At 60.1% G+C, this 56,061-nt stretch carries 54 protein-coding genes and 1 pseudogene (1 of these 55 only partly in view); 31 read left to right on the top strand and 24 right to left on the bottom strand.

Annotated features, from left to right (window positions below; all coding sequences use genetic code 11):
• Positions 1–277, bottom strand: partial view of a lysylphosphatidylglycerol synthase transmembrane domain-containing protein gene (locus ABSE61_RS21795; protein ID WP_423873205.1) — the beginning only. Its footprint begins 683 nt before the window's first position; only the first 277 of its 960 coding nucleotides appear in the window; it begins with the start codon at positions 275–277; the stop codon falls past the left edge of the window.
• A gap of 381 nt (positions 278–658) precedes the next feature.
• Here ABSE61_RS21795 and ABSE61_RS21790 point away from each other — a divergent pair, with 381 nt between their 5' ends.
• The 4 genes from ABSE61_RS21790 (at position 659) to murJ (ending at position 6,186) form a co-directional block, all read left to right on the top strand.
• The gene (locus tag ABSE61_RS21790; protein WP_423873204.1) at positions 659–2,071 is read left to right on the top strand and encodes a mannose-1-phosphate guanylyltransferase/mannose-6-phosphate isomerase; all 1,413 of its coding nucleotides are present in this window, start codon (positions 659–661) and stop codon (positions 2,069–2,071) included.
• Between the two features lie 240 nt (positions 2,072–2,311).
• Entirely contained in the window at positions 2,312–3,346 is a 1,035-nt protein-coding gene (locus ABSE61_RS21785; protein ID WP_423873203.1) for a Gfo/Idh/MocA family oxidoreductase, read from the top strand.
• Positions 3,347–3,399: 53 nt separating this feature from the next.
• Positions 3,400–4,548: a DegT/DnrJ/EryC1/StrS family aminotransferase gene (locus ABSE61_RS21780; protein ID WP_423873202.1), complete on the top strand. Its 1,149-nt coding sequence runs from the start codon at positions 3,400–3,402 to the stop codon at positions 4,546–4,548.
• 93 nt (positions 4,549–4,641) lie between these two features.
• The gene (murJ, locus tag ABSE61_RS21775; protein ID WP_423873201.1) at positions 4,642–6,186 is read left to right on the top strand and encodes a murein biosynthesis integral membrane protein MurJ; all 1,545 of its coding nucleotides are present in this window, start codon (positions 4,642–4,644) and stop codon (positions 6,184–6,186) included.
• Positions 6,187–6,231: 45 nt separating this feature from the next.
• On the opposite strand, the gene ABSE61_RS21770 is transcribed toward murJ, so the two are convergent.
• Positions 6,232–6,453 carry a hypothetical protein gene (locus tag ABSE61_RS21770; RefSeq protein WP_423873200.1) on the bottom strand — a complete coding sequence of 74 codons (222 nt, stop codon included), beginning with the start codon at positions 6,451–6,453 and terminating at the stop codon, positions 6,232–6,234.
• A 302-nt stretch (positions 6,454–6,755) separates the two neighbouring features.
• On the opposite strand from ABSE61_RS21770, the gene ABSE61_RS21765 reads away from it, so the two are divergent.
• A complete protein-coding gene (locus tag ABSE61_RS21765; protein ID WP_423873199.1) occupies positions 6,756–7,664 on the top strand; it encodes an ankyrin repeat domain-containing protein in 909 nt (302 codons plus the stop codon).
• A gap of 20 nt (positions 7,665–7,684) precedes the next feature.
• Here the strand turns inward: ABSE61_RS21765 and ABSE61_RS21760 are convergent, their stop codons facing one another.
• Together ABSE61_RS21760 and ABSE61_RS21755 are read right to left on the bottom strand one after the other, a co-directional pair.
• Positions 7,685–8,266 (bottom strand): c-type cytochrome, encoded by a 582-nt coding sequence (locus ABSE61_RS21760; protein WP_423873198.1) that lies wholly within the window; start codon positions 8,264–8,266, stop codon positions 7,685–7,687.
• Between the two features lie 75 nt (positions 8,267–8,341).
• The gene (locus tag ABSE61_RS21755; protein WP_423873197.1) at positions 8,342–10,057 is read right to left on the bottom strand and encodes a pyrroloquinoline quinone-dependent dehydrogenase; all 1,716 of its coding nucleotides are present in this window, start codon (positions 10,055–10,057) and stop codon (positions 8,342–8,344) included.
• 206 nt (positions 10,058–10,263) lie between these two features.
• Between ABSE61_RS21755 and ABSE61_RS21750 the strand changes: the two genes are divergently transcribed.
• The 3 genes from ABSE61_RS21750 to ABSE61_RS21740 all read left to right on the top strand — a co-directional run bounded on the left by ABSE61_RS21750 (position 10,264) and on the right by ABSE61_RS21740 (position 14,851).
• Positions 10,264–11,808 carry a glycosyl hydrolase family 79 N-terminal domain-containing protein gene (locus ABSE61_RS21750; protein WP_423873211.1) on the top strand — a complete coding sequence of 515 codons (1,545 nt, stop codon included), beginning with the start codon at positions 10,264–10,266 and terminating at the stop codon, positions 11,806–11,808.
• Positions 11,809–11,993: 185 nt separating this feature from the next.
• Positions 11,994–14,303 carry a xanthine dehydrogenase family protein molybdopterin-binding subunit gene (locus tag ABSE61_RS21745; protein WP_423873196.1) on the top strand — a complete coding sequence of 770 codons (2,310 nt, stop codon included), beginning with the start codon at positions 11,994–11,996 and terminating at the stop codon, positions 14,301–14,303.
• Positions 14,304–14,404: 101 nt separating this feature from the next.
• Complete coding sequence (locus ABSE61_RS21740; protein WP_423873195.1) at positions 14,405–14,851, top strand: c-type cytochrome; 447 nt, start codon at positions 14,405–14,407, stop codon at positions 14,849–14,851.
• A 162-nt stretch (positions 14,852–15,013) separates the two neighbouring features.
• Here ABSE61_RS21740 and ABSE61_RS21735 read toward each other — a convergent pair whose 3' ends face one another.
• Positions 15,014–15,433 (bottom strand): CHRD domain-containing protein, encoded by a 420-nt coding sequence (locus ABSE61_RS21735; protein WP_423873194.1) that lies wholly within the window; start codon positions 15,431–15,433, stop codon positions 15,014–15,016.
• 182 nt (positions 15,434–15,615) lie between these two features.
• On the opposite strand from ABSE61_RS21735, the gene ABSE61_RS21730 reads away from it, so the two are divergent.
• Positions 15,616–16,569, top strand: a complete 954-nt coding sequence (locus tag ABSE61_RS21730) for a c-type cytochrome (protein WP_423873193.1) — start codon at positions 15,616–15,618, stop codon at positions 16,567–16,569.
• 17 nt (positions 16,570–16,586) lie between these two features.
• On the opposite strand, the gene ABSE61_RS21725 is transcribed toward ABSE61_RS21730, so the two are convergent.
• The gene (locus ABSE61_RS21725; RefSeq protein ID WP_423873192.1) at positions 16,587–16,991 is read right to left on the bottom strand and encodes a hypothetical protein; all 405 of its coding nucleotides are present in this window, start codon (positions 16,989–16,991) and stop codon (positions 16,587–16,589) included.
• A 41-nt stretch (positions 16,992–17,032) separates the two neighbouring features.
• Positions 17,033–18,487: an MATE family efflux transporter gene (locus ABSE61_RS21720; protein ID WP_423873191.1), complete on the bottom strand. Its 1,455-nt coding sequence runs from the start codon at positions 18,485–18,487 to the stop codon at positions 17,033–17,035.
• Positions 18,488–18,635: 148 nt separating this feature from the next.
• Between ABSE61_RS21720 and ABSE61_RS21715 the strand changes: the two genes are divergently transcribed.
• Positions 18,636–19,211: a TetR/AcrR family transcriptional regulator gene (locus tag ABSE61_RS21715; protein ID WP_423873190.1), complete on the top strand. Its 576-nt coding sequence runs from the start codon at positions 18,636–18,638 to the stop codon at positions 19,209–19,211.
• 37 nt (positions 19,212–19,248) lie between these two features.
• On the opposite strand, the gene ABSE61_RS21710 is transcribed toward ABSE61_RS21715, so the two are convergent.
• Positions 19,249–19,494 (bottom strand): Lrp/AsnC ligand binding domain-containing protein, encoded by a 246-nt coding sequence (locus ABSE61_RS21710; protein ID WP_423873189.1) that lies wholly within the window; start codon positions 19,492–19,494, stop codon positions 19,249–19,251.
• 264 nt (positions 19,495–19,758) lie between these two features.
• Between ABSE61_RS21710 and thiD the strand changes: the two genes are divergently transcribed.
• The 3 genes from thiD (at position 19,759) to ABSE61_RS21695 (ending at position 22,268) form a co-directional block, all read left to right on the top strand.
• Complete coding sequence (gene thiD, locus ABSE61_RS21705) at positions 19,759–20,559, top strand: bifunctional hydroxymethylpyrimidine kinase/phosphomethylpyrimidine kinase (protein WP_423873188.1); 801 nt, start codon at positions 19,759–19,761, stop codon at positions 20,557–20,559.
• 84 nt (positions 20,560–20,643) lie between these two features.
• Positions 20,644–21,468 carry an alpha/beta fold hydrolase gene (locus ABSE61_RS21700; protein ID WP_423873187.1) on the top strand — a complete coding sequence of 275 codons (825 nt, stop codon included), beginning with the start codon at positions 20,644–20,646 and terminating at the stop codon, positions 21,466–21,468.
• Between the two features lie 110 nt (positions 21,469–21,578).
• A complete protein-coding gene (locus ABSE61_RS21695; protein WP_423873186.1) occupies positions 21,579–22,268 on the top strand; it encodes a YoaK family protein in 690 nt (229 codons plus the stop codon).
• 442 nt (positions 22,269–22,710) lie between these two features.
• On the opposite strand, the gene ABSE61_RS21690 is transcribed toward ABSE61_RS21695, so the two are convergent.
• Positions 22,711–23,100: a DUF1330 domain-containing protein gene (locus ABSE61_RS21690; RefSeq protein ID WP_423873185.1), complete on the bottom strand. Its 390-nt coding sequence runs from the start codon at positions 23,098–23,100 to the stop codon at positions 22,711–22,713.
• A 162-nt stretch (positions 23,101–23,262) separates the two neighbouring features.
• On the bottom strand, positions 23,263–24,186 hold the full coding sequence (locus ABSE61_RS21685) for a LysR family transcriptional regulator (protein ID WP_423873184.1): 924 nt from the start codon (positions 24,184–24,186) through the stop codon (positions 23,263–23,265).
• Between the two features lie 168 nt (positions 24,187–24,354).
• Between ABSE61_RS21685 and ABSE61_RS21680 the strand changes: the two genes are divergently transcribed.
• The 5 genes from ABSE61_RS21680 to modA all read left to right on the top strand — a co-directional run bounded on the left by ABSE61_RS21680 (position 24,355) and on the right by modA (position 29,505).
• A complete protein-coding gene (locus ABSE61_RS21680; RefSeq protein ID WP_423873183.1) occupies positions 24,355–25,695 on the top strand; it encodes an LLM class flavin-dependent oxidoreductase in 1,341 nt (446 codons plus the stop codon).
• Between the two features lie 57 nt (positions 25,696–25,752).
• The gene (gene dctP, locus ABSE61_RS21675) at positions 25,753–26,775 is read left to right on the top strand and encodes a TRAP transporter substrate-binding protein DctP (protein ID WP_423873182.1); all 1,023 of its coding nucleotides are present in this window, start codon (positions 25,753–25,755) and stop codon (positions 26,773–26,775) included.
• The gene (locus tag ABSE61_RS21670) at positions 26,772–27,317 is read left to right on the top strand and encodes a TRAP transporter small permease (RefSeq protein ID WP_423873181.1); all 546 of its coding nucleotides are present in this window, start codon (positions 26,772–26,774) and stop codon (positions 27,315–27,317) included. The genes dctP and ABSE61_RS21670 overlap by 4 nt, the downstream gene beginning before the upstream one ends.
• On the top strand, positions 27,314–28,645 hold the full coding sequence (locus ABSE61_RS21665) for a TRAP transporter large permease (protein ID WP_423873180.1): 1,332 nt from the start codon (positions 27,314–27,316) through the stop codon (positions 28,643–28,645). The genes ABSE61_RS21670 and ABSE61_RS21665 overlap by 4 nt, the downstream gene beginning before the upstream one ends.
• A gap of 92 nt (positions 28,646–28,737) precedes the next feature.
• Positions 28,738–29,505 (top strand): molybdate ABC transporter substrate-binding protein, encoded by a 768-nt coding sequence (modA, locus tag ABSE61_RS21660; protein ID WP_423873179.1) that lies wholly within the window; start codon positions 28,738–28,740, stop codon positions 29,503–29,505.
• Positions 29,506–29,527: 22 nt separating this feature from the next.
• Here the strand turns inward: modA and ABSE61_RS21655 are convergent, their stop codons facing one another.
• On the bottom strand, positions 29,528–30,157 hold the full coding sequence (locus tag ABSE61_RS21655; protein ID WP_423873178.1) for a LysR family transcriptional regulator: 630 nt from the start codon (positions 30,155–30,157) through the stop codon (positions 29,528–29,530).
• A 134-nt stretch (positions 30,158–30,291) separates the two neighbouring features.
• On the opposite strand from ABSE61_RS21655, the gene ABSE61_RS21650 reads away from it, so the two are divergent.
• Positions 30,292–31,008 (top strand): L-2-amino-thiazoline-4-carboxylic acid hydrolase, encoded by a 717-nt coding sequence (locus ABSE61_RS21650; protein WP_423873177.1) that lies wholly within the window; start codon positions 30,292–30,294, stop codon positions 31,006–31,008.
• Here the strand turns inward: ABSE61_RS21650 and ABSE61_RS21645 are convergent.
• The 3 genes from ABSE61_RS21645 to ABSE61_RS21635 form a co-directional block, all read right to left on the bottom strand.
• Positions 31,005–32,447 (bottom strand): adenylate/guanylate cyclase domain-containing protein, encoded by a 1,443-nt coding sequence (locus ABSE61_RS21645; protein WP_423873176.1) that lies wholly within the window; start codon positions 32,445–32,447, stop codon positions 31,005–31,007. The two genes, ABSE61_RS21650 and ABSE61_RS21645, sit on opposite strands and share 4 nt — an antisense overlap.
• 161 nt (positions 32,448–32,608) lie before the next feature.
• Entirely contained in the window at positions 32,609–33,316 is a 708-nt protein-coding gene (locus ABSE61_RS21640; protein WP_423873175.1) for an alpha/beta hydrolase, read from the bottom strand.
• Positions 33,317–33,365: 49 nt separating this feature from the next.
• The gene (locus ABSE61_RS21635) at positions 33,366–34,124 is read right to left on the bottom strand and encodes an alpha/beta fold hydrolase (protein ID WP_423873174.1); all 759 of its coding nucleotides are present in this window, start codon (positions 34,122–34,124) and stop codon (positions 33,366–33,368) included.
• Positions 34,125–34,250: 126 nt separating this feature from the next.
• On the opposite strand from ABSE61_RS21635, the gene ABSE61_RS21630 reads away from it, so the two are divergent.
• The 5 genes and pseudogenes from ABSE61_RS21630 to ABSE61_RS21610 all read left to right on the top strand — a co-directional run.
• Entirely contained in the window at positions 34,251–34,649 is a 399-nt protein-coding gene (locus ABSE61_RS21630) for an ArsR/SmtB family transcription factor (RefSeq protein ID WP_423873173.1), read from the top strand.
• The gene (locus ABSE61_RS21625) at positions 34,636–35,082 is read left to right on the top strand and encodes an SRPBCC family protein (protein ID WP_423873172.1); all 447 of its coding nucleotides are present in this window, start codon (positions 34,636–34,638) and stop codon (positions 35,080–35,082) included. Before ABSE61_RS21630 ends, ABSE61_RS21625 begins: the two co-directional genes overlap by 14 nt.
• A 1,127-nt stretch (positions 35,083–36,209) precedes the next feature.
• Positions 36,210–36,476 (top strand): hypothetical protein, encoded by a 267-nt coding sequence (locus ABSE61_RS21620; protein ID WP_423873171.1) that lies wholly within the window; start codon positions 36,210–36,212, stop codon positions 36,474–36,476.
• Between the two features lie 188 nt (positions 36,477–36,664).
• Entirely contained in the window at positions 36,665–37,057 is a 393-nt protein-coding gene (locus ABSE61_RS21615) for a translational machinery protein (RefSeq protein ID WP_423873170.1), read from the top strand.
• A 70-nt stretch (positions 37,058–37,127) separates the two neighbouring features.
• A pseudogene (locus ABSE61_RS21610) lies at positions 37,128–37,664 on the top strand (GNAT family N-acetyltransferase); the annotation flags it as partial.
• Between the two features lie 13 nt (positions 37,665–37,677).
• Here the strand turns inward: ABSE61_RS21610 and ABSE61_RS21605 are convergent.
• Both ABSE61_RS21605 and ABSE61_RS21600 read right to left on the bottom strand, forming a co-directional pair.
• Entirely contained in the window at positions 37,678–38,853 is a 1,176-nt protein-coding gene (locus tag ABSE61_RS21605; protein ID WP_423873169.1) for an acetate/propionate family kinase, read from the bottom strand.
• 5 nt (positions 38,854–38,858) lie between these two features.
• Entirely contained in the window at positions 38,859–41,222 is a 2,364-nt protein-coding gene (locus ABSE61_RS21600) for a phosphoketolase family protein (protein WP_423873168.1), read from the bottom strand.
• Between the two features lie 882 nt (positions 41,223–42,104).
• Here ABSE61_RS21600 and ABSE61_RS21595 point away from each other — a divergent pair.
• The 4 genes from ABSE61_RS21595 (at position 42,105) to ABSE61_RS21580 (ending at position 46,300) form a co-directional block, all read left to right on the top strand.
• Positions 42,105–42,422, top strand: a complete 318-nt coding sequence (locus tag ABSE61_RS21595) for an HPF/RaiA family ribosome-associated protein (RefSeq protein ID WP_423873167.1) — start codon at positions 42,105–42,107, stop codon at positions 42,420–42,422.
• A 39-nt stretch (positions 42,423–42,461) separates the two neighbouring features.
• Positions 42,462–44,840: an HAD-IC family P-type ATPase gene (locus tag ABSE61_RS21590; RefSeq protein WP_423873166.1), complete on the top strand. Its 2,379-nt coding sequence runs from the start codon at positions 42,462–42,464 to the stop codon at positions 44,838–44,840.
• A 295-nt stretch (positions 44,841–45,135) separates the two neighbouring features.
• Positions 45,136–45,627 (top strand): hypothetical protein, encoded by a 492-nt coding sequence (locus ABSE61_RS21585; protein ID WP_423873165.1) that lies wholly within the window; start codon positions 45,136–45,138, stop codon positions 45,625–45,627.
• Between the two features lie 295 nt (positions 45,628–45,922).
• Positions 45,923–46,300, top strand: coding sequence for a DUF1488 family protein (locus ABSE61_RS21580; RefSeq protein ID WP_423873164.1), 378 nt, complete (start codon positions 45,923–45,925; stop codon positions 46,298–46,300).
• A gap of 23 nt (positions 46,301–46,323) precedes the next feature.
• Here ABSE61_RS21580 and ABSE61_RS21575 read toward each other — a convergent pair whose 3' ends face one another.
• The 6 genes from ABSE61_RS21575 to ABSE61_RS21550 all read right to left on the bottom strand — a co-directional run bounded on the left by ABSE61_RS21575 (position 46,324) and on the right by ABSE61_RS21550 (position 51,426).
• Positions 46,324–46,539 carry a hypothetical protein gene (locus ABSE61_RS21575; RefSeq protein ID WP_423873163.1) on the bottom strand — a complete coding sequence of 72 codons (216 nt, stop codon included), beginning with the start codon at positions 46,537–46,539 and terminating at the stop codon, positions 46,324–46,326.
• Positions 46,540–46,734: 195 nt separating this feature from the next.
• Positions 46,735–47,496 carry a bestrophin-like domain gene (locus ABSE61_RS21570; RefSeq protein ID WP_423873162.1) on the bottom strand — a complete coding sequence of 254 codons (762 nt, stop codon included), beginning with the start codon at positions 47,494–47,496 and terminating at the stop codon, positions 46,735–46,737.
• A 12-nt stretch (positions 47,497–47,508) separates the two neighbouring features.
• On the bottom strand, positions 47,509–49,128 hold the full coding sequence (locus ABSE61_RS21565; RefSeq protein WP_423873161.1) for an arylsulfatase: 1,620 nt from the start codon (positions 49,126–49,128) through the stop codon (positions 47,509–47,511).
• Entirely contained in the window at positions 49,125–50,195 is a 1,071-nt protein-coding gene (locus ABSE61_RS21560; RefSeq protein WP_423873160.1) for a formylglycine-generating enzyme family protein, read from the bottom strand. Before ABSE61_RS21560 ends, ABSE61_RS21565 begins: the two co-directional genes overlap by 4 nt.
• A gap of 567 nt (positions 50,196–50,762) precedes the next feature.
• A complete protein-coding gene (locus tag ABSE61_RS21555; RefSeq protein WP_423873159.1) occupies positions 50,763–51,107 on the bottom strand; it encodes a hypothetical protein in 345 nt (114 codons plus the stop codon).
• A 46-nt stretch (positions 51,108–51,153) separates the two neighbouring features.
• Positions 51,154–51,426, bottom strand: coding sequence for a hypothetical protein (locus ABSE61_RS21550; RefSeq protein ID WP_423873158.1), 273 nt, complete (start codon positions 51,424–51,426; stop codon positions 51,154–51,156).
• Between the two features lie 665 nt (positions 51,427–52,091).
• Between ABSE61_RS21550 and ABSE61_RS21545 the strand changes: the two genes are divergently transcribed.
• Both ABSE61_RS21545 and ABSE61_RS21540 read left to right on the top strand, forming a co-directional pair.
• Positions 52,092–52,424, top strand: a complete 333-nt coding sequence (locus ABSE61_RS21545) for a c-type cytochrome (RefSeq protein ID WP_423873157.1) — start codon at positions 52,092–52,094, stop codon at positions 52,422–52,424.
• 351 nt (positions 52,425–52,775) lie between these two features.
• Positions 52,776–52,859: a DUF3309 family protein gene (locus ABSE61_RS21540; RefSeq protein WP_423873210.1), complete on the top strand. Its 84-nt coding sequence runs from the start codon at positions 52,776–52,778 to the stop codon at positions 52,857–52,859.
• Positions 52,860–53,006: 147 nt separating this feature from the next.
• Here ABSE61_RS21540 and ABSE61_RS21535 read toward each other — a convergent pair whose 3' ends face one another.
• The gene (locus ABSE61_RS21535; RefSeq protein ID WP_423873156.1) at positions 53,007–54,686 is read right to left on the bottom strand and encodes a methyl-accepting chemotaxis protein; all 1,680 of its coding nucleotides are present in this window, start codon (positions 54,684–54,686) and stop codon (positions 53,007–53,009) included.
• Between the two features lie 251 nt (positions 54,687–54,937).
• Here ABSE61_RS21535 and ABSE61_RS21530 point away from each other — a divergent pair, with 251 nt between their 5' ends.
• Positions 54,938–55,096: a hypothetical protein gene (locus ABSE61_RS21530; protein ID WP_423873155.1), complete on the top strand. Its 159-nt coding sequence runs from the start codon at positions 54,938–54,940 to the stop codon at positions 55,094–55,096.
• Positions 55,097–55,234: 138 nt separating this feature from the next.
• Here ABSE61_RS21530 and ABSE61_RS21525 read toward each other — a convergent pair whose 3' ends face one another.
• Positions 55,235–55,675: a hypothetical protein gene (locus ABSE61_RS21525; RefSeq protein ID WP_423873154.1), complete on the bottom strand. Its 441-nt coding sequence runs from the start codon at positions 55,673–55,675 to the stop codon at positions 55,235–55,237.
• Between the last annotated feature and the right edge of the window lie 386 nt (positions 55,676–56,061).

The raw sequence follows: 56,061 nt of genomic DNA, 5'->3' as shown, positions 1-56,061 counted from the left end.
AGGAAGGCAGCGTCTGGTTGAAAAAGGTGCCGATCACGTTGTAACGCATGGCCTGCCGCAGCGGCAGCGGCGCGCCGCATTCGGCGCTGACGATGCGCCATCTCAATACGCCGATGAAAATCTGCAGAAACGTGATGGCTACCGCCAGCGCGAGCCAGGCCGCGCTGGTCAGGTCGAGGCGTGCGATGAGATCGGCGAAATTGACCTTGCGGAGCGCGAGATAAAGCAGCGCGGCCGAGACCAGTATCTTGATTGCAGAAGACAGAATTCGGCGCATTTCACTCGCGTTCGCCAAGGGAAGGCAAAAGGGAAATCAAGCACTGCGCCACGCTGGTCGCGCACCAAACTTCCGCGCTTTGGTATGTTTTTGCCGCCGATCTGGCAATAGGCGCTTAATGGGGCATCCGGCGCTAACCCTGGATTTGACTTTCGCTTTACGAGCATAGGGTTACCGGGTTAGCCAGTGTCGGAATACGCGCCATCAGCCTATTGCGGCCCCGGCAACGGGGCGGCTAAAGAGGCCTGATCGGGCGCGGGGTCCTCGTGGGCCACGCGGTCGCCTGTGGCGGCGATCGTTAACAAGGCAAGTTAACGGCTGAGTTTTAGGGTGGTCTGGCGTCCAACTCTGGCCGCTGACAAAAATGAGGCTGAGGCGCCGATGGGCAAAAAGATTATTCCCCTGATCATGTGCGGCGGCGCCGGCACACGGCTCTGGCCGGCCTCCCGCGAGGTTCGCCCCAAGCAATTCCTGCCTTTGTTCGGGACACGTTCGACATTTCAGGAAACCATTCTGCGGGTATCGGACCCAGCGCTGTTCGATCGCCCGGTCGTGATTACCAATAACGCCTACCGCTTCATGGTGTCGGAGCAATTGGCCGAGATCGGCATCGAGGCGGATATTCTGCTTGAGCCGATGCGGCGTGACTCCGGCCCCGCGATCGCGGCTGGTGCTGCGTTTGCGGAAACACGCGCCAGCGATGCCGTGGTGCTGGCGCTCGCCGCCGATCACGTCGTTCAAGACAATGCCGCGTTCGTTGCCGCCTGCCGCGAGGGACTGGTCGCCGCCGATCAGGGGCGCATCGTGACCTTCGGTGTCGCCCCTGAACGCGCCGCTACCGAATACGGCTATATCAATCCGGGCGATGTGGTCTCCGGCAAGGTTCGCAGCGTCAAGCAATTCGTCGAGAAACCGGACGCGGCCAAAGCCGCCGAATATGTCAAGGCCGGCTATCTCTGGAACAGCGGCAACTTCATGTTCCGCGCCTCGGTCCTGCTCGATGAATATCGCAGCGTCGATGCGGCGAGCGTGCAGGCGGTCTCCGATGCCGTGGCCAAGGCCGGCCGCGACCTCGGCTTTATCACGCTTGACGAGGCCGCGTTCGGATCGGCGAAAGCGATCTCGATCGACTATGCCGTGATGGAAAAGACCAGGCACGCCGCCGTCGTGCCGGTCGCCTGCGGCTGGTCCGATGTCGGATCGTGGCACGCGGTCTGGGAATTGTCGGCGAAGGACAGCGACGGCAATGCCGCGCAGGGCATCGCCGTGTTCGAGGATTCCCGCAACTGCAACGTGACGACCGACAGGGCGCTGGTCGCGCTTGAAGGCGTCGACGATCTGGTCGTGGTCGCCACGCAGGACGCCGTGCTCGTCTCTCGCCAGAAAGACGCCAACGGATTGAAGCGCCTGGTGACGAAATTGAAGACGATCGCCCCGCAGGTGACGGAAGAGCATCTCAAGGTGCATCGCCCCTGGGGCTCCTATCAGTCGGTCGACATGGGCGAACGCCATCAGGTCAAGCGCATCGTCGTGAAACCGGGCGGCCGGCTTTCATTGCAGAAACATCATCACCGCGCGGAACATTGGATCGTGGTGCGGGGTGCAGCGCTCGTCACGCTGAATGAAACCGTCAAGACGGTGCATGAAAACGAATCGATCTACCTGCCGATCGGCTCGGTGCACCGGCTGGAGAATCCCGGCAAGATATCGCTAGAATTGATCGAGGTTCAGACCGGCAGCTATCTCGGCGAGGACGATATCATCCGGATCGAGGACGATTACCGGCGTTCGTGAGCTTTCGCCCGTGCGATTACGGACCGCACTAGCGAATCGCTTCTTATCAACATGTAATTGTTTGAATCAAAACGTGTTTACTGCCGACTTTCAGCCATTCGCCACATCTGTGGCGACGTGCTAGAGAGCTTCGGCGCAAGCATAGTTCGGGGACGCTATTTTTTGGCAATGTCGCTGCCGGTAGTGTGAACGTGTGTTCTGCGGTTTGAATCGAATTCGCCGTATCTGGGGTCCTGTTACATGGTTTCAAAAGTGGTCGCGTCTCATCATAGGGCTGATGCGCAAACGAAGACTGATGCGCCAACGGCGCTTCGCGTCGGCGTGATCGGCGCCGGCATCATGGGCTCCAATCATGCCCGCGTGCTGGCGGGTTTGCCGGACGCAATGCTTGTCGGCATCGTCGATCCCTTGCCCGAACATCGCGCACGCGCCACGGAACTCGTCGGCTGCCGCGCTTTTGCAAATCTCGACGACTTGCTCGCCGAAGGCGTCGATGCCGTGACGATCGCGGCCCCCACGCATCTTCATCACGAGATCGCGCTCGCCTGCATTGCCCGCAACATCCATGTTCTGGTCGAGAAGCCGATTGCATCCTCGGTCGAGGAGGGGCGGGAGATCGTGGCCGCGGCAGGCCGCGCCGGCGTCACCTTGATGGTCGGGCATGTCGAGCGGTTCAATCCGGCGGTCGCCGCCATCAAGCAGGCGATTTCCGGTGAAGATATTTTGTCGATCGGCATCACCCGCGTCGGACCGTTTCCGCCGCGGATGTCGAATGTCGGTGTGGTGATCGATCTCGCCGTTCACGACATCGACCTGATCCGCTGGTTCACCGAATCCGACATTGTCGAAGTGCAGCCGCAGCTCTCCAGCGCGGTTGCCGAGCGCGAGGATATCGCGCTGTTGCAGTTTCGAACCGCCTCCGGCGTGCTCGCCCATATCAACACCAACTGGCTGACGCCGTTCAAGGCGCGCAACGTGACGGTGGCGACGCGTGGCAAATATGTGATGGGCGACCTGCTCACGCGCCAAGTGACCGAATGTTTCGGCTTCAAGCCGGACGGCAGCTATTCGATGCGCCACCTGCCGGTTGGCCATGATGAGCCGCTGCGCGCCGAATTGATCGCCTTCCTGCGCGCGGTGCGCGGCGAGGTGCCGGCAGTGACCGGCGATGAAGGCGTCGCCAGCCTCGAAATCGCGATCCGCTGCCTGGAAAATCCGCCCCGGCCCGCGGCGAGTTCTCCGCCGCGCAAGGGCCCACGTCGCGTCGTCGGCTAATTCCTCGATCTCCTCTGCCTAACCTTCGCAAGGCTCCAACCCTTGAAGCCTCCATGAACCAGCTGCGCACTGACAACATTCCCTTCATCGACGTCGCCGCCCAGCGCCGCCGGCTCGGCCCTGCAGTGGACGAGGCGGTCTCGCGCGTGCTGGCGCACTGCCAGTTCATCAATGGCCCGGAAGTCACCGCACTTGAGGCCGCCCTTGCCGCCTACAGCGGCGCCAAGCATGTCGTGACCTGCGCCAGCGGCACCGATGCGCTGGTCATGGTGCTGATGGCCAAGGGCGTCGGCCGCGGCGATGCGGTGCTATGTCCGTCCTTTACGTTCTGCGCGACCGGCGAGGCCGTTGCGCTTGCCGGCGCGACGCCGGTATTTGTCGACGTCGACGAGGCGACCTTCAATATCGATGCGGCTTCGCTCAAGCGCGGCATTGCCACCGCCAAGCGGTTGGGCCGGAAGCCGCGCGGGGTGATTCCGGTCGATCTGTTCGGCCAGAGCGCCGACCACGACGAGGTCTTTGCCATCGCCGTCGCCGAAGGGATGTTCGTGCTGGATGACGCAGCGCAAGCGTTTGGCGCCAGCTACAAAGGCCGCCGTCTCGGCGGCATGGGCGTCATCACCGCGACCAGTTTCTTCCCGGCCAAGCCACTCGGCTGCTACGGCGACGGCGGCGCGATCTTTACCGACGACGAAAAATTTGCCGAGGTGCTTCGTAGTGTGCGCGTTCACGGCCAGGGCTCCGACAAATACGACAATGTCCGCCTCGGCCTCACCGGCCGGCTCGATACGATCCAGGCGGCGGTGCTGATCGAGAAATTGAAGATCTTCGACGACGAAATCGCCGTCCGCAACAAGCTCGCCGAGCGCTACGCGCAGGGCCTCGGCAATGTCGTCACCGTGCCGCGCCTCGCCAGCGGCCACACCTCGGTCTGGGCGCAGTATACGATCCGCCTGCCCAAAGGTACCGATCGCGATGCGTTTGCCGCGGCGCTGAAAGCGCAGGGCGTTCCGACCGCAATCTACTATCCGAAATCGATGCATCAGCAGACCGCCTACAAGGCTTACCCCGTCGCTGATGGCGGGCTTCCGGTGAGCGAGCGCCTGTCCGCCGACGTCATCAGCCTGCCGATGCATGCCTATCTGGATGAAGCGAGCCAGGATCGCGTGATCCAGGCGGTCCGGGACTTCTTTAACGCCTGACCACCACCGAAAGGCGTGGATGGCCGGGACAAGCCCGGCCATGACATCATTCGGCCGTTTTGAGGCGCGGCTCGCATGTTGTAGAAGCGGCGCATGCTCGGTCGTATCTTCACCGTCGGCGGCTATACGCTTCTTTCGCGCGTGAGCGGATTTGCGCGCGACATCATGCTGGCGGCGATCCTCGGCGCCGGACCCGCGGCGGATGCCTTTTTCGTGGCGCTGCGGCTGCCCAATCATTTCCGCGCGATCTTTGCCGAAGGCGCCTTCAATGCGGCCTTCGTGCCGGCCTATGCCCATGTCAGCGGCCAGGGCGGCGAGAAGTCCGCAAGCCTGTTCGCCAACCGCATCTTTACTCTTCTATTTGTCTCGCAACTCGTGCTGCTGATCCTGGCTTGGCTGTTCATGCCGCAGGCGATGAGCGTGCTCGCGCCCGGGTTCACCGACGATGCCGAGCAGCGGCAGTTGGCGATTGAACTGACGCGGATCACTTTCCCCTATCTGCTTCTGATTACACTCGTGACGCTCTACGGCGGCATTCTCAATGTGATGCAGCGCTTTGCGAGCGCGGCGGCGGCCTCCATCCTGCTCAACATCTCGATGATGGCGACGCTGGCGGTCGCGGTGTGGTTCCCGACGCCCGGCCACGCGGCAGCCTGGGGCGTGTTAATATCGGGCTTTTTGCAATATTTCCTGCTCGCGGGCGACCTCGCCAGCCATGGCGGTCTTCCTCGTTTCGCGCCGCTCAAGCTCGATGAGGATGTTCGAGCGTTTTTCCGTGCGCTTGGGCCTGCCACCATCGGCTCGATGGGCACGCAGGTCGCGCTGTTTGCCGACACCATCATTGCGACCTTTCTCCCCGCCGGTGCGCTCTCCGCGCTTTATTACGCCGACCGCCTCAACCAGTTGCCGATCGGCGTGATTGGAATCGCGATCGGCACGGTGTTGTTGCCGGAAATGTCGCGGCGGCTGACGTCGGAGGATCACCAGGGCGCGAATCTGGCGCAGCGTCGCGCCTTCGATTTCACCTTGCTGTTGTCGGTGCCGTTCGTAACGGCGTTCCTGGTGGTGCCTGACGTTATCATGCGCGCGATGTTTGCCCGCGGCGCTTTCACCAAAGGTGATGCGGCCGCCGCCGGCGCGACGCTTGCCGCTTACGCGGTCGGCCTCATTCCGTTCGTTCTGATACGGAGCGCGGTCGCAACCTTCTACGCGCGGCGGGATACCGCAACGCCGGTGAAGGCAGCGTTGATTGGGGTTGCCGTCAATGTCGCGTTGAAGATAGCGCTGGTCGGCTCACTGGCCCAGGTCGGGCTTGCTTTTGCAACCGCCGTCGGTGCCTGGATCAATCTATCGCTGGTGATCGCCTTTGCGGTGCGCGCCGGCTATCTGCAATTGGACGCTGCGCTGGTGCGTTCGGTCACGAAGTTTGTTACGGCCGGCATTGTCCTGGGCGCAGCCCTGTGGCTGGCGGCTCGCTTTTTTGCCTCCTATGTGTCGGGCTTGAATACGTTGCATGACGAGGCTGCGTTTTTACTGCTGATCGTGGTGGGCGCGGTTGTCTATGCGGCGGCGATCCTGCTTCTGTTCGGCCGGCGCTGGGTGATGTCGCTGGTGCGCGGCCAGGGAGCGTACTCATAAACGCTTGATGTCCGATTTTAGGCTGCCGGACATGCGCTTATTGGATCAAGACTTCCGTTTTTGACCTTCAAGAGACATTGGACGCGAGATCTGGCAATGGGCGTGCACGTCGATCGTTTTGACCCGTTTGCCACCGACCATGACAGGTAACGTCTGCCGCACCGGCTGCTGGGCGTGCGCGCCGTGCAGGAGATCGCAGTCGCAAAAGACGATGCTGGTGGCGGCGGCTGATGCGCCTGCCTTCAGAAAATGACGACGTGTGGTCATGTCCTTTCCTCCTGGCTAGCGGTGATTTCGATGCTGCGACTGAAATAGTCGACAGTTGACAGAGGAATCATCATGTGAGGCCGGACACATGACTTGCACCCGACCGCAAGCTGAGAACCAAAAAATCCCTTGACCCGTGGGCGTCGTCCACACATGACCCGTTGCAGACATTCGCCCGCACAGATACTGGTTTGTAAACTTCTACGGGCGCGACTGCCATGACTTGCAGAAAAGAGGCGCGAGCGGCAGATGAAGGTAATGTTCTGGCCCCCACAATTGGTTCGCTGGGCGGAGCGAGAACATTGCTTCAGATTGCTTTGGTTGCGATGTTGTTGTTCGGTGCCAGTGACTCAGTCTTCGCTGAGGATCCAGCGCGCTGCCGGGACGTGGCGCGCAATTATGAGACCAACAGGCCCCAATTGACCGCCATCCAAATCTCCTCGACGCTATTTGCTGCGGCCGACCGCAACTGCGTCAATCTGGCAATGACATTGCTGGACCGGGGCGCGTCGGTGGATGCACGAGACCGGTTGGGCGCCCGGCCGCTCAGCCGCGCGGCGCGTCCCGGCCATCTCGAGATGGTCGATCTGCTGCTGCAACGAGGTGCGCCGATCAACGCGCGCGATCTTGCAGGTGCGACCGCGCTTTATGTTGCCGCCGAACGCGGCCAGCTCGCTGTGGTGCAGCGCCTCATTGACCAAGGCGCCGACACCGATCTCAGGGGACGAAGCGGCACTTCGCCGGTGGCGGCCGCCGCCTTCGCTGGCCGGAACCAGGTCGTCAAGATGCTGTTGGCGCACGGAGCCGACGCCCGTGCGGTGGACGATACCGGCAAGCCACCGATTGTCTATGCCGCCGCGAGCGGCAGTCTCGATATTGTCCGGCAGTTGTTGGCTAAAAATATCGATCTCAATGAACGTTACGCCAACGACCTCACGCTTTTGATGTGGGCGTCGGGCCCGGACCAGAGCGTCGCCGAGGCACAGGCGCTGGAAGTCGTCTCCTATCTTGTCGATACCGGCGCCCACATCGATGACCGGGACGACCGCGGGCGTACGGCGTTGATGACCGCGGCCGAAGGCAACCACGCCGACATCGCCAAGTTGTTGCTCGAGCGCGGTGCCGATCCATCTCTTCGAGACAAGGCCGGTAAGAGCGCCGCTGATCTCACGACACTATCGGCGCTGCGCGAGAACCTATTGCAGCGCTGAATCGCCTCATCTGCGCCCGCTCACAGCCCGGCGAGATATTCCGCCAGCGCGGTCAGATCGTCGGGTGAAGTCGCGATCATCAGGTCGCTCATGCCGGGGTTATTGCCGCGAGCGCGGGTTCGGAAGTCCGCCATGGTCTTCGCCAGATAGTCGCGGCCCTGGCCGGCCAAACGGGGCACCGTGCTATCCCCCTGGAAATGGTCGAGATGACAACCCGTGCAGCCGATCGAGCCGTTCGCGGTCAAAGCGCGCTGTGAAACATCTTTCGACGCGCGTGGCTGGCCGAAATCCGGCCACGGCTTCTTCGAGAAGTATTCGGCAATCGCCAGCATGTCGTCTCTTTCAAAGATGGAGGCGATCGGCTGCATGATCTCGCTCTTGCGATCGCCGCGCTTGAAATCGCGGAGCTGGATATAGAGATAGCCTGTTTGCTGTCCCCAGATATTTGGAATCGTCTTATCGACCGGCTTGCCATTCTCGCCATGGCAGCCGGAACAGACCTGGACTTTCTCGTCCAGCGTCTGCGCGCACAGCGGCGTGATTGCGAACACCATCGCTGCCACGACGCTACCCACGATAATGGAATAAAACTTGATGCTCATCTTCGCTTTCGCCAGTTTCCAAAAGAAGCGGGACCGCAAGCGGTCCCGCCCGTCACTCGCTGATGCGTCTCGTTTTTAGTCGAGCGAGAACGCGATTATGTTGTTACCGCGCTTGGAGTCGACCTGGACGTTACCGCCGGCGCCAACCACGACATATTGCTTGTCTCCGATAACATAGCTCGACGGCGGAGCATTGACACCCGCGCCGGCGTGGAAGTTCCACAACTCCTTGCCGTTCGAGGAATCGTATGCTGCGAACTTGCCGTTGCTTTCGCCGGTGAACACCAGACCGCCCGCCGTGGCGAGAATACCGCCGATCATCGGTTCCGGTGTTTTGACCTGCCACTTGATCTTGCCAGAGTCGTAGTTGACAGCGGTGATGTTGCCGGACTGCGTCTCGGTCGGGATGACCTTGAACGCGCCGCCGAGCCACAGCTTGCCGTTCGGATAGGGCGAGTTCTCGACATGGTAGGTCATGGGCTGGTGAAGGTTGATCGCATAGGCCAGGCTCTGGCCCGGGTCGGTGGCGATCGGCGACCACTCGACGCCGCCATTTGCGCCGGGCAGCATGCGCGCGCCGTCCTTGGTCGGAAGCACCCACATGTTTTCCTGCGGCACCATCGCCTCCGAGAAGCGGATCAGGCTGCAGTCCTTGCGGTCATGCACATAGACATGCCCAGTCTTGCCGGCGTGAAGGACGCCGGGGATGGTCTTGCCGTTCTTGTCCTTGACGTCGACCAGCACCGTCGGGCTGACCGCATCGAGGTCCCATACGTCGTGGGCGATATACTGGAAGTGACAGACGTATTTTCCCGTGTCGAGGTCGAGCGAAACGAGCGAGTTGGTATAGAGATTGTCGCCCGGGCGGTTGGAACCGTCCAGATCGGGCGACGGGTTGCCGACCACGAAGTAGATCCTGTTGGTAGCAAGATCGACCGAGGGGTTTTGCCACACGCCGCCGCCGAGCTTGGCAAACGGATCGCCGGTCTTGGCCAACTGATCCTTTTCGGCCTGGATGTTGCGGTGCATATCGCGGCCGGTCGCGTCCTTGGTGGCCCAGACGCCTACGGTGCTGTCAGGAATGGTATTGAAATTCCAGATTTGCTTGCCCGTGTTGGTGTCATAGGCGCGCACGAATCCGCGGATGCCGTATTCGCCACCATTGGTGCCGATCAGCACCTTGTCCTTGATCACAGTCGGAGCCATCGTCTCGCTGTAGCCCAGCTCGGGATCGGCAATGTCGGTTCTCCACACCACCTCGCCGTTCTTGGCATTCAGAGCGACCAGCTTGGAGTCGAGCGTGGCGAGATAGACCTTGTCGTTGAGAACCTGGACGCCGCGATTGTTCGGCCCGCAGCAGAAGGTCGTGATCGGCCCCATCTTGTGATTGTAGTGCCAGAGCTGCTGGCCGGTCTTGGCATCAAGCGCGTAGACATGGCTGAACGAGGTCGTGACGAACATTATGCCATCGACGACGATCGGTGACGTCTCGAGCGATTCCTTGACATCGGTCTGGAAGATCCAGGCTACATGTAGGTGCTTAACGTTGTCGCGATTGATCTGCTTAGCGGGATAAAAGCGGGTCTGGGCGTAGTTGCCGTTGGTCAGCAAAAAATCTTTTGCGTTCTTGTCAGCCGAATTAAGCTGCTGCTGGGTAACGGGTGCAACCTTTGCGTTGCCGACCGCCGATTTTCCTTCCTGCTTGACCTCCTGCGCGCCCGCGGTCGCCGATAAGAGTGCAAAGCTGCCGATCATGGCAAAGCCGGCCGCAAGGCCTTTCACGTGTCTCATGATTCCTCCCTATGGTTTTATGTATTGCTTCGAAAAGAAGACGCGCAGAGATTTTCCAATAGTGCGCGTTGTGCGCTACACCGTCAATGATCAGCAAGATGACATCGGCGATTGCTGCAACAGCGAAGTGCCGCAGCGCGGCTGATCCAGGTACTGAAGCGGACGCGACCTCTGACGGGATCGTGCTTTTCCGGAGAATTCCGTTGATGCTCGGCTCTTTCATTCGGATCGGCACGCACCTCCAAGCGCTAGCGGGCGCCGGCGCGCTTCTCGTCATACCTTGCCATTTCGCAACCGCCGACGGCGTGAGGGTCGTGCCCGCAGAGCTGCCGGCTGTCGCCACGATCGACCAGCGCTTTCAGTCCTTTAACATTGAAATGGTCGAGGTCACGGGTGGACCGTTCTGGAAACCCTACTTCGTAGGCGATGATTTGACGAAGCCTCGGGAAAACACACGGTCCACGGCAGCCAATCAATTCGATTTATTTTCGAACCGCCCGCCGATCGATCTGGCAAATCCACAATTGCGGAAGTTCGCGTCCGCCCTGTCGCCGGCGTACCTGCGCGTCAGCGGTACCTGGGCCAATTCGACGTTTTTTTCGGGATCAGATGACGCGACGCCTTCGCCGCCGGCCGGATATAAGGGCGTTCTGACAGCGCATCGGTGGCGCAACGTTGTCGATTTTTCTAGAGCCATCAATGCACCAATCGTGACATCCTTCGCAATCAGTCCGGGCACGCGGGACAGTAACGGCGTATGGAAGCCCGATTCTGCGCGGCGGATGTTGGCCGCAACCCGTGCGGCCGGCGGGCAGATTGCCGCTGCCGAGTTCATGAACGAGCCGGATCTGCCTGAGATCGGTGGCGCGCCTGCGGGTTATGGTTCGGCCGCTTTCGCGCGGGATTTCGCCGTCTTTCATGCTTTTATGAAGCAGGCGGCGCCGGAGATGACGGTCCTTGGACCTGGCACGGGGGGCCGAACGCACCTCGATGCGGAGCTGTTCCAGACTTCGGCCTCGGGTATCGACGCCGTTTCATATCATTTCTACGGCGCCCTGTCGGAGCGCTGCGTGGCTTCACACGGCGCCGCCGCCGCTCTTTCCGAGGAGTGGCTTTCTCGCACCGAACAGACCTTCGCGTTTTATCGCGTGTTGCGTGATTCCACCGCACCGGGCAAGCCAATCTGGCTCACCGAAACCGCAGAAGCCGCCTGCGGCGGCAATCGATGGAGTTCGACGTTTCTCGACACCTTCAGATACCTCGATCAGCTCGGACGGCTGGCAAGGGCGGGCGTGCAGATCGTCATGCACAATACGCTTGCGGGAAGCGACTATGGCCTTCTCGACGAGGTGACATTCATGCCGCGGCCGAACTACTGGGCCGCACTGCTCTGGCGGCAATTCATGGGAAGTGTGGTGCTCGATCCGGGTGTCTCCATACAACAAGGTTTGCACGTCTATGCCCATTGTGGGCGACGAAACCCCGGCGACGTGGTGCTGCTGGTCATCAACAACGATCTACAAAATGCGCGCGAGTTTATCCTGCCGAATCGTTCCGAGCGGTTCACGCTTGCTGCCGCGACTTTGCAGGATGCCACCGTCAGTCTGAACAGTACCGCATTGAGGCCGGAGATGGTGGACCAGTTGCCCGGATTGGCCGGAATACCGGCGAGCCCGGGTTCAATGAGGTTCGCGCCAGCAACGATGACCTTCGTGGTGACTTCCGGCGCAGGAAATCGCAACTGCCATTAGGCGGCAGCGAAATGCGCACCATAGCGGACATCCACCAATCACTCTGGATTTGGAGGGCTCACGCCCCGCGAGACGGCGCATTAAGATACAAGGAAGTTTGCGTTAACCTCCGATCCGCGCCAATATAAAATGCAGATCTCGTAGTCGTGCGGTAACAGACAGCACGATTCGGAAACGGAGATTGAATGGCTACTCCCGTCAAGTTCGGCGTCGGTCAAAGCGTGCTTCGCAAAGAAGACGACGCGCTCATTCGCGGCAAGGGCCGCTACACCGACGACTTCGCGCCGTCACATGCGTTGCATGCGCTGGTGCTGCGCTCGCCGCATGCGCACGCCAAATTCACTGTCGATGCGACCCGCGCACGCAGCCTGCCCGGCGTCGCGCTGATCCTTGACGCGCGGGATGTCGGCGATCTCGGCGATCTGCCGTGCCTGTTCAACCTCGAAGTCAACCCGTTCACCGGTCCGCCCTATCCGATCCTTGCCAAGGACGAAGTGCGCCATGTCGGCGATGCCATCGCCTTTGTCGTTGCCGAGACCATCGATGCCGCGCGCGACGCGATCGAGGCGATCGAGGTGAAGTGGACGCCGCTCACTGCGGTGGTCGGCGTGCGCAATGCGATCAAGAAAGACGCAGCCCAGGTCTGGCCGCAACATGCCGGCAATGTCTTGTTCGACGTCTCGATCGGCGACAAGAAGGCGACGGATGCCGCGTTCGCGCAGGCCCACGCGACGGTCGAGATCGGAATCGTCAATCCGCGCATCGTCACCAATTTCATGGAAACGCGCGCGGTGGTTTGCGAATACGACGCGCGGCGCGATCACCTGACAATGACGGTCGGCAGCCAGGGCAGCCATCGTATCCGCGAAATCATCGGCGGCATGGTGTTGAAGATTCCGCCAGAAAAGATGCGGGTGATCTGTCCTGACGTCGGCGGCGGCTTCGGCACCAAGCTGTTTCCCTACCGCGAATATGCGCTCGCGGCCGTCGCCGCGCGCACATTGCGCAAGACGGTGAAGTGGACCGCCGACCGCACCGATCACTTCATGGGCGATGCGCAGGGGCGCGACAACGCCACCATTGCACGGATGGCGCTGGCCGAGGACGGCAAATTCCTCGGCATGGATGTCGACCTGATCGGCGACATGGGCGCGTATCTGTCGACCTTCGGGCCTTACATCCCGCATGGCGGCGCCGGCATGCTGCCCGGCCTTTACGACATCAAGGCGTTTCATTGCCGCGTGCGCACAGTGTTCACCAACACCGTGCCGGTCGATGCCTATCGCGGCGCCGGACGTCCCGAGGCGGCCTATGTCGTGGAGCGATTGGTCGACGCGGCCGCGCGAAAACTTGGGCTGAGCGTGGATGCGATCCGCCGCAAGAACTTCATTCCGCCGCGCGCGATGCCTTACACGACCGCGACTGGCAAGATCTACGACTCCGGAGATTTTGCCGCGCATCTGAAGCGGGCGATGGAGGTCGGCGAGTGGAAAGAGTTTCCGAAGCGCGCCAGGGCCGCCAAAAAGCAGGGTCTGGTGCGCGGCATTGGGCTCGCAAGCTATGTCGAGGTCTGCGGCACCATGGGCGAGGAAACCGCGAAGGTGCTGCTCGAACCCAATGGCGATGTGTCGGTGCTGATCGGCACGCAGTCGAGCGGGCAGGGCCATCAGACGGCCTATGCGCAGATCGTCGCCGAGCAGTTCGGATTGCCGCCCGAACGGGTCCACGTGTTCCAGGGTGACACCGACATGATCGCGACCGGTCTTGGCACCGGCGGATCGGCCTCGATACCGACCGGCGGCGTCAGCGTCGAGCGGGCCACGCGCGAGCTCGGCGAGCGGCTTCGCGACATCGCCGCCGAAGCCCTCGAAGCAAGTGCTGGCGATCTCGAAATCAATGAGGGGACGATCCGCGTCGCCGGCACCGATCGTTCGATCAGCTTCGCGGATTTGGCGAACCGGCCCGGCGTCGATGCCTCAAAGCTCAACGCCAGCGCCACCTTTGCGGCGGCCGACGGCACCTTTCCGAACGGCACGCATTTGGCCGAAGTCGAGATCGATCCGGCCACCGGCTTCATTCACATCGTCAATTACGTGATTGTCGATGACTTCGGCGTGACGCTCAATCCGCTGTTGCTCGCGGGCCAGGTCCATGGCGGCGCGATGCAGGGCATCGGCCAGGCCTTGATGGAGCAGGCGGTCTATAGCGCCACGGATGGCCAGCTCCAGACCGGCACTTTCATGGACTACGCGCTGCCGCGGGCGGCGGACGGGCCGTCCTTTGTGTTCGAAACGCATAACGTGCCCTGCACTACCAATCCGCTCGGCGTTAAGGGCGCGGGCGAAGCCGGTGCAATCGGCTCGTGCCCCGCGGTCGTCAACGCGATCATCGAAGGCCTCTGGCGCGAATACAGGATCGACCATATCGACATGCCCGCGACGCCGGAGCGGGTCTGGACCGCGATCCAGGAGCATCATCGCCAGCACAATCTGTGACGGCTGCTTTGAAGGGGTTGCGTGGAATGAAGCACCGGTTACGGTGTTATGATCGGTAACATATACTCGGGTGCATTGTAAAACATAAGGGAATCAAACCGATGATACGGACTGCCTTGGTTGTTGGAGCTTTGGTGCTCGGTGTAGGCGCGGTGATGGCGCAGCAGGATCTGGTCAAGCAGAACCAGGACACGATGAAGGCGAATGCCAAAAATCTCGGCGGCATGATTGCAATGGTCAAGGGCGAGAAACCCTATGATCAGGCGACCGTGACGGCTGCGCTCGCGCAGCTCGACGAGACGGCCAAGAAGCTGCCGACGATGTTTCCGGACAGCATCAAGGGCATGAATCCCGGCGGCGATTACGAGGTGTCGGCCAAGATCTGGGACGACAAAGCCGGTTTCAAGACCAAGATCGACAGCTTCGCCAAGATCGTGACCGAGGCCAAGACCAAGATCACCGATCTCGATACGTTGAAGGCAACCGCGCCCGCCATCGGCAAGGAATGCGGCAACTGTCACGAGACCTTCCGTATCAAGAAGGGCTGAGCGTTTTAAAGATGAAAGAGGCGAGCGCATCAAGCGCTCGCCTCTTTTTTGCTGCTTAGTTTTCTTGTTGCTTTGCTCTCAATCGTTATCGGGCACAGTGTCGCCGCAAATTTTCACCTAATGGCAATGCCGCGTCAGCGGTGTCTCGTTACTTCGTCGCGCTTACTTCGTCACTTGGCCGCGGATTTCGCCGCCCGGGTTAGCTGCCGTATGCACGTTGACATAAAGCTTGCCGGCAACAAGATCGGCGGCCTGCGCGTCTGTCAGCGTGGCTGAGCCTTCGGCCGGACTCGACGTCGCGCCGGGAATGGCAACCTCAACGCCGGCATTCTTACCCACCTCGGCGGGGCCGTGGAAATGCGCGGCCGTTGCCGGACCGCTCAGGCCGGTATAGGTCAGCTTCCAGGACAGCTTCTTGGTCGCAGCGTCGTAATCGATATCGGCGGTGCCGGTGCCGGTCGAGGTGGTCGGCGGATTCTCGGACTTGCCGTCGAGCGCTGCCTTGTACTTGTCGGCAAAGGCCGGCCCTGCAAAAGCAACGGACGTCGCAAGCGCAAGCGTGGCGAATATGGTCTTGTTCATGGTTTTCTCCCTGTAACGCGAATTATAATTGTCCCACATCATTGTATTAAACTGACAACAGCCGAATTCCAGTTTTATTCCCGGAACCGGACTTCTGGGCGGAGAAATTTTGGGCCCGGAGATGCCCGCGCCGTGCCTATATGGCGCGCTAATGTAGAGCCTGCCACTCAAATGACGGATCGATGATGCGGCGACGAATTTCTCCACGAATTTCTCTTGGGTTCATCATTGCGGCTGTTCTCGGCTTCGGCATTTACTGGTGGCTAAGCGAACCTGCGGCAACCCTCGCCGATGCGATGACGGGTCCCGGGTACACGCCGAACCTCGCGAACGGTCTGGTGGTTTTCAACGCGGGCGGTTGCGCATCATGCCACGCCGTTCCAAATCAGCCCGATCGGCTCAAGCTCGGCGGCGGGCTAGCAATACCTTCTCCGTTCGGGACCTTCTACGCGCCGAATATTTCGCCCGACAAGACCGACGGAATCGGCAACTGGACCGAAGCGAATTTCGTCACGGCGGTCACCAAGGGGGTTTCGCCTCGCGGCACGCACTATTTTCCGGCCTTTCCCTACACGTCCTATGTGCATGCGAAGGTCGCGGACATCAGGGATCTCTACGCCTACCTGAAGACGCTGCAGCCGATGTCGGGAAGGGTGCGCGATCACGACGTGCCATTTCCGTTCAACGTCCGCCGCAATGTCGGCATCTGGAAATTGTTGTTTTTCGATTCACGGCCCTTCGCGCCGGACATGAGCCGTTCACCGCAGTGGAATCGCGGCGCCTATCTCGTCAATGGCCTCGGCCATTGCGCCGAGTGTCATTCCCCACGCAATTTCCTCGGCGGCATCATTGCCTCGCAACGCTTTGCCGGCGGCCCCAATCCCGAAGGCGAGGGCTGGGTGCCCAACATCACGCAAAAAGGAATTGGCGAGTGGAGCGATAAAGACATCGATTATTTTCTCAAGTCCGGGCAAACGCCCGATGGCGATTCCGCAGGCGGTTCGATGGTGCGCGTAATCAAGAACACCTCGCAATTGCCCGAGACCGATCAGGCTGCGATGTCAGACTATGTCAAGTCGTTGCCGCCGGTCGAGGGACCGCCGCGGCCGAAGAAGCCGGAAAAGGCCGGAGGCTAAGGGGCCAATCCCGTTCGCTATTGCGAGCCCGTCGGCATTGGCAGCAACAGCCGAAGCGGATTGAGCGGCCCGAGCGGGATCAGTTCGAAGCTCATCAGGTGGGCCACGCCCAACGGCAGCTTTTCGAGCATCTCATGAGCCGCGGCTTTGTCGGTGACGTTCAATATGAACACCACGCCGCGACGTTCCTGGAGCGAGTACCACTGCTCGATCTTGCCATCAAGATAGAGTTTGACGGTCTCTCGAATTTCCGTAGGCAGGATGGCAAGCGCTTGGGGTGGATCGACGCCGGGGTTCAAGGTGCCGATCGCGAGGATTTTCGTGGTCGGCGCCGGCGGATTTGCCGTTTGTGCCTGAGCGGGACCTGCAGCGATCAAGCACACGAACAGTGCAACAAGACGGAAACCAAAAGCTGTTTTCATTGTTTTCCTCCCGACATCCCAACGAAGATTAGTGATGGCTTTCAGCGTGGCTCAGCCTTCCAGACCGAATCCGACAGCAGGACGACCGTGCAGATGACGGCGTAGGCGATCAGGGAGGCCGTGACCATCACGGCTAATCCCAACATGCCCACGCCGAAATAACTCACCGCGATCCAGCCGCCGCCGGCCGCAATCAATATCCGCGCGCTGATGGCGACAGCGAGCCAGAGCACGCGTCCCGCACCTTGCGCGGCAAAGCCGACGACAAAGCCGAAACCCAACGCGCTGTAGGCGGGCGCGACGACGCGCAGATACGTGAGGCCCTCCGCCACGACATCGGCGTCGTGGCTGAACAGATGAAGCCAGAGCAGTGGAAACGCGGCCACGAACAGGCCGATCGAGCCGGTGAGGAGAAAACCCATCGCGCCGCTGATCCAGGCGATGCGTCTCGCGCGTGCGCCATGGCCTGCGCCGATGTTGACGCCGACCATGGTCAATGCTGCCGTGCCCAAGCCGAACAGCAGCGGGACCATGATGTAATCCAGTCTCGAGGCGATGCCGTATCCTGCGAGCGCCGTGGTGCCGAACAGGCCGACCGCGCCGGTCACAAGGATGACGGTCAGGTTGGTCAGGAGCGCAATGAACGCGGTCGGCAGACCTACTTTGAGGATGTCCGAAAACAGACTGCCGCGCAGCGTAGAAAGTTTAAGGACGAGCCCGGAGCGGCCGGACGCCATGTAACGCAGCAGGAACAGCATGGCTCCGCAATAATACAGACCGAACGCGACGCCCGCACCGCCGATGCCGAGGCGTGGGATCGGTCCAAATCCGAAAATAAGCAGCGGCGATAGCGGAATCATCACGATGGCCCCGACCAGTGTTACCAGCGCTGGGACCTTGACATTCCCGGCACCGCGCAAGGCTGCCGCTTGCAAGTTGACGACCCATACGGGAATCGCCCCGGCGAACAACAGGTCCGAATATTGGAGGGCTGCATCGAGCGCCTCACCGCGACCGCCGAGCGTCCGGTACAACAGCGGCCCGGCCAACTCCGCGGCCAGCGTAAACAGCGCGCCGACGAGCACGGCGAGAGCGATGGCGTGAAACAGCAACGCGTTGGCATCCTGCTGCCGGCCCGCGCCGACCGCGCGCGCCACCGAGGACGCCACGCCACTGCCGAGCCCGCCATTGGACATCATCGTCATCAGCATGAAGACCGGAAACACCAGCGCCGCGCCGGCCAGCGCGTCGGTGCCGAGGAACCCGACATAGTAGGCTTCCGCGATGTTGACGGCGGTCTGCGCCACCAGCACCGTCATGGTGGGCAAGGCCAGCTTCAACAGCGTTGCAAGGATAGGCGCGGTCAATAGCGCCGTGCGCGCTGAGTTACTCCCGCCGAGGGCAGCGGCCGGGGTGGGAGCCGCTGGCGTTGCGGCGGGCGGCGCCTCGGGTTCGATTTCGACAAGGGCCGTCGCCGTCGCTTCTTGGGCTGTCATTTTGATTTCCACGTTCCCGCGCCAACTGACGCCGGCGGCGTCTATTTCATTGCATTATGATCATACGGTGTTATTATGATCATAAGTCAATTGGCGCGCGATCACGAATTCGTAGGTTTTGGTTGCCGCCGGCAAATACGAGGCCCCGATGCGCTACGAAAAGGGACACAAGGCAGCGACGCGCCAGCACATCATCGATGTTGCCTCCAAGCAATTCCGTGAGAGCGGCGTCGCGGCGGCCGGTCTTGCGGGCGTCATGTCGGCTGCGGGCCTCACCAACGGCGCGTTCTACGCGCATTTCGAATCCAAGGAAGATCTGGTCCGCGCCGTTCTCACCGACGCGCTCGACCGGCGCGAACGCGGGCTTGCCGGCAATCTCAAGGCCAACGCCGGTCTGGAGAAAAGCATCCGCGATTATCTCGCGGCGAGACACCGCGATCACGCCGGATCCGGTTGTCCGACGGCAGCGTTGGTGGCCGAGATTGCCCGGCACCCCGAGGGGACGCGGGATATCTTTACCGCCAAAGCGGAGCAAATCATCTTGCTGATCGCAGCCCAGCTTCGCACCGGCTCAGCCGCGGAGCGGCGGCGCAAGGCGATGGCGATCTACGGAATGATGGTCGGTGCGCTACAGCTGGCGCGCGCGGTCAACGACAGGAAATTGTCCGACGAGATGCTGGAGAGCGCCATCGATGGCGCGCTCGCGTTGGCCGGCGAAACATAGGCGAGCAGAAGCGACGCCGTCCTACGGACGGCTATGCCTAACCCCCGCCGAACGCCTTGAAGGTGATGATGGTGTGGGTGTCCTGGATGCCCGGAATCACCTGCACCTTTTCATTCACGAAGTGACCGATATCGGTACCCTCATCGACATAGAATTTGACGAGAAGATCGAAGTGGCCCGCGGTCGAGTAGATTTCGGAGGCAATCTCGGCCTCCGCCAGCGCATTGGCGACGACATAGGATTGTCCAAGCTTGCATTTGATCTGGATGAAAAACGGGACCATCGCTGTCGTCTCCAAGAGGCTTATCTAGTGTCCCGATTCCGAAGTTTGTACCCTGTCGCGGCGCCACGTTTACGAACTTCGGGATCGAAGAGACACTAGCAGAATTAACTAATCCAGCGTGGCTTTGGTTCAAAAGTCCGCATGAATAGCTTGCGGCAAAGGCAATGCGGTCCTTTGAACCGCCACACTGACTTAATATAACGTCGCAAACCTTGCTGGCAACAACGGGCCGCGTTAGCGTCTTTATCTCGTTGTGGAGTGGATATGGCCGTACGCGTCGCGCTCACCGTTGCAGGCTCGGATTCCTCCGGCGGCGCCGGCATTCAGGCGGATTTGAAGACCTTTGCGGCCTTCGGCGTCTATGGCGCGTCCGTCATCACGGCGCTCACCGCGCAGAACACGCAGCGGGTCAGCGGCATTCACGTGGTGCCTGCGGATTTCGTGACCGCGCAACTTAACGCCGTGTTCGACGATCTGGATATTGCGGCCGTCAAGATCGGCATGGTGGCGCAGCTTTCGACGATCGAGGCGATTGCTGCCGTACTGTCGCGCAAGTCACCCAAACATGTCGTGCTTGATCCCGTCATGGTGGCAACTTCGGGCGACCGGCTGCTGTCGGCTGACGCGGTGTCGGCGTTGCGCGAACGCCTCATCCCATTGGCCTCGTTGATCACGCCGAATCTACCCGAGGCCGCCGCGCTGCTTGGCGATCCCGTTGCATCGCACGAAACGGCCATCGCCTGTCAGGGCAAACGGCTGCTCGCGATGGGCGCACGGGCCGTGCTGATCAAGGGCGGGCACGGGCAGGCTAGCGAGAGCATCGACACTCTCTTTTCCGGTAGCGACGTGATCGCGCTGCCGGCGGCGCGCATAGCGACAAAAAACACCCACGGCACCGGCTGCTCGCTGGCATCCGCGATTGCCGCCGGCCTCGCCAAAGGCGAGATGCTGGAGACGGCCGTGCGCAGCGCGAAGTTATGGATCACGGCGGCGATCGAAGCCGCCGACCGTCTTGGCATCGGACACGGCCACGGCCCGATCCATCATTTTCACCGGTTTGATTGAGCGCGCTCGGATCGTCACAGAAAAAGCACGGGCGTAAGCATAGTATCCGCAGCCGACGACAGCCAAACCACGTGGAGGAAGCACATGCCCGTCATCTCGACAAAGGATAAGGTCGACATCTTTTACAAGGATTGGGGCAAGGGTCAGCCGATCGTGTTCAGCCATGGCTGGCCGCTGTCATCGGACGACTGGGATGCGCAGATGCTGTTCTTCCTCAATCACGGCTATCGCGTCATCGCGCATGACCGCCGCGGCCATGGCCGCTCCAGCCAGGTCGGCGACGGCCACGACATGGATCATTACGCGGATGATCTCGCGGCCGTGACAACGCATCTCGATCTGGAGGAGGCGATCCATATCGGCCATTCCACCGGCGGCGGCGAGGTCGTGCGTTACCTGGCGCGGCATGGCGGAGGCAGGGTGACGAAGGCCGCCATTCTCTGTGCGGTGCCGCCACTGATGGTGAAGACGCCGGCCAATCCCAACGGACTTCCCAAGGAAGTCTTCGACGGATTTCAGACCGCGCTCGCGGCCAATCGTTCGGAATTCTATCGCGATGTCGCCTCGGGTCCGTTCTATGGCTACAACCGGCCGGGCGCCAAGCCGTCCGAGGCCGTGATCGACAACTGGTGCCGGCAGGGTATGACCGGCGGCGCGAAGGCGCATTATGACGGCATCGTCGCGTTCTCGCAGACCGATTTCACCGAGGACCTAAAGAAGATCAATGTCCCGGTGCTGGTGATGCACAGTGAGGACGATCAGATCGTTCCCTATGTCGCGTCCGGGCCGCTGTCCGCGAAGCTTCTGAAGAACGGCACCTTGAAAACCTACAAAGGTTTCCCGCACGGCATGCCGACCACGGAAGCCGCGACCATCAACGCCGACCTGCTGGCCTTCATCAAGGGCTGATCAGACGGGTCAGCGACTTCACGCGGCCGCAGGCGGACGTAGCCTTCAGCGCGGTTGATCGATAGACTTGGTGCGAGCCGCAATACCTCGGGTCTATCGGACATCTGCTCATGCCTTCCGTACCGTCTCGCCTGCTGCCTCTGGTTCTGAGCTTCAATGCGGGTTTCGTCGATACCGCCGGCTTTCTGGCGTTGCAGGGTCTCTTCACCGCGCATGTCACCGGCAACTTCGTCACCCTTGGCGCGTCGCTTGCCCTCGGCACGTCCGGCGCGCTGGCGAAACTGCTGGCGCTGCCGGTGTTCTGTACTGTCGTGATCGCGTCGCGCTGGTTCGGCACGTTGTTGTCGCACCGTTCCGCGCACCCTTTCGTGCCGCTGCTCGTCATCAAAGTGCTGCTGCTGATCGCGGGAGCGTGGCTGGCAATCCATTTCGGTCCGTTTCACGACGGTGATAGCTGGCAGGCGATCACGACCGGCATGGTGCTGGTCGCCGCGATGGCGATCCAGAATGCGGTGCATCGCGTTCATCTGGCGAGTTCACCGCCCTCGACCCTGATGACCGGCACGACCACGCAGGTGATGCTCGACATTGCCGACCGGATCTATCCGCGGCAGGGCACTGACGCACCGCCCGCGCGGCTGATGCAGATGGCGACCAACGTCGTTGTCTTCGCGATCGGCTGCGGCGTGGCGGCGCTGCTCTATACGCGCCTGAATGTCTGGTGCTTCGTCGTGCCGCCGGCCGTTGCCGCGGTGGCGTTGATCTTGCGTATCGCGGGACCAAAAGAAACAGCCGCCTAATTTTCAAGGCTTCCCAGCCCACAGTGATCAATAAGGGGCAGCGCCATCGCCTGGGATGTGCTTCGTTTTGGAGCGGGCGAAGCAGCCGACCTGGGGGCACTCAGGGGTTGTCAACGGGATGTTTTCCCGTGGATGACTCCTGTTTTTTCGGCGACGTGAGCTGTATTGAACAGTGCGAACAAGTTCCTTGTGCTGCCTTGGGCGGCGAACGGCTGCGCCGCCCGCCGCTCCCGCGCCGTTCCACACGGCCCCAGCCCGTCCCCCGGGTTGGGGCCGTTGTTTTGCTTCAGCATTTGTTTGATTGACGGCCGCTTCACCGTGACAGCGGCCATTGACGCGGCCGCCCGTGATGTCCGTTTCGTGGCAAGGTGCGAGACTTTTCAATTTGAAATGAAAGAGGCCGCCAACCGTGGCGGCCTCGATCTTGTGCGAAATTCGACCGCTATTGCGCAATCCCCTCGACCGCGTAGGTGCGGAATTTTGCGAGCTTGTCGCGGATCGGCAGCAGTTCTTTGAAGGCCGCTGAATCGCGATAGGCTTTGATCTGATCGATGCTATCCCATTGCTGGATGACGATACGGGATTTAGGCGGTTCTCCGTCGAACGCCGTGGTTTTACCGCCAAGGGCAAGGAACTTGCCTCCGGCAGCCCTGATCGCGGCCCCTGCCTTTGGGACGTAGTCCTTCAAATACGCTTCCGTATCCAGGATCTCGACTTCAGTGACTTGATAGATCGGCGCCTTGGCTTGAGCATGAAGTCCCTGGACCGCGACCGTGCCAAGGCCGAAACCTGCCAGCATTGCCAATGCGATTGTGTATCGGGTTTTCATCATTCCCTCCCTCCCAGGCGAGGATCGCCCGCAGGGGTCAGCGTAGCATACGGATTGTCTTGATGGCGGATACAACCGCGGCACTAGCGTGCTTAAGTGCGGGCCGGGCACTGCCGGTGCGATAGGCCGTGTTTCATTCTGTCGCGGTATCGGTTGCGACAGGCGTCAGGCTTGTGCCCGCAGATTCTTATAGACGGCTTTCGTCAGCTCTTTGGCGGCCGGGGAGAACGACTGACCCCGCAGCGATATGATGCTGACGGAGCGCACCAGCGTCGGATTGGCGATCGGAAGCGCCTGCATCGTTGAGCCACGAAATTTCGGCAACGCGATCTTGGGCAGAATACCCACGCCCATGCCCGCGACGACGAACGCAATCAGAGTATGGGTGTGCAGGACATCGAATTTGATGTCCATGCTCAGGCCGCGGGCCAGCAGCGCCCGGTCGAGCACCTTGCGCAGTTCGGCGGATTTCGAGTTAAGCAGGACCGGAAACGCGCAGAGGTCCGCAAGATCGATCGCCTTGCGTTTCGGCAGCGGATAGGCTTTTGAGGTCAACGCGAAAATCGGCTCAGAGAATAGCTTTTCGAATTGAAATTCCACTGAGCCTTCGACCGCGGGGCCGATGCCGAAATCGATTTCCCGCCGCCGGATGCTTTCCAGGAGATCGTGCGTTGCCAGCTCGCGAAGGTTGACGTTGATGCCGGGGTAAGCGGTTCGAAACGCGGACAGCGCTTTCGGAAGGATAGTCGCCGCAACGGTCGGCACGCAGCCGATCGATAATGTACCTCGTTGAATGTCAACGACGTCGCGGATCTCGCGTAATCCGTTTTCCCATTCGTCCAGCGCCCGCCGGGCATGCGCAAGGAGCCGTTCGCCCTCGGACGTCAGTTCGACGCGTCGCGTCGTGCGATGAAAGATCGCGACGCCGACCTGCTCCTCAAGCTGTTTGATCTGCATGCTCACGGCCGACTGCGAACGATTCAGCTGCTCCGCCGCCATCCGGAAGCTGCGGTTTTCGGCCACCGCAACGAACATATGAAGAAGCTTGAGATTGACCTTGAAATTGACCTTGAGATTGACTTGGGCCACGTCGCGGACCTTTGTTTCGAAAAACAGATCAATTCTTAAGATAATCTTGTTGGAAAGCATAGTGGCGCGGCACTAGCATCATCGGCCTAGCCGGGACGGTGCGACGCAGCAGCGCAGTGCGGGCCATATCTGAGCGCGGTGGCGCCAATTCAGAAAAGAGAGACGACCATGCGTCAAATGAAACTGATCGGTTTCATGCAGGCTCAGAATTGTTCGAATTACCCGGCGTCCTGGCGGCACCGGCTGTCGCAGCCAAATTTCGGCTCGCGGGAATATTACGAAGGGATCGGCCGGACGCTGGAGGCCGGCAAGTTTCATCTCGCCTTCTTCGACGACCGCCTCGCCATTCCCGACAAATACGCCGACGATTTTGAGGACACGGTCCGCTACGGCATTCGGGCAGCGAAACTCGATCCGGTGTCATGCGCTCTGGTGATGGGGTTGGCCACCGAGAGACTGGGGATCGGGGTGACGTACTCGACCACCTACTACGAGCCGTTTCATGTCGCGCGCGTCTTTGCGACGCTCGATCTGCTCTTGAACGGGCGCATGGCCTGGAACGTGGTGACGTCGCTGAATGACTCGGAAGCGGCGAATTTCGGGGCAACGAAGCATCTCGGCCACGATTTGCGCTACGACCGGGCCGACGAGTTCATGGAAGTCGTTCTCGGCCATTGGGACAGCTGGGAGGAGGACGCCATTGTCTTTGATCGCGAGAGCGGCGTTTTTGCCGATCCCGCCAAGGTGCATCGGCTGGACCACAAGGGAAAGTTCTTTACGTCGCGCGGGCCGTTTACCGTGCCGCGTTCGCCGCAAGGGCGCCCGATCATCATTCAGGCCGGCCAGAGCGGCCGCGGCAAGACTTTCGCGACCCGGTGGGGCGAGTTGATGTTCGTGATCTATCCCAATCTGACGGTGGCCAAGCGCCAATATGCCGAGATCAAGCAGTCGCTCACCGAGCAGGGCAAGGACATTAGCATCGCGCCGGCGATCTATCCGATCGTGGCGGAGACGCAAGGAGAGGCCGAGGACCGCTTTGCGGAGATAGATGGGTTGGCAAAACCGATCGACACCCTCGCGCTGCTGTCTGAAGTCTTGAATTTCGATTTTGCGACCAAGCCGATGGACGAGCCGTTCTCGTCCGAAGAACTCGCTGCGATCAGCGGCCTGCAGGCGGTCCGTGACCGCGTCGTATTGCTCAGCGGCAAACCGAGCCCAACGGTGCGTGACTTCGTTCAGTTTAGCGGGCGGGCGACGCTGCGCGAATTCCCGAATTTCGTGGGCTCCGCGAAGCAGGTGGCCGACGGTCTCGAAGAGTGGTTCTCGGCAGGCGCGTGCGACGGTTTCGTGGTGGCTGCGACGCAGGTGCCAGGCACGTATGACGATTTCGTGCGCCTGGTGGTCCCGGAGTTGCAGCGCCGGGGGCTGTTTCGGCGGGATTATGAAGGAAACACCTTGCGCGAAAACCTCGGTCTGCCGAAACTGTCTCCGGCCCACCGCGCAAACTAGCGGTAATGCTCAACAAAAGAATACCAATAAGAGAATACCAATAAACGGGAGGATGAGATGGCAAAGGGACTGACCCGCCGTGCGGCTTTGGGAGCAATGGCGGCGCCCGCGTTGCTTGGCCTGACACAAACCGCGCGAGCCGATACCCGCACCCTCAAGATCTCGCACCAGTTTCCGGGCTCCGGCCCCGATGGTGGAGATTTTCGGGACCGGCTGTGCAAGAGGTTCGCCGAAGGCGTCGAGAAGCGCACCGAGGGTGCGTTGAAGTTCGATATTTATCCCAATTCATCGCTGATGAAGACGTTCGCGCAATTCGACGCGCTGAAGAAAGGGGCGCTCGACCTCAGTCTCTATCCGACAACTTATTCCGGCGGTGAGATTCCCGAGTTGAATATTACGTTCATGCCGGCAGTGGTCACCAGTTACGAGCAGGCCTACCGCTGGAAAACGGCGCCGATCGGCAAGGAACTGACGACGATCCTGGAGAACAAAGGCGTCAAGCTCATCACCTGGATGTGGCAGTCGGGCGGCATCGCCGCGCGGGCTAAGCCGGTGGTCAAACCCGCCGACGTCAAGGGTTTGAAGATCAGGGGCGGCAGCCGCGAGATGGACATGATGTTCAAGGGCGCAGGCGCGACGACCAGCAACATGCCCTCAAACGAAATCTACATCTCGATGCAAACCGGCGCGATCGACGTGGCGGTGACGAGTTCATCGAGCCTGATCTCGTTCAAGCTCGAAGAACTCAGCAAGGGGCTGACGTCGGCTGGAGGCCGCAGCTTCTTCTTCGTGCTGGAGCCCATCCTGATGTCGAAGGCCATCTTCGACACGCTGCCGCCGGATCAGCAGAAGGCCATCATGGAGGTCGGCGAGGAAATAGAGCCGTTCGGGTTGGAAGGCTCGAAAGCGGACGATCGGCGTCTGGCCGATGTTTATGCCAAGGCCGGCTCAGAGGTCGTCGAGATGGATGCAGCCGCTCTCGATGATTGGAGGATCATCGCGCGGGACAGCGCGTGGAAGGACTTTGCCGGGCGCTCGGCGAACACCGCCAGGGTTCTCAAGATGGCGGAGGAAGTGTGAGCGACATTCCGGCGCAGCCTTCCGGTCTGCGTCGTCAGGCCTTTCTGCACCGGATCATCACCTCGTGCGACAGGCTCGACAAGGTGCTGGTCTGGGCTTGCGCGCTGGCGACGATCGGAGCCGGTTTGGTGCTGACCTATTCTGTTCTCGCGCGATACTTCCTGCACATCTCCACGGACTGGCAGGATGAGATGGCGGTCTTCCTGCTGGTCGGCGCGACCTTCCTGTCTGCGCCTTATGTGCAGTCGGTGCGCGGTCACATCGCCATCGAAGCGCTTGAAGAATTTCTGCCTCGCAAAGCGAGGCGCTTCCGCGCCCTGGTCTCGGACATCGTGTGTCTTGCGTTCTGTGGTTTTTTCGACTGGCAGTGCTGGCTCCTATTGCTGGAAGCCATCGACGACGGCCGGGTCACCGACTCCGCCTGGGCGCCGCCGCTGTGGATTCCCTATTCGCTGATGACGGCCGGCATGACGTTTCTTTGCCTTCGGTTTGCCCTCCAGATCGTCGATGCCGTCCTGTCCAGAAGAAAAACGCCTGCATGAGCGCACTGTCCATCGGCGCGCTCTATGGCGGTGTCACGCTGCTTGTGCTGTTTGCGGGCGTGCCGATCGCGTTTGCGCTGGGCGCCGTGGCGGTGGCGTTCATGCTGGTTTTCATGCCGTTGTCCGCGCTCGGAATCGTCGCCCAGAATGTCTATCAGGAAATCGCCAATATTACGCTCCTCACCATCCCGTTGTTCATCCTCAAGGGTGCGGCGATCGGACGGTCACGGGCGGGCGCAGACCTCTACAACGCGCTGTATGTCTGGATGAACCGGATTCCCGGCGGACTTGGCGTGGCGAACGTGATCGCCTGCACGCTGTTCGCCGCGATGGCGGGATCGAGCGCCGCGACGTGCTCGGCGATCGGAAGCGCGGGCATTCCCGAACTGCGCCGGCGCGGTTATTCGCCAGGATTTGCAGCAGGGCTGATCGCGGCAGGCGGTACGCTCGGGATATTGCTGCCGCCGTCGATCACCATGATCCTCTATGCCGTCGCGGCGGAGCAGTCGCTGGGCCGGCTGTTTCTCGCAGGCCTGCTGCCCGGGCTCCTGCTGAGCGCGATGTTCTCCGCTTATGCGGTCTTGCGGTATCTCGCGGAGGTTCGCGGCGCGCAAAAGACGGGCAAGGATCATGCGATCCTCCGGCGTGACAAGTTCACGATGCGCGATCGCGTCAACGCGCTTCCGCGCATTCTGCCGTTCCTGATCCTCATGATCGGCGTGATGGGGGCGCTCTATGGCGGCTTTGCCAGCCCCGGCGAAACCGCGGGCCTCGGCGCGGTCCTCGCGTTGCTGCTGGTTGCGGTCATCTACGGCATCTGGCGTCCATCGGACTTTGGCCCGCTATTGTTTGCCTCGGTCCGGGAATCGACGATGGTCATCATGATCGTCGGCATGTCTCTTCTGTATTCGATGGTGATGAGCTACCTGCATATCTCGCAAAGCGCCGCCGAGTGGATCGTGGCCCAGCATTTCTCGCCGTGGCTTCTGCTTCTCGCCATTTTACTGATGGTGATGGTGCTCGGCTTTTTTCTGCCGCCGGCGAGCATTATTTTGATGACCGCTCCGATCATTCTGCCGCCGTTGCGTAGCGCGGGATTTGACCTCGTGTGGTTCGGTGTCGTCATGACGGTCGTGATGGAGATGGGTTTGATTCACCCGCCGGTGGGGCTCAACCTTTTTGTCATCAAGAACATCGCCCCGGATATTTCCTACCGCGAACTGGTGTGGGGAACGTTGCCGTTCGTCGCCATCATGATCATGGCCGTCATGCTGGTTTGCGCTTTTCCGGGCATCGCGATGTGGCTGCCGCGGGCCTTGATGGGCTAGAGTTCAAGGATCGGCTTCTCCGACAACTCGCCATTCGCTCTCGTCAAATAATTCGGCTAAAAGGCCTTAACGACAATAGGAGAACCAATAAAATGCGATTTAAGGCCTTGCTGTTCGCCGTCGCCGTCGGTGCTGCCCTTTGCACAACCGCTGCTGGAGCTGCCGAGCTCAAGCTGCTCACTGCCGGCGCGTTCAAGTCGACCGTCGGTGCGCTGATCCCTGAATACGAGAAGATGAGCGGCAACAAGGTTTCGGTCGAAAACGACACCGTCGGCGGTTTAATGAAGCGGATCGAGGCCGGCGAAAGCTTCGATGTGGTCGTGATGACCCCTGAAACCGTTGACCAGCTCATTGGCAAGGGCAAGGTGATTTCCGGCAGCCGCACTAATCTGGCGCGCGTGGGCGTCGGCGTGATGGTGAAGACCGGCGCGAGCCAGCCGGACATTTCGACCGTCGAAGCTTTCAAGATGGCTGTGCTCGACGCAAAATCGGTCAGTTTCATCGATCCCGCCAGTGGCGGCTCCAGCGGCATCTACATCGAGAAGCTGCTCGAGCGCCTCGGCATATCGGATCAGGTCAAGCCGAAGGAAAAGCTCAAACAGGGTGGCTATGTCGCCGACTACGTCGAGTCCGGCCAGGCCGAGCTTGGAATTCACCAGATCAGCGAGATCCTGCCGCATGGTGGCGTCACGCTGGTCGGACCGCTGCCGAAGGAAATTCAAAACTATACCGTGTACGCCGCCGGCATCGGTGCAGGAACCCAACAAGGCGACGCCGCCAAGGCATTGATCGCCTCATTGCTTGGTCCATCGGCCCAAGCGTTGTTCAAATCGAAGGGCATGGAGCCGGGCGCTGAATAAGCCGCCCGCCTCGCGGGTCGCCTCAACTTCCGATGATGCCGACCAGACGAGGGCGGCGGTGGTTTGCGCGCGGGTTCTCGGCTGGCAGGGCGCGCAGCCATTCGCGGAAACTGACGACCTCGGGACAATCCGCGGTGCCTTCAGGCGCAATCAGCCAATCACCCACACCGGATCCCTCATTGACCCGGTCGCAGCGATAGCCCGGATGGTGGCCAAGACCGCGGGTTATCAGCACGTCGACCTTGCCCTCGACCAACTCGTGCAGGCCTGCGGGTTGCAGCACCCGCAAACCGATTTCCGCATGCGTGCTGCGAAACTCCGCCAACTCGAGGCGGCGCAAGTCGAAGCTGCCATGGACCCCCAACTGCAGCAGCGCCGCACCTGCCGGTTTCAATTGCGAGGTCGCGTCCGCAATGCGACGAAAACCATCGGATATCTCGGGCAGATAGGCCTGACCGGCCGCGGTCAGGACGAGCTGCTTATGCAACCGCTCGAACAGGCGCACGCCGAGGCGCGCCTCCAGCGCTTTCACCTGCTGCCCCACGGCGGCGGGCGTCACGTGCAGTTCGTGCGCGGCCAGTTTGAAGCTGAGATGCCGCGCAGCGGCTTCGAATGCGCGGAGCGCGTTGAGGGGTGGAAGAGTGTAGGTCATCGCGCTCCAGTTTGACACCGATAGGCCGTGGCCTTGCAATAGATTTTCTAGTGCTTGAGCGAAGGAACCATGGTTTGCGCTGATTGGATGTCCCCCTTACGCTCGGTTCTCAACATTCGCAGACGAGGCGTCTAATGGCTGAGATCATCCATCGCTTTTACGAACAGCATCGCGGTGCCATGGAAGCCGCCATGCGCCATCGCCTCGACCTTGCCGAAGCAATGCTTTGCGAGCGCGCGGGTCTCACCGATATGGATGGGATCAGACAGGAGGTAATGGACGAATTCGAAATCGTGATCACCCAAATCCCCTATGTCGGAGGCGCGGCCAGTCGTATGAGCGATTTCTTCATGCGTCTCATCGGCTTTATGGCCATCAGCCGGGTGCTGCGGCGGCACGGCGTGCCGCTGTCCGTGATCGGCGAAATCGCGCGAGAAACCTACAAGGCGCAATTGCTCACGGTGCCCAAAGCGGAGCGTCTCGCCTCGGGGCGTCAATTCATGTCGACAGAGAATCAGACCTTGCTGCGCGAGCAGGCTGCAAAAAGCCGTCAGAACGAGTTTCCCGAAGATTTCGTCTACGATTTCGTCGAGCCGGGCTCAGGCGACAAGTTTGAATTCGGCATCGACTACAAAGCTTGCGGCTTCTGCAAATTCGCTGGCCGCCATGGCGATCAGGAAATCTTGCCGAACATTTGCGGGCTCGATTTCGACGCCTATGCAACGCACGGCATCCACCTGCAAAGGACACAAACGTTGGCTGGCGGCGCGAGCCACTGCAATTTCCGATTCTCGCGGCTCCCTCCGGTCCATGAAGACCTGGAGATGGAGCACGAACTTCGGAAGCGCTAGTCCTTGGCGACACGGAACACGCGCAGGTCCTGCTGAACGCCCTTCAGCTTGGAGAGGGTTGACGCGACTTCCCGGGAAGCCAGCAGCGCGTGCACGCCGTCGGATGAATAGACATCCTCCGAGACAAAAATCTCTTCCGCATCCGCGAGCTGTTGCACGCGTGCGGCGATGTTGACCGTCTGGCCGAAATAATCGAGCCGTTCGTTCAACGTGACCGCGATCGCAGCACCTTTATGGATCCCGATCTTGAGAATGATCGCACGGTCGGCCTGCTTGCGGTTGAAGGCATCGATCTCGCTCCGCATCGAAAGGGCCGCCGCGACCGCGTCGGCAGGTTCGAGGAACGTGGCCATGACGGCATCGCCAATGGTCTTAATGATCGCGCCGTGGTGGCGGGTGATGACGTCGTGCAGCAGGTCGAAATGCCGCTGGACGAGGGAGAACGCGTTGAGGTCGCCGATGCGGTCGTAAAGCGCGGTCGAGCCTTTGAGATCCGTGAAGAGAAGCGTGATGTCCCTGACCGCAATTCCCTCCTGCGCCTTGATCAGCTCGGAGCGGAAGAGATCGCGAAAGGCCTGCGTGGTCAAAAGACGCTTGCCGTTGAGAAACGGGATGAAATGCACAGGCGCGCCGCTCATGTCGAAACCGGACGGCAGCACGGCGATGGCAAACATGCCACGCTCCGAGGCGTTGTTGTCGATCGTAAAGACGATCTTGCCGGGCGCCATCTCGCGCACGTCGTGGCCGTTCACTTTATCTTCGCTATAACCGACGGCCACCGTTTGCGGAGCTGAAGCCCGCGCGCCGGCGATCGAGATTACCAGCGCCGCTTTGCCCGCCGGACAGGTCGCCACGACGGTGCCTTCGTCAACCTCGACTTCGATGGACGTGGTCTCGCCTGCCGGCAGATAGGTCACCGACCGCGCCGCCGCGGCCTTGGCGTTCACCAGCGGCTGACCGTCGGGCAACAGGCCGTCGGCCGTGTTCTGGGTCTTGAAAAACTTGTCCCAGGCCGGAAGCTGCTCGGGATCGTGAAACGCGATCTTGCGGATGTCGGGACTGACGGTGAAGCCGACCGCGATATATTCGTCGAGCGCCGCCTCAAACCCGACCTGGCAGAACGCGCAGTGATAGTGATTGTGCAGCCCCTTCAGGCTGCGAAAGCTCTCGACCACGCAGCAACATTGTGGACAATAGAGCGACCAATCCATCGAGAACAGGCCAAGCGCGGTGGCGTGAAGAAACAGGTCGATGATTTCGTTCTCGGCGAGACCGCGCTCCTTCGCAAAGCTGAAGGCGTTGATCCTGTATAAAGACAGATCGTCTGCGGTTCGAATGTGGCTCTCGAGCTTCGATATCAGCCGCGGGCTCCACGCCTTCGCTTCTTCAAGCTCGGCCAGCCGTTCGTCCAGCAATTTCTCATTGACCGCGCCGACCATCTTCCGGTGCCTCTCGTATGACAGCGCCGTGCCACGGGTTCAGACCACGGCGCAATCGCGGCCTGAACATATCTGGATTGGCGAACTCTATTCAACGGCGAGTTTGACGTCGATGTTATTGGGGGGCGTGTTGGAATAAGCTGCCTGGCGCGGTTTGGCCGCTATTTTTTTGCGATCTTGGCCGCGCCGGTTGCGGCGGTCTTTATCAGTTCAGCCACCGCCTGAGGCTGCGACACATAGATGGCGTGGCTCCCCTTTGCCTCGACGACGATTGAGCCGGCGCGCTTTGCCATCGAACGCTGCGCGTCCGGCGGAATCATCTTATCGGCGGTGGCGACAAGGTACCAACTCGGCTTGGCCTTCCAGGCAGGCGCGGTGACCTTGCCCTCCACGGCCTCGAGGCCAGCCGGGCACTGTGACGCTGCCATGAAGGAGGCCAGCTCAAGCCGGACATCGGCACAGAACGCGTCGGCGAACTTATCCCTGTGCAGGAACAGCAATCCGTCCACCGGAGGCAGAATTGGCGGGGCCGGAGCTCCCGGAGGCGCGCTGGCGATCAGGCTGAAAACGGACTCGCCGGTGTCGGGCGCAAACGCCGTGATATAGACGAGCCCGGCGACCTTCGGGTCCGTACCGGCTTCGGTCACGACAGCGCCGCCATACGAATGGCCGACCAGGATGACTTCCCCGGGAGCGAATGCGATCGCGTGCTTCGTCAGCGCGATATCCTGGGCCAGAGACAAAGTCGGGTTTTGGACGATCGTGACGTTATAACCGTCCCTTTGCAGGATCTGGAAGACGCCCTCCCAACCAGACCCGTCGGCGAAGTTGCCGTGGACCAGGACGATGTTCTTGATACCGCTGCTCATGTTGATCTCTCTGTCGATCGGGTGGGATGGATGCGGTTACTTGGAAGACTTACTTGGCAGACGCCTTTGCCGCGCGTTCGATCAATCGCGCGACGTCCTCCGGCTTGGAAACGTAGGCCGCGTGGCTGGCCGGAACCTCGATCGTTTCGCTGCCGGCCCGCTTGGCCATGCTGCGCTCGAGGTCGGGATTGATGTTGTGGTCGCGGGTCGGGATCAGCGCCCAGCTCTTCTTCTGATGCCAGGCGGCCGCCGTCACCGGCGCGCCGCCGGCGGCCTTGGCCAGCATCTGTTGGGAATGTGCCATGAAGTTCGCCTGGGCGGGCGCAAGGTCGGCGGCGAAATCGGCGGGAAAGGCGGCCAGGTCGAGGTACAGGAAATCGTCCTTGGTGGCGCGCATGTCGTTGTTGGCGGCCGGCGCCGACGAGAGCAGGCTGACGGCACTCTCGCCATTGTCGGGGATGAAAGCAGCGATATAGACGAGGCCGACGACATTGGGCGCATTGCCCGCTTCGGTGATGACCACCCCGCCATAGCTGTGGCCGACCAGAAGGGCGGGGCCCTGTTGTAACTCCAGCACCCGTTTGGTCGCCGCGACGTCGTCCGCGAGTGATGTCAGCGGCTCCTGCACCACGCTGACCGTATAGCCGTCTTTAACAAGAATGTTGGCGACGTCCCGCCATCCCGAACCGTCGGCGAAGGCACCGTGCACGAGGACGATGTTCTTGACCGGCTCGGCCCGCGCAGGCGTGCCGGCGGCTGACACAAGTGCGACGGCTGCGATGGCTGCGGCAACGGATTTAATTGGCATCGTGCTCTCCTGCATGATCAAATATATTCAACCCATAGGTTGAATAAAGCGTCGGCTTGGAAAATTGTCAACCTTTGGGTAGAATAATTTTGGAATCGAAAAATCGAGCGGATAAATAAAATTGTCATGATTGAGACCGAAGCACGGAAGGAAGCCGGTTCGCGCACCGAGCGCCTCGACGCGGTATTCGCCGCGTTGGCCGATCCGACCCGGCGGGCGATTATCGAACGGCTTTCGCGCGGCGAGGCGCGCGTGACCGAGGTCGCAGAACCCTTCCATATGTCTTTGAACGCGGTGTCGAAACACATCCGCGTGCTGGAAGCGAGCGGCGTGGTCGAGCGGCAGAGGAAAGGGCGCGACCACATTCTCTCGATCAATACCCATTCGCTGGATGCGGTCGATGGCTGGATCGGCCGGACGCGCAGCTACTGGGAGAAGCGGCTGGACGCCATGGAGCACCTGCTGCGCGAGCTCAAGAAGGACCACAAGTCGGCGCCAAAGGATCGCAAGCATGACCGGCGGTGACGCGACCGGCCCGATCGTGCAGCTACGCCGGCGCGTGAAAGCCACGGCAGAGGAGATCTTCGAGCTGTGGACCCAACCCGATTTGATGGCTCGGTGGATGAGCCCTTTTCCCGGCGCGGTCGATTGCAAGGCGAGCTGTGATTTCCGCCCTGGCGGAAGCTACAGCCTCGTGATGTCATCGCAGGAATCAAAGCGCGAAGTTACCGGCACCTATGTGCAGATCGACCGGCCGCGCAAGCTGATATTCACGTGGATGGGCCCGCTGACGAACCATGTGAATACGTTGGTCACCCTGGAACTCAATCCGCGCGGCGATGAAACCGACCTGGTGCTGACCCACGAGCGTCTGCCGACGCCGGAAATGCATGTAGGCCATACCAAGGGCTGGGGACATATACTGGACCATCTGGCGGGGGTGGTGGAGGCGTCTTAGCCGGACAAGCAGCACTGCTTACTCATTCGTCGCGAAGCTTCACCAGCTGAGCTGCATGTGCTCCCTGCATGTCCTCCATGACACGCGTTGCTTCGGCGGCCGCAAGCGCGGCGAATTAGCCCACTCGGAAGTTCCCCAGTGCGCACAAAATAAACTGGCCACTGATAAATTCGAGCGAGACCACGGGCCTCGGAACCGGCCAATATCCTCGACTCCGCCTCTACTCGGTATTTGTGGGGTCTTCGCTTCTGGGAAAATGAACCGCGTGCGGCAAGACGATGCGCCGGGTTCGCCTGCGGCGGGAAATGCGCGCTCTGATTCCGTAACCGGCCGCGAAGCCGGCGCAAAAGAGCACCACGGCCACGACGCTAAACATCTGAGGACAACGTTCTTTGCGCCATGCCGCACAACGCAGCGTCCGTCAGCCGCGGTCCAAATTGAGGGAGGGCCAGTGAGGGGGCCGCCTTTTCGGCGAACTGCGGGCTACGTTGGCGCTCGCAATTCGCCCCGCAGCCAGCCCTGCGTTCTGCGGGATTTCATAGGGTCAGCCAGATCGGCGACAATCTGATGAATGTCGCGGCACTCTGGGCACTCAAAGGTGCGGATATGGAAGCCCAAGCGGCCGGACGTAACCCGCGCCAGTATCGTTGCTGATCGGCAGATCGGACATAGCGGACGGAAATCGAACGACACGTTGCTCGCCTTGGCTGAGGCGAGAGCACAACACTCTCAGTCACCGATGGAAGCCGTTACAGGGCGGTGATGGAGCGATCATGGCGCATAGCAACATCGGGCTGGTGTTCTGTTTTGCTCACTTTCAAAAAGAAATTAACGATTGGTGCGCGAATTGGTCTCCTGTCCGGTTCAAATTGAGCAAAATCGAAACAGGCCGCTGCCCATATCAAATTAGATCCCATGGGGAGTGGATAGCGACCGGCACTCTGGCAGGGTGAGGTCGTGCAAAACACCCACTCTGGAGGCGACCATGCAAACTGCTGACCGATCCGAAGGCTGCCGGATTCAAGCCAGGACACTGGGGTTCATATAGTCAAACCGCTGCACTTCGGGAACGTAGCTGCTGTTCGTGACTTGTTTCTTGGAGATCGCAGACCGATAGGCACCGATCCATGAGCACTAGCCAAAACCAGCTGGCGGTGGCGGCCCTGGAAACGCTCCACGGGGCGCGCGGCCTTCCTGCTGCGGAGGCAACGGCCAAGCTTCGTGACTTCGCGGACTCCATGCCGACCGTCCTTCCCGAGACAGCCCGGCTTGCGGATGCGTCAGGCGCTCTGAGGACACTGGTCAACCAGCTGCAATCGCAGGGCGCCGCGACCGACGACACCTGGGAATACGCGATCGAAACGATGCTCAGTTATGCCAACGAATCCGTTTGATCTTGGCAGCCCGACCTCCCATCTTGTACTGTTCGCAAACGTCCGCACCGCCGCCACGACATTGCTCCCCGAGCAGGGCTTGGGATAAACAGCGCATGGGCACTCAATCATTTCGCGCCGATTGCGCGAATCGAACGTCGCGCAGACCGTACGGTCTGTGGCGGGGTGACGTCATAAAGGACATGTCTATGAGCAAGCCTCACTATCATGCCGTCATCTGGATTGATCATCGTGAAGCCCGCGTGTTTCATTTCAATTCGACGGATGTCGAACGACTGGTCCTGCATCCCGACCATCCGACCAAGCACATTCATCACAAGGCAAACTCGGTCGGCAGCGGCCACGCTTCCCCGGATCACGACTATCTTCAGGCCGTAGCCGAATCGGTTGCAGACGCCGGCGCCGTCCTCGTTACCGGACCTGCAAATGCAAAAACCGAATTCGTCGATCACATTCGCCTGCACGAACCCGCCCTGGCTAAAATCATCGCCGGAATCGAGACGGTCGACCACCCGAGCGATCCGCAACTCGTTGCTTATGCGAGAGTATACCTGAAGGCGGCCGATCGGATGCAACCCTAGGGGTCGGACGTTCGGCGTGGTCAAATCGAGCCGACCATTGGAGGCTCCCGCCTTGGCCGAAGCAGAAACCCGGCCCTATCCATCACAATGGGAAAGGCATCTCGTCCTTGGCGACGGCTGGAAGGTTTTCGTCCGGCCGGTTCGCGGCGACGACGAGCCGCTGATCCTTGATCTGTTGCTGCACGTCAGCAAGGAAGATCTGCGGCTTCGCTTCTTCGATTCGATTAAGGAATTCAGCCATCCGTTCCTTGCCCGGCTGACCCAACTCGATTACGCGCGCGCGATGGCGTTTGCGGCGTTCGACGAAGCCAGCAGCGATATCCTGGGCGTTGTCCGCCTTCACCGCGGTCCGACGGGTAATAGCGGCGAGTATGCGATCCTGCTGAGATCGGATCTGAAAGGCCGGGGATTGGGTTGGGCGCTGATGCAAATGATCATCGAATATGGAAAATCCGAAGGCCTGGCGCAAATAACCGGCGAGATTCTCCGGGAGAATTCGGTGATGTTGAAGATGTGCCGCGAACTGGGCTTCGACGTCAAAACCAATCCGGCGGATCTCGGCGTCTATAACGTCACCCTCGTTCTCGATCGGCCGCATGAAAGATGAGACGCGCCCGTGACTACACACCGCGCAAAGCAAGCGCGCAGGTATGACGAGCGATCTGCTCGTCTTCTTGCGAGGGAAGAACTTGTACCTGGCACCGCGGCCTGGAAAGATTGTCGTGCTTATCGTCAATGAAGACGCCGGCCCAATCGAGCCCGCCGCAAATAGCACCGCGCACCTGATCGTCGTTTTCTCCAATACCGCCGGTAAAGACGATGAGATCCGCCCCGCCGAGCACGGCGATCATCGTGGCGATTTGTTTGCGAACGGAATAGCAGAACATATCGATCGCCAATCGGGCATCGACGCTGGTTGATGCTGCTTCATGCAAGCGCCGCATATCGCTGCTGATGCCTGAAATTCCGAGCAACCCGGAACGATGGTCGATCACGTCTTCGAGCATGGCCGCATTTAGCTTCTTCTCCCGCATTAGGTAAATCAAGACGCCAGGGTCAATCTCGCCGCTGCGCGTGCCCATCACGAGGCCGCCCGATGGGGTCATTCCCATACTGGTGTCGATCGACTTGCCGTCCCTGATCGCCGTGACGCTGGCGCCGTTGCCGAGATGGGCAATGATCAATCGCGCCGGCGTGTCGTCGCCAAGTTGATGCAGGATGGATTCGCAGGAGAGGCCGTGAAAGCCGTAGCGCTGAATACCCTCAGCTTGCCATTCCCTGGGGATCGGAAGCACCCGGGCAATATCCGGCAAATCGATATGGAATGTCGTGTCGAAACATGCGATCTGCGGCAACGCCGGAAAGTGCTTCCGGGCAAAACGCATCACCGACAAGGCCACAGGCGTATGCAGCGGCGCAAAGGCCGATGCGGCGTCCAATTGTTGCATGACCTGTCCGTCGATCAGGCAATGCTGCCGCAGCTTCGGTCCGCCATGAACGACACGGTGGCCGATCGCGACGGGGGCAGGGGCGCCGCTGTCGTCGAGAAATTTCCCGATGCGGGCAATGGCTTCCCTTTGGGTGGGAATGGGCGACGTCTCGACCAGTCGGGCCTGATTGCGCAAATTCTGTGCGTGAAACTGACTACCTTGCTCACCGATCGCTTCGGCCTCACCGGTCAACAGCAACTCGGCTTTCATCGGTCCGACGCGATACAGGCCGAACTTGAGCGAGGAAGAGCCGCTGTTCAACGCCAGCACAACCAACTCGGAGGCGATATGTGTTGGGGCAAGCATCTCGCTCAGACCGCCCAGCGCCAGTCGCGGACCTCCGGCAGGTCGTCGCCATGCTCGCTGATGTAGAGCTTGTGGCGTTCCATATCGGTCCAGTACCGCGCCGTCGCCCTCTCGACCTGATCGCTCAGCCGCGGAATACGCTTGATAGCGTCGAGTGCCAGTTGAAAACGATCGAGATTGTTCAAGACGACCATGTCGAACGGCGTGGTCGTGGTACCCTCGTCGCGGTAACCGCGGACGTGGATATTGTCATGGTTGTGCCGCCGGTAGGTCAATTTGTGAATCACCGAGGGGTAGCCATGGAAGGCGAAGATCACGGGTTTGTCGGTCGTGAACAGCTCGTCGAAATCCTGATCCTCCAGGCCGTGGGGATGCTCCGACTGCGGCTGAAGCACCATCAGATCGACCACGTTGACGACGCGTATCCGGATATCGGGGACGTATTGCCGCAACAGCGATACCGCAGCCATCGTTTCCAGCGTCGGCACATCGCCGGCACAGGCCATCACCACGTCGGGATCGTCAGAACCGTTGCTGGCCCATTGCCAGATGCCGGCGCCCGCGACGCAATGGCGCGTGGCTGAATCGATATCGAGCCACTGCCACTCCGGCTGTTTGCCGGCGACGATGAGGTTGATGTAGTTGCGACTGCGCAGGCAGTGATCGGTGACCGACAGCAGGCAGTTGGCATCGGGCGGCAGATAGATGCGCACCACGTCGGCCTTCTTGTTGGCGACATGGTCGATGAAGCCCGGGTCCTGATGCGAGAAGCCGTTGTGGTCCTGTCGCCAGACATGCGACGTCAGCAGGTAGTTCAGCGAGGCGATCGGCTTACGCCACGGAATCTCCTTGCTGACCTTCAGCCACTTGGCATGCTGGTTGAACATGGAGTCGATGATGTGAATGAACGCCTCGTAGCATGAGAACAGGCCGTGGCGTCCGGTCAGCAGATAGCCCTCGAGCCAGCCCTCGCACATGTGCTCGCTGAGCATTTCCATGACGCGACCGTTGACGCTGAGATCGATATCGACCGCCTCGACCTCGGCCATCCATTCCTTGCCGGAAACCTCATACACGGCCTCCAGCCTGTTGGAGGCGGTTTCGTCGGGGCCGAACAGCCGAAAGTTCTGCTTGCCGAGATTGAGCTTCATGACATCGCGCAGAAATGTGCCTAACACCCGCGTCGATTCCGCGCGGCTCTCGCCCGGCAGGGATACCGCAACGGCGTAATCGCGGAAGTGCGGCATCGACAGCGGTTGCAGCAATTCGCCGCCATTGGCGTGCGGATTGGAGCCCATGCGACGCCGGCCGGTGGGTGCCAGCGCCGCAAATTCTTCGCGAAATTTTCCGTGCTCGTCGAACAATTCGTGCGGCCGATAGCTCTTCATCCAGGCTTCGAGCTGCTTGAGGTGCTCGGGATTCTTGAAGTCCGCGATCGGAACCTGATGCGCCCGCCACGTTCCCTCGACAGGCAACCCGTCGACAAATTTCGGTCCGGTCCAGCCCTTGGGCGTTTGAAACACAATCATCGGCCAGCGCGGCCGTTCCACCGGGTCGTTTGTGCCAGCGGACCGCGCGGCACTTTGTATCTGGCGGATCCGCGCAAGAACGTTGTCCAGCGTCGCGGCAAGGCTTTGATGCACCAGCGCGGGATCGTCACCCTCGACGAAATGCGGATCGTAGCCGTAGCCGCGGAGCAACTCCGTCAGTTCCTGCCGGCTGATCCGCGCCAGCACCGTCGGATTGGCGATCTTGAAGCCATTGAGATGAAGGATCGGAAGCACGGCGCCATCGCGCGCGGGATTGAGGAACTTGTTGGAATGCCAACTGGTGGCGAGCGCACCGGTTTCGGCTTCTCCGTCGCCAATGATGCAACTGACAATCAGATCCGGGTTATCGAAGGCGGCGCCATAGGCATGGGCCAGAGAATAGCCGAGTTCGCCGCCTTCATGAATTGAACCGGGCGTTTCCGGTGCGACATGGCTTGGAATGCCGTAGGGCCAGGAAAACTGGCGGAAGAGCCGCTCCAATCCATTCCGGCTCCGCTCGATCGCCGGATAATGCTCGGTGTAGGAGCCTTCGAGATAGCTGTGGGCCACGATGCCGGGACCGCCATGGCCGGGGCCAATGACATAGATCATGTTCAGATCGTTGTGCTTGATCAGCCGGTTGAGGTGCACATAGAGGAAGTTCAGTCCCGTCGTGGTTCCCCAATGACCGAGCAGGCGAGGCTTGATGTGCTCCAGCGTCAGCGGCGTTTCGAGCAGCGGGTTATCCTGCAGATAGATTTGCCCAACTGAAAGATAGTTCGCCGCGCGCCAATAGGCGTGCATCTTGTTGAGCAGATCGGGCGATAAGGGATTGGACATGGTCGACTCCAAACATTCCGGGGTGTTCCGGCCGCTGGTCAATTTTGCTCGGCTTTTGGCTCCTTATGTTTCTGGAAGAGCGCAGACCGTTTGATGTGGAGCAACCTGACCCAATATTTAAGCAAGCCGTGTCGGCCTGGTCGGATGCGTCGTTCTTGGATGGTGGTCATGCAGGTAAGACGCCAGGTGATTGCGAATGATATCGTCGCCAGCCACGGCCGTCTCGAACAAGCTCTCCTGCATATCCCGAGGCAAATCGGGCCACAGCGCAAGCGCGGCCCTGCCCACTAAGCGCTCGAACTCGTAGGTTGAGTTGTTCTTCACTACATGGGACCTTATTGGCTGGAGCACCCAAGTCCTGCCTGAATCAAGCAGGGGCCCAACTGAGGGGTTAGCAAGCTCGCTGCACGATCCAAGCGCTCCAATGACATATTGTTCCGCAGTTTAACGCGAGCCGAGGGCGGTTCAGATTACATTCGCACGAGATCAGTGGTCCGATTCTAACATTTGCATCCTGTTGAGGCAGGCACTTTTGCAAATGTTAGAATCAAAGGACCACTAGCAAATATTGGTTTCTAGCGGAGTTTTGGATTTGACATTCGCATGCGAACGCTCGGCTACGGGGTAGCGAATGTCAAATCCACTCCACTAGACGTACGGCGATATTTCGTCGGTCCGGTTTCTTTCTATAAGGAGCATTACTGAACTCTTTGTGACGGAAAGCTGCCGAGGTAGATCGGGGATCGCCTGATCTTGACGGCTAGAAACCCGGAAGAGTGGTCAATATTGCTCAGCTTCGAAATACCTGTCGGAACATGCTTGCAACCATTCTGCCGGAAGCGGATTGGCATTCCAGATCGTGGCGGAGACAACAGGAATATAATGCAAATAGCACCAGAGATCACCTTCGAAGGCTCCGAGTCATCGCCAGCGGCGCGCGCGGCGATACTGAAAGAGATCGAACGGCTGGAAACTCACAATCAACGCATCACGGGATGTCGCGTATCCGTTATCGCGCCAAGCGTTAAGCATCGCCATGGCACTGGATTCCAGGTCCACATTTGGCTTACGCTTCCGCCGCACGAAAATATAGTCGTCAACCAGTCGCATGTTGACGACGCGCGGCACGAACACGTCGAAGTCGCGATCAGGGATGCTTTCGCGATCGCTCGGCGTCAGGTTGACGCGCTTGCCGTCTGATGCGATTTCCTAAGGCTCGCGTCGGAGCAGCCCCACGCCATGCCTCTCGTCGTCAAGCCTACCCCGGAAGGTAGCGCGCATTTAGAGCCGGCCGTTGCGACCAATGTCTTTACGAGGCGTGGCCTGAGCAGCGCGGAAGCCCGAGACCGGCTGGCGAAATTGGGCTCGAACGCGATTGCGGATGTGTCGCAGCATCCCGTGCGTCGCGCATTTGGGAAACTGTGGGCGCCAGTTCCCTGGATGCTCGAAGCCGCCATTCTTCTTCAGCTATTTCTTGGCGATTACGTGGAGGCCGGCGTCGTGGCCTTCCTTCTGGTCGCAAATGCGGCGATCGGCTTCTTTCAGGAAAGTAGGGCGCAGGCCACGCTCGACGCTCTCAAATCACGGCTCGCGCTCGTCGCAGCCGTGCAACGGGACGGGAGTTGGACCACGGTTCCTGCGGCCACGCTGGTGGCGGGTGATCTGGTTAAGCTGTCGCTCGGCTCCATCGTCGCTGCGGACGTGCGCGTCCTCGATGGATCGATCCTGGTCGATCAGTCCATGCTCACGGGCGAGTCCCTGCCCGTCGAGGCCGGGGCGGGCGCGGAGGCCTTTGCGGGCGCTTTGATACGGCGCGGGGAAGCCGTCGGAGAAGTCATTGCGACGGGGACACGAACCAAATTCGGACGGACGGCTGAACTCGTTCAAAGCGCGAAGGTTGAAAGCTCGGAGCAGAAGGCCATTCTGCGGGTCGTGCGCAATCTGGCGCTGTTCAACGGCGCCGTGACTGTCCTGCTGACGACCTACGCGCTGTGGCTGCCCATGCCACGCGGAGACATTATTCCGCTCGTCCTCGTGGCGGTGCTGTCTTCGATTCCCGTCGCGTTACCGTCGATGTTCACGCTCGCAGCGGCGGTCGGCGCCCGCGCTCTGGCACGCAAGGGCGTCCTGCCGACCAGCCTGTCTGCCGTCGATGAGGCGGGTGGCATCGATATTCTCTGTTCGGACAAGACCGGAACGCTGACACGCAACGAGCTTGCCGTGATGTCGGTCCATGCGCTGCCGCAGTTTGACGACAGGCAGGTTCTGGCGCTCGCGTCGCTGGCGAGTTCCGATGGCGGCCAAGATCCGGTCGACGCCGCTGTTCGCGCCGCCGCCGCTCGACAACCAGCGACGGATAAGCTCGAACTTGTCCGATTTATCCCTTTCGACCCCGCACTGAAACGCTCCGAAGCGACCGTTCGCGAGGCGAACGGCGCCGTCGCTCGCGTCGTGAAGGGCGCTTTCGCCGTCGTACAGGGACTGTCATACCCTTCGCCTGCCTGTTCGACCGTCGTCCACGAACTGCAAGCCAAGGGATATCGTGTCCTGGCGGTCGCATCTGGCGCCGGGGAAAAGCTGCAAATGGCCGGCGTAATTGCGCTCAGCGATCCGCCCCGCGAGGACTCCGCTGCAATGATCGCCGAACTAACAAGCCTGGGAGTTCGCACCATCATGGTAACAGGCGACGCTCCTGTGACCGCGAAGGTGGTGGCGGGTGTCGTCGGCATCTCCGGGCCTGTGTGGGCGACGTCGCCGCTACCTCCGGGTATTCAGGCCGATCGCTTTTCGGTTTTCGCCGGCGTGCTTCCGGAAGACAAGTATCAGCTTGTCAAAGCGCTTCAGAAGGCGGGGCATATCGTCGGCATGTGTGGCGACGGCGCCAACGATGCGCCCGCCTTGCGACAAGCGCAGATGGGTATCGCGGTTTCCACGGCGACCGACGTTGCCAAATCGGCCGCAGGCATTGTGCTGACCGAGCCCGGCCTTGGAGGCATTGTCGCCTCGGTCAAGGAAGGACGCACGACCTTCCAGCGCATCCTGACCTATACGTTGAGGTCGATCGTCCATAAGGTTGTTCAAGTGCTCTTCCTGGCCGCTGGTTTGATCATGACAGGGCAGGCCATTCTGACACCCATGCTGATGGTGCTCATGATGGTCACGGGCGACTTCCTGGCCATGTCGTCTTCCACCGATAATGTTCGGCCATCTCCAACGCCAAGTGTCTGGAAAATCGGCTCTCTGACCACAGCGGGCGTCATCATGGGAATATTCGATCTGATGTTCTGTGTCGCGTGCTTCTCAACCGGACGATTCCTGCTTAACCTCGACACCGGCACGTTGCAGACGTTCACGGTCGTGACATTGGTCTTCAGCGGACAGGCCGTTTTCTATGTTGCGCGCGAGCGGCAACACCTGTGGAGTTCGTGGCCCGGCAAATGGCTCATTATCTCCTCCGCGGTGGATCTGACACTCATCAGCCTTCTAGCCTTCAAAGGCGTTCTGATGCGTCCGCTGGCAGTCGCCATCGTGGCCGGTCTTCTCGCCGCAGCGGTCCTATTTTCCCTGCTCCTGGACCTGCTGAAAGTCGCTTTATTCCAGCGCTTGAGGATCGCTTAGCCGCGAAGCCACGGTGCAAGAGGGGACGACCAAGGCATTTCAAAACAACGGCCCCAGCGCGGGGGCAGCTGGGGCCATCATTCATCGGGTGCTATGGGGGCATTCGCATCCGGTCGTGCAAAGCCAACTTTATCCAGGGACATTCGTTCCTGAAGCTTGAGCGCAAGGCCAAAGCCAAGCGCGCGCTCTTCCGGACGATCACCTGTCATCGTTCGAGGGCGATGCCGAAGCTGTGTAGTCCGCTGGCGGACCTTTAACCGATCGCGCGTGTTAGGGCCTTGGGACCGGGGCGGCGATGAACGCGGAGCTTGGCCAATGGGCGCGATTCCTGTTCACCTGGAACGACGTTTCGAGCAGAAATGGGCTTCTCGCTTCAGACCGCAAACGGGGGCAGTCGCGTCGAAGAACGTCGGGACAAAGCCACCGCACCCCAAAGAAGCCAGTACTGGTCCCGGCAAAACCGGGAAAACGCCTGTCTGTGATCGAGCTGATTTGGCGCCTGAGATTTGAGGGCAGTGTCATGCCGATTGAAAAGCCCGGCTTTATCGTCAAAACGATTATCGAAACAGGCCACGCGGAATCGGCGCCGTCGGTGCTGGCTCTACTGACGACCCCCTCGGATGCCAGGGTGAAGCGTTATCTCCACGAACAAAAGCTTGAGCGTTATCGACAGCGGATAGCCGAGTCCGGCCTTGCCTTGACGAGACACCGGGACCGGCACTCCGATCTAGAGAGGCAATTGTTGGAGGAAGAAGCCAAGGACCAGATCGAGCCGCCCCATGCGTGAAAGAGGCCGCCCACCAGGATAGGTCCTCGGTTACGCCAGCTTCTTTGAGAGCAATATTGACCATTCGGCCGGCGTGGGTTGGAGCGGCAGGAAAGAGCGGGCCGTGATGCAAAGCTGCGATTGTAGTTCGCCAACGCTCGCAAAAGCGAAATTACTGCCTATGTAGTAGAAACAATGATCTACGCCTGAGAACGTGTCAGTGAGGTTGACCCAGTGAGTATGATAATTCCTTTGAGCTTCCGTCGTCGCGCTGAACGGAGGTGGGCCGAATGCATCAAGTTGTTCAGGCGGATGGGTGGCGAAGTCGCCGTTGCGGCACAACGAACGTTGCAGTCCGCAATCAACCGCGACGGTTCGCTCATTCCCGTCCCGGTCAGAATCGCCGTGGGCCGGCGACGACGGGATCAATCTCGTGATTGATTTTCCAAACCACAGCCGGTCATACGACCAAACGCGGCGCGCCGTTCGATTTTGGGGCCACGATAGCGCAATAGAAGCGTCCTTTTATATAAGCGAAGACGCATTGAGGCGAATTCAGCCAAATTCGCGCGGCGATGAGTTGAGCTGTTTGAACGCGTTTGATCTCAACCGCGATCTGATATGCGCCGCCGCGGCCAAGATCTATGTTCGCGGAAGCAGGGGCTCGTATGATCTCGTTGCCGCCAATTTCTGAAGCGTCTGCAGGCGCGAGCAGGATCAGTCGCTGAGGGATTGCATCGGATTTGCGAGATGCGCTGTTTTCGGATGATGGTCGTGCAAGTACGAAGCCAGTCGATTTCGAATGATAACGTCGTCCCTGGCGACCGCCGCTTCGAACAGGTTCTCCTGCACGTGGCGGGGAAAGTCGGACCATAATGCAAGCGCCGCCTTGCCCAATAAGCGCTCGAATTCCTGAGTTGAGTTATTCGTCATCGTTGGACCCTGCTGTTCAAAAGGCCCCGTCCAGGGGCAAATCATATTTGGCGACACATCAACGAAGCGTCCGCAGCTTAGGTCCGTATTGCCCCCCGGGAGTGAGCAATATTGACCATTCAGCCGGTCACGAATGGCTGACGCTGCCGAAGCGGCCGAAAGTCGGCGCCGAGAACCGCACGCGCAATCCTGGCCTCACGAACCCAGCGGCAGAAGCGCATTGCGCAGCGTCGCGCTTGAAATTCCCATCAGCCCTGTGAAGGGGCTGTCCAGTTCCAGAACCAGGAAAATCGCCCCGGCAAACGACAGCGCGCAGACCAACAGCGAGGCCGTCACGACCGGATTGGCTGGCGCGAACAGTGTGAAGCTGACGAAAATCGCGCCGAGCCAGAAAACCAGGATGATCAGAAATGGTGTCGGGATTGAACCGCCAGCCTGCGTAAACAGAAGCAGCCGGGTCTGTGCGCCTTCGGTAAAGGCTGCAATGGCGCGCGATTGCAGCGAGCGCTGTACGTCATTGGCCGGCGACAGGCTTTCCAGTTCTTTTTCTAACGCCGACGACTGGGCGCTCGCCTCGAAACGTACGGGCGTGCCGGCCGGAGCCCCTGCCTCATGCCAGATACCGTTGGCCAGTGGCTCAATGCTTTGTCTGAGGCGGGTTCGGACGGGAATGGTTTCCGGACCGTATTGCGCGAGCAAATCGTCGAGAAGAATGATTTGGGCGGTCACCTGCCTGACCTGGCTGGTTTTCTGGTCGAACGAGCTCTTTGCGGACGCGATCAACAGACCCAGTACAAGTGCGGCCAGTGTACCGATCAGGCCGGTTGCCATTTTGACGACGTCCTTCGAGTCCGGCTGCAGATGTCTTTCCGACAGCAGCGGCCGAACGGCGGCGCCGAGCAAGGCGCCGCCGAATATCACCGCGAAGACAAGGAACGAAATCAACAGATCATTCATCGACTTCGTTTTCTATTTGCCGCCGCCGCTGGCGCCATTCTGCACCATTTGCAGCGCCCTCTCGATGCTCAGCGATCCGCCCACCTGGCTTGGCGGATATTCCTTGAACGTCACCAGAAAGCGACCGACGATGTTGACGCCGGGGACCATCGTCCAGAGTTTGTCGCCCCACCAGCGGGCATACATCATCGACTCGTCCTGATAACGCTCCCACGGATCCTGCCGCAGGTTGGTTACGAGAGGAACGTTGGTGGATTCCGGCGTGCCGGTGAACAGATTGCCCTTGATGGTCTTGAAGCTGAGTTTCCAGTCACCGTATCTCAGGGCGGTGAGGTCGCCATTGTCGGTGAAATAAAAGAACTCCTTGCGCGGTCCCTCGGTGACGTCACCTTTCAGGAACGGCACGAAGTTGTAGCCATCGAGGTGGGTCTTGAAAGTCTTGTCGCCGACTTGCAGGCCGTTGAGAAGTTTTCCCGTGATGTCAGAGTCGCCACAGGCGGCCAGGAAGGTTGGCAGGAAGTCCTCGCCGGCGGTGATGTCGTTGACGATACGGCCTGGCTTGATCGTACCGGGCCACCTCATGACCATCGGTACGCGGAAGCCGCCCTCATAGGTCGTGCCCTTTTCGCCGCGGAACGGTGAGTTGCCGCCATCCGGCCACGAGAAAGTTTCGGCGCCGTTATCGCTGGTAAAGACCACGATGGTGTTATCGGCGATGCCGAGGTCATCGATTTCCTTGAGGATCGAGCCGACTTCGGCATCCAGTTCCATCATGGCGTCGGCATAGAGGCCGTAGCCGCTCTTGTTCTGCCATTTCGAAGAGAGGTGGGTCCACACATGGGTGCGCGTCGAGTTGTGCCAGAGGAAGAACGGCTTGTTGGCCTTGACTGAACGGTCCATGAAATCGACAGACCGGCGCACCAGTTCGTCGTCGACATCCTCCATGCTGAACTTGGCTTTGGAGTCCATGTTCGGATGCGGCGGCAGTGGGCCTCCATCGACGATCGTCTGCTTGCCGACCTTGCCCCAGCGCGGATCGATCGTCGGATCGTCCACTGCGGTCGCTTTGGTTTCCACGATGTTGCGCGGACCGAAACTGGCGAGGAATTGCGGCGCCTTCGGGTAATCCGCCTCATACGGTTCTTCCATCGCGTTGAGATGGTAGAGAATGCCGTAGAATTCGTCGAAGCCGTGCACCGTGGGGAGGAATTCGTTGCGATCGCCCAGATGGTTCTTGCCGATCTGCGCCGTGGCGTAGCCGTAGGGCTTGAGCAGTTCGGCGATGGTCGGATCCTTGTCTTGCAGGCCCTGCTTCGCGGCGGGCATGCCGACTTTCAACAGTCCGGTGCGGAACGGCGTTTGCCCGGTGATAAAGGCGGCGCGACCTGCCGTGCAGGACTGCTGGGCGTAATAATCCGTAAAGAGCGCGCCCTCCCTGGCGATGCGGTCGATGTTGGGCGTAGTTCCACCCATCATGCCGCGATGATAGGCGCTGATGTTCCAGATGCCGACGTCGTCGGCCATGATCATCACGATGTTGGGCTTCTTCGCTGGCGTCTGAGCGGTTGCCGCGCCGCTGAAGACGAGCGGGAGCGTCAGGATAGCGGTCGTGAGATAGCTGGATTTGATCATCGCATTCTGCTCCCTTGCATGTTCCCCGCGCGCTCACGCCTGAACTTGCGGTCGCCCTCGCGCGAGGTACCGGTACTTTTGGTTCTTTCGTTATGGTCCGTTCTTCTCTCTCTGATGATGCACCTGAAGCCGACATGGCTCATGGACGTGTCGACCGGCTGCGGATGGCGCGCCGCCGGCCGGTAGCGACGGCAGTAATTGGGTGCGCACAAATGCGAGCCGCCCTTGACGACCTTGCGGGGAATTCTGATCTGCGGCTGGCACGGGTCGTAGCTGCCCACCTCGACGCCGCCGCGCGGATTTTCCGGAATGCAGCACGCTTTCGGCGCGTCGCCGGTATGGCCGGTTGAATACCAATCGACTGTCCACTCCCAGACATTGCCGATCATATCGAAGAGACCGAAATCGTTCGGCGGAAAAGCATCGACCGGCGAGGTACGCGCGTATCCATCGCTGGCGAGATTCTCGTGCGGAAATGCGCCCTGCCAGGTATTGGCCATATGCCGGCCACCCGACGTAAATTTATCGCCCCACGCATACTCCGCCTGATCGAGGCCGCCGCGTGCCGCATATTCCCACTCGGCTTCGGTCGGTAGCTGCTTGCCGGCCCAGGCGGCATAGGCTTCAGCATCCCGGTACGAAATGTGCACAACAGGATGATCGTCGAGACCTCGGATCGAACTGCCCTTGCCACAAGGGCGGCGCCAGTTGGCGCCGAACTTGAAACTCCACCAGTTCGAAAAATGCGTGAGATCGACCGGGTGATCGGGCGGATCAAACACCAGCGAACCCGCCTTCAACATGTGCGGTAGCGCGCCGGGATAATCCTCAGGCTTCGGCGCGATCTCGGCAAAGGTGACGTAGCCGGTCGCCTCGACGAATTCGCGAAATCGCCGGTTCGTCACCGGCGTAGAATCCACCCAGAACCCGTCGACCGTGACGCGATGAACCGGCGCTTCTTCGGGATAATGCTTGTCCGATCCCATGCGGAACGTACCGCCGGGAACGAGCCGCATGTCGGCTCGCTCCCGGTGTCGGGCCGGAGAGTCTGCATCGACAAGACTCATGGTAACCTGACTTGATCTTTTGAAGGTATGCCCTTCGGCACATCAACAGCGCTGCCGGACGTTTAAAGTCGATCAATTTCAGAGCGGAAATTTTCGATAATTGTCGCATGACCAAGATCGGAAGCGATAGAGCCGCCGCGGGTCTTTATACGAAACGTGTCAGGTGCCCTGACATTTATCTGCGCCAAACCCTGCGATGAATTCCGACCCGACGTACTCCAGGATGAACAACCCCAACTCCGCCGACGCATCCTGCCCGGTACACTCCGCGAGCACAGACGATGGCGTTCGTTTCCGTTGTGGTCAGGGCGACGAAGCTTCCAACGAAGCTTGCAGCTAGCAATACGGAGATCATCAGGCGTCTCACCATCGCGCTCTCCCTGAGTATGAGGGGGCGCCCACGGTAGCCGACTGCCTTTGGCGTGTCTGAGCAATATTGCTCATCCTGGACCAGTGATTTGGTGCTACCGAACCGAGACGTCCCTGGTCCCCAAAGGAGTTGAAGCAATGTTCAACTTGAGCCGATCAACCGGATTGTGTGCCTTGCTTCCTTGCAGCGGGTTTCTTCTATCTTCGCAGGCGCAGGCCTTCGATTTGACGGGGGCCTGGGCGACGAGCGCTGACCAATGCAGCAAAGTCTTCGTCAAAAAGGGCGATCAAATCAATTTTGCTCAGTTTTCCGAAGAGTTCGGTGGCGGCTTTGTCGCGGCCGGAAACGAGCTCAAAGGCAAAGCCGCCCGTTGCACCATCAAGTCGAGGAAAGAGGCCGGTGACACCATCGATCTTCATGCGGCGTGCGCCTCGGAAATCATGGCGTCGAGCATTCATCTGCAAATAAAAATCCTCGATGACAACAGCGTGTCCCGAATTTTCCAGGATCCGGATTTTGAGGGAATGCAGATGACCTTCCATCGTTGCGCGATGTAATTGCCGGCGCGCGGGCACTGGTCCGAAGAAACTAGGTTGCGGAACGAGCGCCACTCGGGCCGAATTGGGCAAAGACGCTTCTGATCCGCGCCTGCGGAGTTAGCTCGCTCGCGGGCTTTTGCGCCAACGACAGGGAGTCTTCGTCGGCATTCGACGCACGACCCGCAATCAACTGCTTTGCGATAAAGCGCTCAGCCGGAATTGTCACGCCGCCCAGCCAGGTCGTGGGAGTGCTCATCGATTGAATTTCATCCGAGCCGAAATAGGCATGGCTAACAAATAGCAAAGCCGCCAGTGCCGGCACAGCAACAGCCGTCTCTTTCCAAATGGACATCGTATTGCGCCTCCATCACCGACCGTATGATGAGGGGCCGATATAAACACTGCGCTACGCGACTGACGCCAAATGTCGCGGCGGTTACCCGCCGGTTAGCCGTTAAAGGAAATTTTTGATGACCGGCGGCATCGACCATGACCGATAAATATGCCAGCCCCCGCGGGGTCGCGATCGAGGGCGTCGAGCAGAAGTGATAATGCGGAAGGCGGCGGACTGCGCTAGCGGCCCCGCCGTCAGGCGCCTCCACAGAAGTCGAGATAGCCCTACGCAGAACTAAAAAGTGACTCGCTATTCCCACGATAAGGGAACAGGGCTACGCACTCGGGGAAAGCGCCTGTGCCGGACTTCATCTTTAAGGCGAACATCGCTCGCTACCGCCGCCTTCTCTCTCAAGAGACCAACGATCATAAGACCGGCGTTCTCCGTCAGATGCTTGCCTAAGAAGAAGCCAAGTTTGCCGACTGGCGCGCCAAAAACCGGAAGTCATAAAAACCAGAAGTCGTAACGAGCGTAGAAGGGCCGCCCTCAGTTGACGGCTTGCTTTCGGTTAGGCGCAATTAGGCCTGCCATGTGTGACGCCGCAAGGTCGCTCAAAAACATCAAATCATCCGACACGGATAGGGAGCGTTATAATGTTGAAATCTCTACATCGAACGTCCCGAAAAATGCTCCTGGTCGGCTGTTGCGCCGTCGCCAATTTCGGATCGACGGCATCATTTGCTGCCGATGGCGCAAATGGCAAAACCCTCGCAAATCGCTGGTGTTCAAGTTGCCACGTTGTGGCACGCGACCAGAAACTTGCAAACGATCAGGCACCACCATTTGCGTCCCTTGCAAAAAGGCCGGGCTTTGATGCGAACCAGCTTGCGTTTTTCGTGCTCAGTCCGCATCCAAACATGCCGAGCTTATCGCTCAGTCGGGCTGATGCCGCCGATATCGCGGATTATATCGCAACACTAAAATAGCGCGTCCCGAAATAGGCGGCCGTCTCTTTCCAAATGACATCGTATTTGCGCCTCCATCGCCGACCGTATGATGAGGGGCTGAGATGAACAATGCCCTGCGCGCCTGACGCCATATGTCGCGGCGGTTACTCGCCGGTTAGCCGTTCAAGGAAATTTTCTGTTTCGATGTCGCGGCCGGGGCGTCGTGCGAATTTGACACTTCTTCCCTTAGTTGAATTTCCGGCGTACCGCCATTCTGCGGAATTGAGTCTTCGAATTTTCGAGGCCAGATCATAGCTTCTTTCGCACGAGCGGAACTTAGTTCGCGACGGGCCGTTCCATTTGAAGTCATTCCCACCAAGGAGACTTCCTATGGATTTGATCCTCATTATCGTTGTTTTGTTGTTGTTGTTTGGCGGCGGCGGATACTGGGGTCGTCGGAGAGGTCATTGGTAGGAGATCTGCCGAGGCGTCGGGATTGACCGAACGTCGAGCCCGATTTTGCCGGCCTCAAAGGTATCAAAATCGCATGCGCCAAAATCTCGATTTGTCGAGGCGCTTCAGTCTGATTTGGGTTGTCCGGTTCGGCTCCCAGTGTATGGATCAAGCAGCGCGCACGGCGCTTAGAAATTTTTCGACCTGGCTTTTGAGACGAACACTCTCGCTGGCAACTGACTGAGCTGCAGACAGAACCTGAGATGAGGCGAGTCCGGTTTCGCCGGCGCCACGCTGCACGTCGGCCACATGAGAAGATACCTGATGGGTACCTTGTGCCGCTTGCTGGACGTTGCGGGAAATCTCCTGCGTCGCGGCGCCCTGCTGTTCGACGGCTGCGGCGATCGCCGACGATATTTCCGACAACTTCTCGATGGTCCCGCTGATTTCCTTGATCGCGCCGACCGACTCTTTGGTCGCTGCCTGGATGTCGATCACTTGTTGACCAATCTCGTTGGTCGCCTTTGCGGTCTGATCCGCCAGTGCTTTGACCTCGGCTGCAACGACGGCAAAGCCACGGCCGGCCTCGCCGGCGCGCGCTGCTTCAATGGTGGCATTCAAGGCAAGCAGATTGGTTTGACCGGCAATGGCATTGATCAGTTCGACCACGTCGCCGATCCGGGACGCCGCCTTTGCCAATTGCTCGACACGGCCGTTGGTCGCACCGGCCTCGTCGACGGCGGTCGACGCCATGCGCGCGGATTCCTGAACTTGCCGGCTGATTTCGTTGATCGAGGAGCTTAGTTCTTCAGTTGCCGAGGCGACCGACTGCACATTGGTGGAAGCTTCCTCCGACGCTGCTGCGACCATCGTCGCCAATCCCTGCGCATGGTCCGCGGTCGAGGACAGCGTCGTGGCGGAAGCTTCGAGCTCGGTTGATGCGCCCGCGAGCGAGCCGACCATCTCGCCAACCATCGCCTGGAAGTCCCTCGTGGCGGCGCTGATACGTTGCGCACGCGCCAGATTGAGCGCTTTTTCCGCATCGGCCGCCTCGTCCGAGGCTTTTTTTGCGATCAGCGCGTCCTTGAAAGTCTGAAGGCCGGTGGCGATCTGGCCGATTTCGGTCGTTTCACCCTGATGAGGAATATCGACCGTCAACTCGCCATCGACCAGCCGGCCCATTGGCTTCAGGATTGAGCCGATGCCGCGGCGAATGTCTTGCGATACGAAAGCCGCCGCGCCGATTCCGAAGATCATTGCAAAGAGAAGGATTGTGCTCATCAGGTAGATGGCGCGCCAGTAGGTTGCGTCAGCACTCTGTCCGGCCGTTTCGGCGCCTTTGTCGTTGAAATCCACCAGCCCGGCGAGCGTCTTGTCCATTGCGCGGCCGACCGGAACCACCTTGTCGGCGTTGATTTGCTTGGCTTGCGCGAGATCACCCTTGACAGCGAACGTCCGCACCTCTGCGGCCCCTACAATGAATTCTTGCCATTGCCGATCGAGTTGATCGGCGAGTTCTCGCTCTGTGGAAGACGAGACCAGCGGACGATATGACTTCGCAGCCTTTTCAAAGTCGGTCTTGCGGGCCTCGAGATTCTTGTCGACGTCGGCGCGTTCCGCATCTGTTACGACGAGATGATCGCGGAGCACGGCGCGAAGCCGTGCCGACTGTGTCCGCATCTCGCCGATCCATCGAACGCTTGGCAGCCAATGCGTCTGGATCTCGTGCGCAGCGCCGTTGATCGCGCTCATCTGCAGGAATGCAAATCCGCCGATAACGGCGATGATCAGGAACAAAAATGAGACGATCGCGAAAAGCTTGGTACTGATAGATAATTTTGCCAGCACGAAATGTTCCCCGGCCTTGGAAAGTGAATCACTGAAAGTTGTTTATTAACCACTTCGCTCTTAAAATTTGACTAAGAAATTGCCGATCTGGCGTTGGCGTCGGGCAGATTGTGCTTGCTGGATTGCTTTCTCAGCAAGTCTTTCCAGAATAATAACGATGGAACTGAAATGGCGGAACCGCGCCATCGAGCGTAAACCTTCCCATGCTACAACAACCGCCTTTATCCGAAGACATTTTCAGGGTGGTTGCCGTGACCGATTTATCTTTTACACCGACTGCTACGATTGCGTCTGCTGAAGAAGGTGACGATCATTCATTCAAGACGATCCTTCTGCTGAGCTGCATTGGATTGTTTGCGTCAGTCTGCCTGCTGGCCCTTGGAATCGACTTCGGTGTCGACTGGATTTGACGGCTGCCGGAATCGCATCGCACATCACGGATGTCAGTTCCGGTGCCCAAGAACGGACTTCCGTCTGCGTGACGGCGGCGTCAGTTGCAGCGCCGAAAGCGGACGTCAGCCGCTGGATCGATCATGTCGGCAATGAACCTATCTGGCCTTGCGTGGATCGAACTTCGGCCAGTTTTCGAGCGGCTTTAGTTTCGGCAAATCCTTCGGCCGCTCCGGGTAGATAAACTCACTTCCGCGTAGCCAGCGGCCTTCAAACCGATCCCAGAACTGTATCGCGTCCATCTGCCAGGAGAACTCGTAAACACACCATAAGCCGCCATCGCGAATCCTCTCGCCGGTCGCATTGAACGGGATGCTGTTCAACTTGCACAGCGCGTCGATCTCGTCCCAGTGCGCCCTGACGTAGCTGTCTTCCAGAGCGACATGATAGGGACGGCTTGGTTTCCATCGACCGCCGCCACCGCGCGCGTAGAAGCCGTGCCGTTGCATCAGGAATTCAGGCAGCCGCGCGATGGCCTTGGCGATGCGCCGGGCTTCGTCGGATGTCAGATGTTGGTGACCCCAGGACGATTTCTGCAAATCGTCTCGGCATTGGATGGTGGCGAGCCGGATGCCGTTCGCGTCACGAACGCAATAGGTGTCAGCGCTCGCCTGTTCGACGCGCCAGGGCGGGGGAAATCGGCGTTTTGGGGCGCTTGACTCCATGAGAACAAAATGAGAACATTCCTGTCATGCAGTCAACTTGGAACACCTCATGTCGCAGAGCGCCGCGCCAAATCCACAAGTAGGGCGAAAGCGACCCGATACCAACGCACCAAATGGCTTTAAGGTTGTGCAGACCGAATACGGTCCCGACTTCCATTGCGAGACCTGCAACGTCCCGGTTCTTACTTGAACACGACTTCGGCGGTTGAAGCTCGCTCTTGATCCGTCTTCATCGGATCATCGGATCATCGGCATCGCAC

It is taken from the genome of Bradyrhizobium sp. (assembly GCF_049519115.1).
GTDB lineage: Bacteria > Pseudomonadota > Alphaproteobacteria > Rhizobiales > Xanthobacteraceae > Bradyrhizobium.
Note: the sequence above shows the minus strand (reverse complement) of the source record. Positions and strands in the feature narration are given on the sequence as shown.

Excerpts from the sequence above, each read along its gene's own strand:
- ABSE61_RS21565 (WP_423873161.1), bottom strand. The coding sequence starts at position 49,128 with ATGATCAAATCCAGCTATCTCACGACCGCTATCCTGACGCTCCCGCTC.
- ABSE61_RS21575 (WP_423873163.1), bottom strand. The coding sequence starts at position 46,539 with ATGACGAATAACTCAACTCAGGAATTCGAGCGCTTATTGGGCAAGGCG.
- ABSE61_RS21655 (WP_423873178.1), bottom strand. The coding sequence starts at position 30,157 with ATGACCTACACTCTTCCACCCCTCAACGCGCTCCGCGCATTCGAAGCC.
- thiD (WP_423873188.1), top strand. The coding sequence starts at position 19,759 with ATGGCCGTACGCGTCGCGCTCACCGTTGCAGGCTCGGATTCCTCCGGC.
- dctP (WP_423873182.1), top strand. The coding sequence starts at position 25,753 with ATGGCAAAGGGACTGACCCGCCGTGCGGCTTTGGGAGCAATGGCGGCG.
- ABSE61_RS21545 (WP_423873157.1), top strand. The coding sequence starts at position 52,092 with ATGTTGAAATCTCTACATCGAACGTCCCGAAAAATGCTCCTGGTCGGC.
- ABSE61_RS21780 (WP_423873202.1), top strand. The coding sequence starts at position 3,400 with ATGAACCAGCTGCGCACTGACAACATTCCCTTCATCGACGTCGCCGCC.
- ABSE61_RS21740 (WP_423873195.1), top strand. The coding sequence starts at position 14,405 with ATGATACGGACTGCCTTGGTTGTTGGAGCTTTGGTGCTCGGTGTAGGC.
- ABSE61_RS21785 (WP_423873203.1), top strand. The coding sequence starts at position 2,312 with ATGGTTTCAAAAGTGGTCGCGTCTCATCATAGGGCTGATGCGCAAACG.
- ABSE61_RS21650 (WP_423873177.1), top strand. The coding sequence starts at position 30,292 with ATGGCTGAGATCATCCATCGCTTTTACGAACAGCATCGCGGTGCCATG.
- ABSE61_RS21570 (WP_423873162.1), bottom strand. The coding sequence starts at position 47,496 with ATGAATGATCTGTTGATTTCGTTCCTTGTCTTCGCGGTGATATTCGGC.
- ABSE61_RS21690 (WP_423873185.1), bottom strand. The coding sequence starts at position 23,100 with ATGATGAAAACCCGATACACAATCGCATTGGCAATGCTGGCAGGTTTC.
- ABSE61_RS21680 (WP_423873183.1), top strand. The coding sequence starts at position 24,355 with ATGCGTCAAATGAAACTGATCGGTTTCATGCAGGCTCAGAATTGTTCG.
- ABSE61_RS21640 (WP_423873175.1), bottom strand. The coding sequence starts at position 33,316 with ATGAGCAGCGGTATCAAGAACATCGTCCTGGTCCACGGCAACTTCGCC.
- ABSE61_RS21595 (WP_423873167.1), top strand. The coding sequence starts at position 42,105 with ATGCAAATAGCACCAGAGATCACCTTCGAAGGCTCCGAGTCATCGCCA.
- ABSE61_RS21710 (WP_423873189.1), bottom strand. The coding sequence starts at position 19,494 with ATGGTCCCGTTTTTCATCCAGATCAAATGCAAGCTTGGACAATCCTAT.
- ABSE61_RS21720 (WP_423873191.1), bottom strand. The coding sequence starts at position 18,487 with ATGACAGCCCAAGAAGCGACGGCGACGGCCCTTGTCGAAATCGAACCC.
- ABSE61_RS21755 (WP_423873197.1), bottom strand. The coding sequence starts at position 10,057 with ATGAGACACGTGAAAGGCCTTGCGGCCGGCTTTGCCATGATCGGCAGC.
- ABSE61_RS21605 (WP_423873169.1), bottom strand. The coding sequence starts at position 38,853 with ATGCTTGCCCCAACACATATCGCCTCCGAGTTGGTTGTGCTGGCGTTG.
- ABSE61_RS21725 (WP_423873192.1), bottom strand. The coding sequence starts at position 16,991 with ATGAAAACAGCTTTTGGTTTCCGTCTTGTTGCACTGTTCGTGTGCTTG.
- ABSE61_RS21735 (WP_423873194.1), bottom strand. The coding sequence starts at position 15,433 with ATGAACAAGACCATATTCGCCACGCTTGCGCTTGCGACGTCCGTTGCT.
- ABSE61_RS21760 (WP_423873198.1), bottom strand. The coding sequence starts at position 8,266 with ATGAGCATCAAGTTTTATTCCATTATCGTGGGTAGCGTCGTGGCAGCG.
- ABSE61_RS21620 (WP_423873171.1), top strand. The coding sequence starts at position 36,210 with ATGAGCACTAGCCAAAACCAGCTGGCGGTGGCGGCCCTGGAAACGCTC.
- ABSE61_RS21715 (WP_423873190.1), top strand. The coding sequence starts at position 18,636 with ATGCGCTACGAAAAGGGACACAAGGCAGCGACGCGCCAGCACATCATC.
- ABSE61_RS21560 (WP_423873160.1), bottom strand. The coding sequence starts at position 50,195 with ATGAGTCTTGTCGATGCAGACTCTCCGGCCCGACACCGGGAGCGAGCC.
- ABSE61_RS21585 (WP_423873165.1), top strand. The coding sequence starts at position 45,136 with ATGAACGCGGAGCTTGGCCAATGGGCGCGATTCCTGTTCACCTGGAAC.
- ABSE61_RS21555 (WP_423873159.1), bottom strand. The coding sequence starts at position 51,107 with ATGGAAGGTCATCTGCATTCCCTCAAAATCCGGATCCTGGAAAATTCG.
- ABSE61_RS21700 (WP_423873187.1), top strand. The coding sequence starts at position 20,644 with ATGCCCGTCATCTCGACAAAGGATAAGGTCGACATCTTTTACAAGGAT.
- murJ (WP_423873201.1), top strand. The coding sequence starts at position 4,642 with ATGCTCGGTCGTATCTTCACCGTCGGCGGCTATACGCTTCTTTCGCGC.
- ABSE61_RS21625 (WP_423873172.1), top strand. The coding sequence starts at position 34,636 with ATGACCGGCGGTGACGCGACCGGCCCGATCGTGCAGCTACGCCGGCGC.
- ABSE61_RS21635 (WP_423873174.1), bottom strand. The coding sequence starts at position 34,124 with ATGCCAATTAAATCCGTTGCCGCAGCCATCGCAGCCGTCGCACTTGTG.
- ABSE61_RS21770 (WP_423873200.1), bottom strand. The coding sequence starts at position 6,453 with ATGACCACACGTCGTCATTTTCTGAAGGCAGGCGCATCAGCCGCCGCC.
- ABSE61_RS21665 (WP_423873180.1), top strand. The coding sequence starts at position 27,314 with ATGAGCGCACTGTCCATCGGCGCGCTCTATGGCGGTGTCACGCTGCTT.
- ABSE61_RS21645 (WP_423873176.1), bottom strand. The coding sequence starts at position 32,447 with ATGGTCGGCGCGGTCAATGAGAAATTGCTGGACGAACGGCTGGCCGAG.
- ABSE61_RS21745 (WP_423873196.1), top strand. The coding sequence starts at position 11,994 with ATGGCTACTCCCGTCAAGTTCGGCGTCGGTCAAAGCGTGCTTCGCAAA.
- ABSE61_RS21750 (WP_423873211.1), top strand. The coding sequence starts at position 10,264 with ATGCTCGGCTCTTTCATTCGGATCGGCACGCACCTCCAAGCGCTAGCG.
- ABSE61_RS21790 (WP_423873204.1), top strand. The coding sequence starts at position 659 with ATGGGCAAAAAGATTATTCCCCTGATCATGTGCGGCGGCGCCGGCACA.
- modA (WP_423873179.1), top strand. The coding sequence starts at position 28,738 with ATGCGATTTAAGGCCTTGCTGTTCGCCGTCGCCGTCGGTGCTGCCCTT.
- ABSE61_RS21540 (WP_423873210.1), top strand. The coding sequence starts at position 52,776 with ATGGATTTGATCCTCATTATCGTTGTTTTGTTGTTGTTGTTTGGCGGC.
- ABSE61_RS21730 (WP_423873193.1), top strand. The coding sequence starts at position 15,616 with ATGATGCGGCGACGAATTTCTCCACGAATTTCTCTTGGGTTCATCATT.
- ABSE61_RS21615 (WP_423873170.1), top strand. The coding sequence starts at position 36,665 with ATGAGCAAGCCTCACTATCATGCCGTCATCTGGATTGATCATCGTGAA.
- ABSE61_RS21590 (WP_423873166.1), top strand. The coding sequence starts at position 42,462 with ATGCCTCTCGTCGTCAAGCCTACCCCGGAAGGTAGCGCGCATTTAGAG.
- ABSE61_RS21630 (WP_423873173.1), top strand. The coding sequence starts at position 34,251 with ATGATTGAGACCGAAGCACGGAAGGAAGCCGGTTCGCGCACCGAGCGC.
- ABSE61_RS21600 (WP_423873168.1), bottom strand. The coding sequence starts at position 41,222 with ATGTCCAATCCCTTATCGCCCGATCTGCTCAACAAGATGCACGCCTAT.
- ABSE61_RS21695 (WP_423873186.1), top strand. The coding sequence starts at position 21,579 with ATGCCTTCCGTACCGTCTCGCCTGCTGCCTCTGGTTCTGAGCTTCAAT.